The 56,839-nt window shown below is 64.7% G+C and carries 52 protein-coding genes and 1 pseudogene (2 of these 53 only partly in view); 26 read left to right on the top strand and 27 right to left on the bottom strand.

The features are described from left to right. Positions 1–342: the 3' end of a tetratricopeptide repeat protein gene (locus tag IVA96_RS14530; RefSeq protein WP_247278090.1), read on the top strand. Its footprint begins 741 nt before the window's first position; the window shows 342 of its 1,083 coding nt (coding positions 742–1,083); its start codon lies off the left edge, out of view; its stop codon occupies positions 340–342. A gap of 84 nt (positions 343–426) precedes the next feature. Next, on the top strand, positions 427–1,218 hold the full coding sequence (locus tag IVA96_RS14525) for an inositol monophosphatase family protein (protein ID WP_247278089.1): 792 nt from the start codon (positions 427–429) through the stop codon (positions 1,216–1,218). 71 nt (positions 1,219–1,289) lie between these two features. On the opposite strand, the gene IVA96_RS14520 is transcribed toward IVA96_RS14525, so the two are convergent. From IVA96_RS14520 to IVA96_RS14510, 3 genes and pseudogenes are all read right to left on the bottom strand, one after another. Further along, positions 1,290–4,445, bottom strand: a complete 3,156-nt coding sequence (locus IVA96_RS14520; protein WP_247278088.1) for a multidrug efflux RND transporter permease subunit — start codon at positions 4,443–4,445, stop codon at positions 1,290–1,292. 6 nt (positions 4,446–4,451) lie between these two features. After that, positions 4,452–5,645: an efflux RND transporter periplasmic adaptor subunit gene (locus IVA96_RS14515; RefSeq protein ID WP_247278087.1), complete on the bottom strand. Its 1,194-nt coding sequence runs from the start codon at positions 5,643–5,645 to the stop codon at positions 4,452–4,454. A 231-nt stretch (positions 5,646–5,876) separates the two neighbouring features. Continuing rightward, positions 5,877–6,906, bottom strand: a pseudogene (locus tag IVA96_RS14510) (cyclopropane-fatty-acyl-phospholipid synthase family protein). A 167-nt stretch (positions 6,907–7,073) separates the two neighbouring features. On the opposite strand from IVA96_RS14510, the gene IVA96_RS14505 reads away from it, so the two are divergent. The 4 genes from IVA96_RS14505 to IVA96_RS14490 all read left to right on the top strand — a co-directional run bounded on the left by IVA96_RS14505 (position 7,074) and on the right by IVA96_RS14490 (position 9,889). Then, complete coding sequence (locus IVA96_RS14505) at positions 7,074–8,090, top strand: flagellar motor protein MotA (protein WP_247278086.1); 1,017 nt, start codon at positions 7,074–7,076, stop codon at positions 8,088–8,090. Positions 8,091–8,113: 23 nt separating this feature from the next. Beyond that, a complete protein-coding gene (locus IVA96_RS14500) occupies positions 8,114–9,142 on the top strand; it encodes a peptidoglycan -binding protein (RefSeq protein ID WP_247278085.1) in 1,029 nt (342 codons plus the stop codon). Next, positions 9,142–9,588, top strand: a complete 447-nt coding sequence (locus IVA96_RS14495; RefSeq protein WP_247278084.1) for a GNAT family N-acetyltransferase — start codon at positions 9,142–9,144, stop codon at positions 9,586–9,588. The genes IVA96_RS14500 and IVA96_RS14495 overlap by 1 nt, the downstream gene beginning before the upstream one ends. A gap of 79 nt (positions 9,589–9,667) precedes the next feature. Then, the gene (locus IVA96_RS14490) at positions 9,668–9,889 is read left to right on the top strand and encodes a hypothetical protein (protein WP_247278083.1); all 222 of its coding nucleotides are present in this window, start codon (positions 9,668–9,670) and stop codon (positions 9,887–9,889) included. A gap of 168 nt (positions 9,890–10,057) precedes the next feature. On the opposite strand, the gene IVA96_RS14485 is transcribed toward IVA96_RS14490, so the two are convergent. Beyond that, positions 10,058–11,896 (bottom strand): ABC transporter ATP-binding protein/permease, encoded by a 1,839-nt coding sequence (locus IVA96_RS14485; RefSeq protein WP_247278113.1) that lies wholly within the window; start codon positions 11,894–11,896, stop codon positions 10,058–10,060. A 243-nt stretch (positions 11,897–12,139) separates the two neighbouring features. On the opposite strand from IVA96_RS14485, the gene rpmE reads away from it, so the two are divergent. Then, positions 12,140–12,367 carry a 50S ribosomal protein L31 gene (rpmE, locus tag IVA96_RS14480; protein ID WP_007599895.1) on the top strand — a complete coding sequence of 76 codons (228 nt, stop codon included), beginning with the start codon at positions 12,140–12,142 and terminating at the stop codon, positions 12,365–12,367. A gap of 159 nt (positions 12,368–12,526) precedes the next feature. Here the strand turns inward: rpmE and IVA96_RS14475 are convergent, their stop codons facing one another. Then, positions 12,527–13,036, bottom strand: a complete 510-nt coding sequence (locus IVA96_RS14475; protein WP_247278082.1) for a DUF1465 family protein — start codon at positions 13,034–13,036, stop codon at positions 12,527–12,529. 581 nt (positions 13,037–13,617) lie between these two features. Continuing rightward, positions 13,618–13,809 (bottom strand): DUF1192 domain-containing protein, encoded by a 192-nt coding sequence (locus IVA96_RS14470; protein ID WP_247278081.1) that lies wholly within the window; start codon positions 13,807–13,809, stop codon positions 13,618–13,620. A gap of 104 nt (positions 13,810–13,913) precedes the next feature. On the opposite strand from IVA96_RS14470, the gene IVA96_RS14465 reads away from it, so the two are divergent. Further along, positions 13,914–14,912: an NAD(P)H-quinone oxidoreductase gene (locus tag IVA96_RS14465; RefSeq protein ID WP_247278080.1), complete on the top strand. Its 999-nt coding sequence runs from the start codon at positions 13,914–13,916 to the stop codon at positions 14,910–14,912. Positions 14,913–15,051: 139 nt separating this feature from the next. After that, positions 15,052–17,928: an EAL domain-containing protein gene (locus IVA96_RS14460; RefSeq protein ID WP_247278079.1), complete on the top strand. Its 2,877-nt coding sequence runs from the start codon at positions 15,052–15,054 to the stop codon at positions 17,926–17,928. A 225-nt stretch (positions 17,929–18,153) separates the two neighbouring features. Here the strand turns inward: IVA96_RS14460 and IVA96_RS14455 are convergent, their stop codons facing one another. Continuing rightward, positions 18,154–18,414, bottom strand: coding sequence for a hypothetical protein (locus tag IVA96_RS14455; RefSeq protein ID WP_247277783.1), 261 nt, complete (start codon positions 18,412–18,414; stop codon positions 18,154–18,156). 142 nt (positions 18,415–18,556) lie between these two features. Here IVA96_RS14455 and IVA96_RS14450 point away from each other — a divergent pair, with 142 nt between their 5' ends. Next, the gene (locus IVA96_RS14450) at positions 18,557–20,053 is read left to right on the top strand and encodes a sensor domain-containing diguanylate cyclase (protein WP_247277784.1); all 1,497 of its coding nucleotides are present in this window, start codon (positions 18,557–18,559) and stop codon (positions 20,051–20,053) included. A gap of 172 nt (positions 20,054–20,225) precedes the next feature. Here the strand turns inward: IVA96_RS14450 and galU are convergent, their stop codons facing one another. Further along, a complete protein-coding gene (gene galU, locus IVA96_RS14445; RefSeq protein ID WP_247277785.1) occupies positions 20,226–21,101 on the bottom strand; it encodes a UTP--glucose-1-phosphate uridylyltransferase GalU in 876 nt (291 codons plus the stop codon). A gap of 200 nt (positions 21,102–21,301) precedes the next feature. On the opposite strand from galU, the gene IVA96_RS14440 reads away from it, so the two are divergent. Beyond that, entirely contained in the window at positions 21,302–22,699 is a 1,398-nt protein-coding gene (locus tag IVA96_RS14440; protein WP_247277933.1) for a lytic murein transglycosylase, read from the top strand. Positions 22,700–22,869: 170 nt separating this feature from the next. After that, complete coding sequence (locus tag IVA96_RS14435; RefSeq protein ID WP_247277786.1) at positions 22,870–24,564, top strand: SGNH family hydrolase; 1,695 nt, start codon at positions 22,870–22,872, stop codon at positions 24,562–24,564. A gap of 75 nt (positions 24,565–24,639) precedes the next feature. Here IVA96_RS14435 and IVA96_RS14430 read toward each other — a convergent pair whose 3' ends face one another. Together IVA96_RS14430 and IVA96_RS14425 are read right to left on the bottom strand one after the other, a co-directional pair. After that, the gene (locus IVA96_RS14430; protein ID WP_247277787.1) at positions 24,640–25,008 is read right to left on the bottom strand and encodes a CsbD family protein; all 369 of its coding nucleotides are present in this window, start codon (positions 25,006–25,008) and stop codon (positions 24,640–24,642) included. 64 nt (positions 25,009–25,072) lie between these two features. Continuing rightward, on the bottom strand, positions 25,073–25,810 hold the full coding sequence (locus tag IVA96_RS14425; protein ID WP_247417957.1) for an SDR family oxidoreductase: 738 nt from the start codon (positions 25,808–25,810) through the stop codon (positions 25,073–25,075). Positions 25,811–25,907: 97 nt separating this feature from the next. Here IVA96_RS14425 and IVA96_RS14420 point away from each other — a divergent pair, with 97 nt between their 5' ends. After that, positions 25,908–26,687, top strand: coding sequence for an SDR family NAD(P)-dependent oxidoreductase (locus tag IVA96_RS14420; protein ID WP_247277789.1), 780 nt, complete (start codon positions 25,908–25,910; stop codon positions 26,685–26,687). A gap of 97 nt (positions 26,688–26,784) precedes the next feature. Beyond that, positions 26,785–27,672, top strand: coding sequence for a TauD/TfdA family dioxygenase (locus IVA96_RS14415; protein ID WP_247277790.1), 888 nt, complete (start codon positions 26,785–26,787; stop codon positions 27,670–27,672). Between the two features lie 161 nt (positions 27,673–27,833). Here IVA96_RS14415 and IVA96_RS14410 read toward each other — a convergent pair whose 3' ends face one another. Next, a complete protein-coding gene (locus IVA96_RS14410; protein ID WP_247277791.1) occupies positions 27,834–28,478 on the bottom strand; it encodes a YqgE/AlgH family protein in 645 nt (214 codons plus the stop codon). A 141-nt stretch (positions 28,479–28,619) separates the two neighbouring features. On the opposite strand from IVA96_RS14410, the gene IVA96_RS14405 reads away from it, so the two are divergent. The 3 genes from IVA96_RS14405 to IVA96_RS14395 all read left to right on the top strand — a co-directional run bounded on the left by IVA96_RS14405 (position 28,620) and on the right by IVA96_RS14395 (position 32,084). After that, on the top strand, positions 28,620–29,459 hold the full coding sequence (locus tag IVA96_RS14405) for a protein-disulfide reductase DsbD domain-containing protein (protein ID WP_247417954.1): 840 nt from the start codon (positions 28,620–28,622) through the stop codon (positions 29,457–29,459). A 247-nt stretch (positions 29,460–29,706) separates the two neighbouring features. Continuing rightward, entirely contained in the window at positions 29,707–31,074 is a 1,368-nt protein-coding gene (locus tag IVA96_RS14400; protein WP_247277793.1) for a flippase, read from the top strand. 185 nt (positions 31,075–31,259) lie between these two features. Next, entirely contained in the window at positions 31,260–32,084 is an 825-nt protein-coding gene (locus tag IVA96_RS14395; protein WP_247277794.1) for a sulfite exporter TauE/SafE family protein, read from the top strand. Between the two features lie 219 nt (positions 32,085–32,303). Here IVA96_RS14395 and IVA96_RS14390 read toward each other — a convergent pair whose 3' ends face one another. The 12 genes from IVA96_RS14390 to cysG form a co-directional block, all read right to left on the bottom strand. Further along, the gene (locus tag IVA96_RS14390; protein ID WP_247277795.1) at positions 32,304–33,092 is read right to left on the bottom strand and encodes a 3-hydroxybutyrate dehydrogenase; all 789 of its coding nucleotides are present in this window, start codon (positions 33,090–33,092) and stop codon (positions 32,304–32,306) included. Position 33,093: 1 nt separating this feature from the next. Then, complete coding sequence (locus IVA96_RS14385) at positions 33,094–34,269, bottom strand: DUF3734 domain-containing protein (RefSeq protein ID WP_247277796.1); 1,176 nt, start codon at positions 34,267–34,269, stop codon at positions 33,094–33,096. A gap of 77 nt (positions 34,270–34,346) precedes the next feature. Beyond that, complete coding sequence (locus IVA96_RS14380; RefSeq protein WP_247277797.1) at positions 34,347–34,850, bottom strand: CAP domain-containing protein; 504 nt, start codon at positions 34,848–34,850, stop codon at positions 34,347–34,349. 89 nt (positions 34,851–34,939) lie between these two features. Next, the gene (locus IVA96_RS14375) at positions 34,940–35,977 is read right to left on the bottom strand and encodes a sulfate ABC transporter ATP-binding protein (protein ID WP_247417949.1); all 1,038 of its coding nucleotides are present in this window, start codon (positions 35,975–35,977) and stop codon (positions 34,940–34,942) included. Beyond that, a complete protein-coding gene (gene cysW, locus IVA96_RS14370; RefSeq protein WP_247277799.1) occupies positions 35,967–36,878 on the bottom strand; it encodes a sulfate ABC transporter permease subunit CysW in 912 nt (303 codons plus the stop codon). The genes IVA96_RS14375 and cysW overlap by 11 nt, the downstream gene beginning before the upstream one ends. Before the next feature lie 9 nt (positions 36,879–36,887). Beyond that, positions 36,888–37,724: a sulfate ABC transporter permease subunit CysT gene (cysT, locus tag IVA96_RS14365; RefSeq protein ID WP_346015508.1), complete on the bottom strand. Its 837-nt coding sequence runs from the start codon at positions 37,722–37,724 to the stop codon at positions 36,888–36,890. A gap of 38 nt (positions 37,725–37,762) precedes the next feature. Beyond that, positions 37,763–38,752: a sulfate ABC transporter substrate-binding protein gene (locus tag IVA96_RS14360; protein ID WP_247417946.1), complete on the bottom strand. Its 990-nt coding sequence runs from the start codon at positions 38,750–38,752 to the stop codon at positions 37,763–37,765. Between the two features lie 124 nt (positions 38,753–38,876). Further along, positions 38,877–39,602, bottom strand: coding sequence for a phosphoadenylyl-sulfate reductase (locus tag IVA96_RS14355; protein WP_247277801.1), 726 nt, complete (start codon positions 39,600–39,602; stop codon positions 38,877–38,879). Continuing rightward, positions 39,599–40,114 (bottom strand): DUF934 domain-containing protein, encoded by a 516-nt coding sequence (locus IVA96_RS14350; protein WP_247277802.1) that lies wholly within the window; start codon positions 40,112–40,114, stop codon positions 39,599–39,601. The genes IVA96_RS14355 and IVA96_RS14350 overlap by 4 nt, the downstream gene beginning before the upstream one ends. Continuing rightward, positions 40,101–41,756, bottom strand: coding sequence for a nitrite/sulfite reductase (locus tag IVA96_RS14345; RefSeq protein WP_247417943.1), 1,656 nt, complete (start codon positions 41,754–41,756; stop codon positions 40,101–40,103). The genes IVA96_RS14350 and IVA96_RS14345 overlap by 14 nt, the downstream gene beginning before the upstream one ends. Before the next feature lie 11 nt (positions 41,757–41,767). After that, a complete protein-coding gene (locus tag IVA96_RS14340; RefSeq protein WP_247277804.1) occupies positions 41,768–42,085 on the bottom strand; it encodes a DUF2849 domain-containing protein in 318 nt (105 codons plus the stop codon). Continuing rightward, entirely contained in the window at positions 42,082–43,518 is a 1,437-nt protein-coding gene (cysG, locus tag IVA96_RS14335) for a siroheme synthase CysG (RefSeq protein ID WP_247277805.1), read from the bottom strand. Before cysG ends, IVA96_RS14340 begins: the two co-directional genes overlap by 4 nt. A 244-nt stretch (positions 43,519–43,762) precedes the next feature. On the opposite strand from cysG, the gene cysD reads away from it, so the two are divergent. From cysD to IVA96_RS14315, 4 genes are all read left to right on the top strand, one after another. Continuing rightward, a complete protein-coding gene (gene cysD / locus IVA96_RS14330; RefSeq protein ID WP_247417980.1) occupies positions 43,763–44,557 on the top strand; it encodes a sulfate adenylyltransferase subunit CysD in 795 nt (264 codons plus the stop codon). A gap of 22 nt (positions 44,558–44,579) precedes the next feature. Then, positions 44,580–46,496, top strand: coding sequence for an adenylyl-sulfate kinase (gene cysC, locus IVA96_RS14325; RefSeq protein ID WP_247277806.1), 1,917 nt, complete (start codon positions 44,580–44,582; stop codon positions 46,494–46,496). A 267-nt stretch (positions 46,497–46,763) separates the two neighbouring features. Further along, positions 46,764–48,929 carry a malate synthase G gene (locus IVA96_RS14320; protein WP_247277807.1) on the top strand — a complete coding sequence of 722 codons (2,166 nt, stop codon included), beginning with the start codon at positions 46,764–46,766 and terminating at the stop codon, positions 48,927–48,929. A gap of 94 nt (positions 48,930–49,023) precedes the next feature. Further along, positions 49,024–49,224: a CsbD family protein gene (locus IVA96_RS14315; RefSeq protein ID WP_247277808.1), complete on the top strand. Its 201-nt coding sequence runs from the start codon at positions 49,024–49,026 to the stop codon at positions 49,222–49,224. A gap of 62 nt (positions 49,225–49,286) precedes the next feature. Here IVA96_RS14315 and IVA96_RS14310 read toward each other — a convergent pair whose 3' ends face one another. The 3 genes from IVA96_RS14310 to IVA96_RS14300 all read right to left on the bottom strand — a co-directional run bounded on the left by IVA96_RS14310 (position 49,287) and on the right by IVA96_RS14300 (position 51,129). Then, on the bottom strand, positions 49,287–49,442 hold the full coding sequence (locus tag IVA96_RS14310) for a Thivi_2564 family membrane protein (protein ID WP_008546817.1): 156 nt from the start codon (positions 49,440–49,442) through the stop codon (positions 49,287–49,289). 246 nt (positions 49,443–49,688) lie between these two features. Then, entirely contained in the window at positions 49,689–50,339 is a 651-nt protein-coding gene (locus IVA96_RS14305) for a DUF2865 domain-containing protein (RefSeq protein WP_247417930.1), read from the bottom strand. A gap of 16 nt (positions 50,340–50,355) precedes the next feature. Further along, complete coding sequence (locus IVA96_RS14300; RefSeq protein ID WP_247277810.1) at positions 50,356–51,129, bottom strand: L,D-transpeptidase; 774 nt, start codon at positions 51,127–51,129, stop codon at positions 50,356–50,358. Positions 51,130–51,338: 209 nt separating this feature from the next. On the opposite strand from IVA96_RS14300, the gene IVA96_RS14295 reads away from it, so the two are divergent. From IVA96_RS14295 to IVA96_RS14275, 5 genes are all read left to right on the top strand, one after another. Beyond that, positions 51,339–52,451 carry an AI-2E family transporter gene (locus IVA96_RS14295; RefSeq protein ID WP_247277811.1) on the top strand — a complete coding sequence of 371 codons (1,113 nt, stop codon included), beginning with the start codon at positions 51,339–51,341 and terminating at the stop codon, positions 52,449–52,451. Between the two features lie 79 nt (positions 52,452–52,530). Then, positions 52,531–52,902 (top strand): DUF883 family protein, encoded by a 372-nt coding sequence (locus IVA96_RS14290; RefSeq protein ID WP_247277812.1) that lies wholly within the window; start codon positions 52,531–52,533, stop codon positions 52,900–52,902. A gap of 92 nt (positions 52,903–52,994) precedes the next feature. Beyond that, positions 52,995–53,450, top strand: coding sequence for a hypothetical protein (locus tag IVA96_RS14285; RefSeq protein ID WP_247277813.1), 456 nt, complete (start codon positions 52,995–52,997; stop codon positions 53,448–53,450). 187 nt (positions 53,451–53,637) lie between these two features. Then, positions 53,638–54,780 carry an OpgC domain-containing protein gene (locus tag IVA96_RS14280; RefSeq protein WP_247277814.1) on the top strand — a complete coding sequence of 381 codons (1,143 nt, stop codon included), beginning with the start codon at positions 53,638–53,640 and terminating at the stop codon, positions 54,778–54,780. A 90-nt stretch (positions 54,781–54,870) separates the two neighbouring features. Further along, positions 54,871–55,482: a TetR/AcrR family transcriptional regulator gene (locus IVA96_RS14275; RefSeq protein WP_247277815.1), complete on the top strand. Its 612-nt coding sequence runs from the start codon at positions 54,871–54,873 to the stop codon at positions 55,480–55,482. Between the two features lie 9 nt (positions 55,483–55,491). Here the strand turns inward: IVA96_RS14275 and IVA96_RS14270 are convergent, their stop codons facing one another. Then, positions 55,492–56,839: the 3' portion of an HWE histidine kinase domain-containing protein gene (locus IVA96_RS14270; protein WP_247277816.1), read on the bottom strand. The gene runs 302 nt beyond the window's last position; the window shows 1,348 of its 1,650 coding nt (coding positions 303–1,650); the start codon falls outside the window, past its right edge; it ends in the stop codon at positions 55,492–55,494.

Below are 56,839 nucleotides of genomic sequence, written 5' to 3'. Positions count from 1 at the left end.
CTGCTCCAAGCCGCTTCGCTCGCCGACAATGTCGATGCCGAAGTCGAATATGCCATCGCCATGTTCAACGGCACCGGCACGCCGCAGAACCAGCCGGGGGCTGTCGCGTTGCTCCGCAAGGCATCCCGCCAGGGCAGCGCGATCGCGCAGAACCGGCTGGCCTGGGTGCTGATCAACGGCATGGGCACGTCCGTGGACAAGATCGAAGGCTTCAAATGGCACCTGGTGGCCAAGACCGCCGGCAAGGGTGACCCGGAGCTCGACAAGCAATTGTCCGATCTGCCGGCCGAAGACCGGGCCAAGGCCGAGGCCGCGGCCAAGAAATGGCTTGGGACCAAATGACTTGACCTTGGCGCCCTCGCAGGGCACCCCATCCCTTAACAGGCGCGATTTCGCGCCATTTCCCCCCGATCAAGACCAGAGCTCATGCTGTACTCCGCAACGATCAATGTCATGGTGAAGGCTGCGCGTCGCGCCGGCCGCAGCCTCAAGCGCGATCTCGGCGAGATCGAGCATCTTCAGGTCTCGCTGAAGGGCCCGGCGAATTTCGTCTCGCTCGCCGACAAGCGGGCCGAGGAGATCCTCTACCAGGACCTCGCCAAGGCGCGGCCCGGCTACGGTTTCATCGGCGAAGAGGGCGGCACTCGCGAAGGCAGTGACAAGAGCCATACCTGGATCGTCGATCCCTTGGACGGCACCACCAACTTCCTGCACGGCATCCCGCAATTCGCGATCTCGATCGGCCTTGCACGCGAGGGCACGGTCATCGCGGGCGTGATCTACAACCCCGCTAACGACGAGCTCTACATCGCCGAGCGCGGCAAGGGCGCCTTCCTCAATGACCAGCGGCTGCGCGTGGCCGGCCGCCGCCAGCTCAACGAATGCGTGGTGGCCTGCGGCCTGCCCCATCTCGGCCGCGGCGACCACGAGGAATTCCGCCGCGAGATGACCGCGATCCAGGACCGCGTCGCTGGCCTGCGCCGCTTCGGCGCCGCCTCGCTCGACCTCGCCTTCGTCGCCGCCGGCCGTCTCGACGGCTATTGGGAACGGAATCTGTCACCCTGGGACATCGCGGCCGGCCAGATCATGGTGCGGGAAGCCGGCGGCACGGTGAGCGATATCGACACGCCCGGCGATGCGCTGGTGACCGGACATCTCGTGTGCGGGAACGAGTTCGTGCACGGGGAGCTTGTGAAGATCTTGCGGAAGTCGGCGTAAGGTGCCGCCACAGCGACGCTGCGCTCCCTCGCCCCGCAACCGGGCGAGGTAAGGGATGTGACGCGACCTGCTTAGTGTCGAACCGGCGCCGGCGGCCCGTAGGCCTCGCCTTCCTTCGCCGCCACCGGCTCCCGATCCCCGCCCAACACGCGCTGCACCGAGACGAAGAACACCGGCACCATCAAGAGCGCCAGGATCACCACCGCGATCATGCCGCCCATCACGACGGAGCCGAGCGCTTGCTGGCTGGCGCCGCCGGCGCCGTGGGCGATCGCCATCGGCAGCACGCCGCAGATGAAGGCGAGGCCGGTCATCAGGATCGGGCGGAAGCGCAGGCGGCAAGCCTCGATGGTGGCCTCCACCAGCGGCTTGCCCTCCTTGCGCAGATCTTTCGCGAACTCGATGATCAGGATCGCGTCCTTTGCGGCAAGGCCAATGATGGTGATCAGGCCGACGGTGAAGTAGACGTCGTTGGGCAAGCTCCGCAGCGTCGCTGCGACGACCGCGCCGACGATGCCCAGCGGCACGGTGAGCAGCACCGCGAGCGGAATGGTCCAGCTTTCATAGAGTGCGGCAAGGCACAGGAACACCACGAACACCGACAGCGCCAGCAGGAACGGCGCCTGCGAGCCCGAGAGCTTCTCCTGGAGTGACTGCCCCGTCCATTCATAACCAAAGCCGCGCGGCAACCTGCCGGCGAGCCGCTCCATCTCGGCGATCGCATCGCCCGAGGTGAAGCCGGGTTTCGCCTCGCCGGAGATGCGCACAGCCGGGTAGTAGTTGAAGCCGGCGATCTGCGTCGGCCCCCGCGCCCATTCCACCGTGGCGAACGAGGAGAACGGCACCAGCTGGCCGCGGCTGTTCTTGACGTTGTAGTTGAGGATGTCCTCGGTCCGCATGCGGTCGCGGGCGTCGGCCTGCACCACGACGCGCTGCATGCGGCCGCGGTTCGGGAAGTCGTTGATGTAGTTCGAGCCGAGATTGGTCGAGATCGTGTTGTTGATGTCCTCGAAGGTGACGCCGAAGGCGCCGGCCTTCTCGCGGTCGATCACGAGATTGACCACGCCGGCCTCGGGCAGGCCTTCGATATAGACCTTCTGCAGCACGGGGCTCGCATTGGCTTCGGCGATCAGTTGATCCGCGGCGCGCATCAATTGCTGATAGCCCTTCTGGCCGCGGTCCTGGAGACGGAACGAGAAGCCCGAGGAATTGCCGAGATTGTCGATCGGCGGCGGCTGGAGCGCTGAGATCTTTGCATCGCGAACGGAAGACGACAGGTCGCGGTTGATGTCGTTGACGATCGCGGCGGCGGAGTCCTTTGGCCCGCGTTCCGACCAGTCCTTCAAGGTGATGAACGCCTGCGCGGTGTTCATGCCCTGGCCGGAGAAGCTGAAGCCGGTGAGGAAGGTGACGTTGTCGACGCCCGGCCGCTGTGCCAGATATTTTTCCACCTTTTCGATCACGGCTTCGGTGCGCGCGTAGGACGAATCCGACGGCGTCTGCACGTCGGTGGTGACGAAGCCCTGATCGTCGACGGGCAGGAAGCCGCCGGGCAGGTTGATGAAGGCCCAGGACAAGCCGACCAGCAGCGCGGCGTAGACCAGCATCAGACGGCCGGTCCGCTTCAGCGAGAATCCGACGGTTCGGGAATAGCGCTCCTTGCCGCCTTCGAGCATGCGGTTGAACCAGCCGAACACGCCCCTCTTCGCGTGACCGTGGCCGGCCTCGACGGGCTTGAGCAGGGTCGCGCACAGCGCCGGCGTCAGCGACAGCGCCAGGAAGGCGGAGAAGCCGATCGCTGCGACCATGGTCACCGAGAACTGGCGATAGATGATGCCGACCGAGCCCGGGAAGAATGCCATCGGCACGAACACCGCCATCAACACCAACGTGATGCCGATGATGGCGCCGGTGATCTGCGACATGGCTTTCCGCGTCGCTTCCTTCGGCGGCAGGCCTTCCTCGGCCATGATGCGTTCGACGTTCTCGACCACGACGATGGCGTCGTCGACGAGGATGCCGACCGCGAGCACCATGCCGAACATCGAAAGCATGTTGATGGAGTAGCCGGCAAGCAGCAGCGTGGAGCAGGCCCCGAGCAACGCCACCGGCACCACGATGGTCGGAATGATGGTGTAGCGGATGTTCTGGAGAAACAAGAACATCACCACGAAGACCAGCACCACGGCCTCGACCAGCGTCGACAGCACCTTCTTGATCGAGGCTTCGACCACCGGCGTGATGTTGTAGGGAATCTCGTAGGTGATGTTCGCCGGAAAGAAGCGCGACAGCTCCTTCATCTTCGCTTCGACCGCGCTCGCGGTTGCCAGCGCGTTGCCGGTCGGCGACATCAGCACCGACAGGCCGGCGGTCGGCTTGCCGTCGAGGCGCGTGTTGAACTGGTAGCTGAGGCCGCCGACCTCGATACGTGCGACGTCGCGCAGGCGCACGGTCGACCCGTCGGCATTGGCGCGCAGGATGATGGCGCCGAACTCGTCCGGGGACGAGAGCTGGCCTTTGACCAGCACCAGCGCGGAGGTGCGCTGGCTCGACGTCGACGGCTCCGCGCCGATGCTGCCCGAGGCGACCTGCGCGTTCTGCGCGGCGATGGCCTTGTTGACGTCGTCGGCGGTCAGCCCATAACCGACGAGCTTGGCCGGATCGACCCAGACGCGCAAGCTGCGCTCGGTCGAGTAGAGCGTGGCGCGGCCGACGCCGGGAATGCGGCGGATCTCACCGAGCACGTTGCGGATCATGAAGTCGCCGAGGCCGACCTCATCGAGGCTGCCGTCGGTCGAGTTCAGTGTGATGATCTGAAGCACCGCGCTGGAGGCTTCCTCGATCAAGATGCCCTGCTGCATCACGGCGCGCGGCAGGCGCGCCTCGACGCGCTTGATGCGGTTCTGCACCTCGACCGAGGCCGCGCTGGTATCGGTGCCCGGCTGGAAATTCGCGATGATCTCGACCTGGCCGAGCGAGTCGCTGGTCGATTCGAAGTTGAGGATGTTGGCCGCGCCGTTGAGCTCCTCCTCGATCAGCCGCGTGACGCTGTTGTAGAGGTTCTCCGGGGAGGCGCCGGGATAGCTGGTCGAAACCGAGATCGAGGGCGGCGCGATGATCGGATATTGCGCGATCGGCAGCAGCGGAACCGCAATCGCACCGATCAAGCAGATGAATAGCGCAACCACCCAGGCGAAAATCGGCCTGTCGATGAAGAAACTCGGCATGGCGCGTTACCGCGTGAGCTTCTGGGCGTGCCGGTTGTCCGCAGTCGCGTCCGCCTCCGACCAGGATTGCGGTTTGACCTTGTCGCCGGCCGCGAATTTCTGGAAGCCTTCGACCACGACCTTGTCTCCGGCCTTCAGGCCTTCGGTGACGAACCAGAGTCCGTCCTGCACCGAGCCGGTGCGCACCGCCTGCACCGCGATGTGGTTGTCGTCCTTGACGACGAAGACCTCGCTGCCGCCGCCGCCATTGCGCTGGATCGCCTGCTGCGGCACCGCGATCGCGTCGCTATCGAGACCCTGATCGATGCGAACGCGGACATACATGCCCGGCAGGAGCTCGCGCTTGGGATTGGGGAACTCGCCGCGCAGCGTCACCTGGCCGGTATGGGCATCGACCTTGGCGTCGGAAAACAGCAGCTTGCCGTCGAGCGAATAGATGGTGTTGTCATCGAGCACGAGGCGCACCTTGGCGGCGTCGGCCGCAATACGCTCGAGATCGCCGCTTTCGAAGGCGCGCCGGAGCTGGTTGAGCTCGGTCACCGACTGGGTGAAATCGGCATAAATCGGATCGAGCTGCTGGATGCTGGCGAGATTGGTCTCGTTCTGCACGACGAGCGCGCCCTCGCTGACCAGCGCCGCACCGACGACGCCGTCGATCGGCGCGCGCACGGTGGCGTAATCGAGGTTGAGTTTTGCGCGCGCGAGTTCGGCCTTGCGGCCTTCGACCTCGGCCTGGGCCTGCCGCTCGGCGGCGATTGCCTTTTCGTTCTCGGCCTCCGGCGCGGCGCGATCCTTGGTGAGCGCAGCGACGCGGCGTGCCTGCTGGTGCGCTTGCATCGCAGCAGCCTCGGCCTTGGCGACCGCGGCCTCGTTGGCCATCACCTCGACCTCGAATGGGCGCGGATCGATGCGGTAGAGCGGATCGCCCGCCTTCACTTCGCTGCCTTGCCGGAACAGGCGCTCGACCACGATGCCGGAGACGCGCGGCCGCACGTCGGAGACGCGGGTCGGCGCGATGCGGCCCGGCAGCTCACGCACCACCGCACGGGGCTGCGGCTTGACGACGACGATGCTGACGTCAGGATCGGCCGGCGGGGCGGCGGACACGGCGGAGCTGGACTCCTCGCAGCCCGCCAGCAGCGGCGCTAAGGCCGCGAGCATCATTGCAACGCATGCCGATCGCGCACGAAGTCCTGACATGAAGTGGGGTGCCCCGATGTTGTTGAAACTGATCATGCTCGCGCGAGGCCCGTTCTGGGCCTTTTACACGCGGCTGATGCCGCCAAAATAGAATGCATCTGCTGCGATGCAACGCATGGCGCGGGCGGCTCATTGTCACACAGCGTATGGTGTTGAGTTCAGGCGCTTTTTGCCCTGTCACTTGATTGTGAGTCGGGGTCCACCGCCGCGTGCTGCGACGGAACATCGCAATTACTCGGCGGCCTTCATCCGGTAGTGGCTGACGCCCCATTCGGTTCCATCAGCGTAGCCGAACAGGCCCGACGTCGCGAGGAGAAACCAGCGCCAGCGCCGCATCCAGAGTGCGGTCTCCTCGCCATAGACCTTGCGCAACGCGGCCTCGATGGTGTCGCGATGCGCATCGAAATTGGCGAGCCAGTCATTCGCGGTGTGTTGGTAATGCGCGCCGCTCCAGCACCATTCCTTCTCGATTGCGAAGATGTCGTCGAATTGCCTGACGAGGTGATGGCTCGGCATCAATCCGCCCCGTGAAGGCGTGCTGCGCGATCCAATCCTCGCGATTCGCTGGGTTGAACAGATGGGAGCCGGAGCGATGAGTGACCACATGCATGAAGAAGCGTCCGTCGGGCGCGAGCCATGCGCGCAGGCGTGTCATCAGCTTGCGCCAGTTCATCATGTGCTCGAACGTCTCGACCGAGATGATGCGGTCGAACTGCCCCTCGGGCGCGAACACGTTCATGTCGGCGATCACGACCCGCAGGTTCGACAGCCCGCGCCGCCGCGCCTCATCCTCGACATAAGCGCGCTCCGCCTGCGAGGCCGACACGGCCGTCACCTTCGCGTGCGGAAACTGCCGCGCGATCCGCAGCGATAGCGAGCCCCAGCCGCAGCCGAGCTCGAGGATGGTCTGCCCGTCGGCAAGACCGGCATGCTCGACGGTCTGGCGTAGAGCCTCCTCCTCCGCCTCCTGCAAGGAGGTCGCGTCGGTTTTGTAGAAACAGCAGGAAAATTTGCGGTTGGGGCCGAGCACTTGCGCGAAGAACGAAGCAGGCACCTGGTCGTGCCGGCCGCCGGCAGCATCGGCGTCCTCGGCGATCGGCCGCAGCATCATCCGCCCGGCGAAGGCGGCATCGTCGACCGCCCCCAGCGTGGACAGGCGCGTCGCCGTGCGCGAGCACAGGCGCTGGATCGCGGCACGAATCACGACGTCCGGTAACGGCACACGTTCGGCAGTCCCGATGATCGCGGAAACGACGCTCATGCGGCCCCCGAATGGCGAGCTCTTGCAGACACCTGCCTATCAAAGCGCGGCTTCCGGCCCAGGTTCCCCAAGCTCTCCCCGAAATCGGCGCATCCGGCGCTTTTTTTGGGCTGGCGCTGTGCCATAGTGTGCGCCGCAAGCAAGCTTCGTAACGGATGATATCGGCCATGCCGTCTGGCACTTCCCGCTCCACCATGGATATCGAGTACACAAAACTGTCCTCGCCCAGCGTCTTCCTGGTGCGGATGCTGGTCTTCCTGGTTCTGTGTACGCTGGTCGGCGTGGTGCTCTACAAGCAGATCATCCAAGCCTTCTTCGCCAATCCCGGCCTTAATGCCCTGATCGGGGCGGTGCTGTTCATCGGCATCGTGCTGGCCTTTCGTCAGGTCATTCGGCTCTATCCCGAAGTCTCCTGGGTCAACAATTTCCGCATCGCCGATCCCGGCCTGGCGCCGGCCCGGCACCCGAAGCTGCTGGCGCCGATGGCGGCGATCCTCGGCGGCGAGCGCTCGGGGCGGATGACGATCACCCAGACCACGATGCGGCATCTGCTCGATTCGATCGCGACCCGCCTGGACGAAGCCCGGGACATCTCCCGCTACATGACCGGCCTGCTCGTCTTTCTCGGCCTGCTCGGCACCTTCTGGGGCCTGATCGAGACGGTCGGCTCGGTCGGCAAGGTGATCGACGGCCTCAAGGTCGGTGGCGATGCCGGCGCGCTGTTCGACACCTTGAAGGAAGGCCTCGCCGCCCCGCTCGGCGGCATGGGCATCTCGTTCTCCAGTTCGCTGTTTGGCCTCGCCGGCTCGCTGATCCTCGGCTTCCTCGACCTGCAATCGAGCCAGGCGCAGAACCGCTTCTACACCGACCTGGAAGACTGGCTCGCCAGCACCGTGCGCGAATATGGCAATGGCGAAGTGGCGGTCGCTTCCGGCGGCGGTGGCGTCGCCAGCGGCGAGCTCCAGGCCGCGGTCGAGCGGCTGCGCTCCGTGTTCGAGGAAGGCAGCGCCAGCCGCGGCACTACCGCGGCGATGGCGAGCCTTGCCGAAGCGATCCAGGCGCTGGTCTCGCACATGCGCACCGAGCAGCAGATGATCCGCGAATGGGCCGACGGCCAGGGCGAGCAGAACCGCGAGATCCGGCGCCTGCTCGAGCGCCTCGCCCGCCAGCCCGAGAAGAGTTGAGCAGCTAATACGGAAAGGCGATCATGGCTCTTGCCCGCGCCCGCCGCAGCGAAGGCACCTTCAACTACTGGCCCGGATTCGTCGACGCCTTGTCGACCCTGGTGCTGTCGATCGTGTTCCTGCTGTCGGTCTTCCTGGTTGTGCAGTTCTTCCTGTCGCAGGAGGTCACCGGCAAGGACAAGGCGCTGGAGCAGCTCAACGCCAAGATCGCGCAGCTCAACGAGCTCCTGTCGCTGGAGAAGCTCGGCAAGCTCACGCTCGACGACCAGGTCTCGCAACTGAAGGCGGGACTTGCCTCGGCCGAATCCGAGCGCGACCGCATCAAAGGCCTCTATGAGGGGCTCGCCAATGCCGGCAACGACGCGCAAGGCAAGACCGCCGAGCTCGGCAAGGCACTGGACTCCGAGAAAGCGGTCTCGGCGCGGGCGCTGGCGCAGATCGAGGTGCTGAACCAGCAGATCAGCGCGCTCAGGCGGCAATTGGCGGCACTTGAAGAGGCGCTGGATGCCTCCGAGAAGCGCGACAAGGAATCGCAGAACCGGATCGCTGACCTCGGTTCTCGCTTGAATGTTGCTTTGGCGCAGCGCGTGCAGGAATTGTCGCGCTACCGCTCGGAATTCTTCGGGCGCCTGCGCGCCATCCTCGGCAACCGCCCCGACATCCGGATCGTCGGCGACCGCTTCGTGTTCCAGTCCGAAGTGTTCTTCGATACCGGACAGGCGACCTTGCTGCCCGAAGGCCGCGCCGAGCTCGACACCTTGGCGGCAGCGCTGATCGAGCTCGACAAGAAGATCCCGAGCGAGATCCCGTGGGTGCTGCGCGTCGACGGCCACACCGATGTGCGTCCGGTCAATGGCCCGAACTTCAAGTCGAACTGGGAACTGTCGGCCGCCCGCTCCATTTCGGTGGTGCAGTACCTGGTCTCGCTCGGCGTGCCGGCCCAGCGCCTCGTCGCCGCCGGCTTCGGCGAATTCCAGCCGCTCGATCCCGGCAACACCGAGGAGGCCTATAAGCGCAACCGCCGCATCGAGTTGAAGCTGACGGAGCGGTAGTGAGCGCCCTCCGCCTCCGCCCCTACCGACCCGAGGACGAGGCGGCCACGATCGACCTCTGGCATCGCACCTGGCAGCAGGCCTATCCGCAGATCGATTTCGCGGCGCGGCTGGACTGGTGGCGGGAGCGCTGGCGCAAGGACCTGGTGCCGAAAGCCTCTATCGTCGTCGCCGAGCAGGATGGCGCGCTCAGCGGCTTCGTCACCATCGACGATGACGGCTATCTCGACCAGCTCGTGGTCGATCCCGCGCACTGGGGCTCGGATGCAGCCAGGCTGCTGGTGGAAGAAGCCAAGCGGCTGTCGCCCTCAGGCGTTACGCTGCTCGTCAACAAGGACAACGCCCGCGCCATCCGCTTCTACGAGCGCAACGGCTTTGCCCATGCCGGCGACGATGTGAACCCGACCTCGGGGCGGCCGGTGCTGAAGATGGCGTGGCGGGCGTGAGGCCCGTCACGCCGGGATCCCGCGACGTTCGTTAGTCGTTGTAGTCAGAGCAGCGATGACAAGCGGATGAAGACGATCGATGAAGCTGCGCGATCTGGCCAAGGGTTGCTCGGTTTTTCTGGCCGTCATCGTCGCCGGATATGTGTCGACGGCCTATGTCGACCAGCGCTTTGCGACGCAGGTCAACACAACGAGTTCTCCGGCGAGCAGCCCTGCGCCATCGGCCTGCGTCGATAATGACGGCAGCTGGAAGAACTGGCCGTGGCCGAACGTGCCGGCGCTCTCGCCGAAGTGCCGGTAAAGACGGCTCCTTCACCGCTGTCATTACCCGCGCAGGCGTGTGATCCAGTATTCCAGAGACAGCACTTGAACCGAGACGCCGCGGCGTACTGGATCGCCCGCTTTCGCGGGCGATGACACTGTGGGTGGGGGCAGCGATCGCTGCGCCTCACGTCGATCGCTCAGGCTCTCACGCCCCCTCGAACTGCAACCGCGCCAGCCTCGCGTAAAGCCCGTTCGCTGCCACGAGTTCGGCATGCGTGCCCTGCTCGACGATCCTGCCCTGGTCCATCACCAGGATGCGGTCGCAGGACAAGACGGTGGCGAGGCGATGGGCGATCACCAGCGTGGTGCGGTGGCGCATCAGCTCTTCCAGCGCGGTCTGCACCAGCGTTTCGCTTTCAGCATCGAGCGCGGAGGTGGCTTCATCCAGCAGCAGCAGCGGCGCATCGCGCAGGATGGCGCGCGCGATGGCGATGCGCTGGCGCTGGCCGCCGGAGAGCGTCACGCCGCGCTCGCCGAGCGCCGTCTCGAAGCCTTCGGGCAGCCGGCGGATGAACTCGGCGGCATGCGCGAGCTCGGCGGCGCGCTCGACCTCGGCATCGGTCGCATCCGGCCGGCCGAAGCGGATGTTCTCGCGAGCGCTTGCCGCAAACACCACCGAGTCTTGCGGCACCAGCGCGATGCGGGCGCGAACATCGCGCGGGTCGGCGGATCTGACCGGCACGCCGTCGAGCGAGATCGCGCCGCTGCGCGGATCGTAGAAGCGCAGCAGCAGATGAAAGATCGTGCTCTTGCCGGCGCCGGACGGACCGACGATCGCGACCTTCTCGCCCGGATGCACGGTGAACGACACCGCATCGAGCACGTTAACGTCGCGCCGCGCAGGATAGGCGAAGCTGACCCGATCGAAGCCGACCTCGCCGCGCGCCGGCATTGGCAAGGCGCGAGGCGCGGCGGGCGCGGTGATCTCGGGTCTTACATGCAAGATCTCGAACAGGCGCTCGGCAGCACCGGATGCCGCCGACACTTCGCCCCAAACCTCGCTGAGCTGGCCGAGTCCCGCCGCGGCGAACACGGCATAGAGCACGAACTGGCCGAGCCGACCGGGCGTGATCGCACCGGTGAGCACGTCATGCGAGCCGATCCAGAGGATCGCGACAACGCTTGCGAACACGATGAAAATGATGATGGCGGTGAGCACGGCGCGGGCCTGGGTCGAGGTGCGCGCCGCCTCATAAGCCTGCTCGACATTGCCGCCGAAGCGCTTCTCGGCGAACTGCTCGCTGGTATAGGCCTGCACGGTGCGGATCGCCCCGATCAGCTCGCCGGCATAGGCGGAGGCATCGGCGAGCGTGTCCTGCGCATTGCGCGACAGCCGCCGTACCCAGCGCCCGAAAGCCACCAGCGGCAGCACGATCAAAGGTATGGCCAACAGCACGAAGCCTGACAATTTCGGGCTGGTGATCACCATCATCGCGGCGGCGCCGAGAAACATCATCAGATTGCGCAGCGCGATCGACACCGAGGCGCCGACGGCGGATTTGATCTGGGTGGTGTCGGCGGTGAGCCGCGAGATCAGCTCGCCGCTGCGCGCGGAGTCGAAGAAGGTCGGCGAAAGCGACAGCAGATGCCCGAACACGTCGCGCCTGAGGTCGGCGACGATGCGCTCGCCGATCGTCATCACGAGGTAGTAGCGCGCCGCGCTCGCCAGCGCGAGCACGGCAACCACCGCAAGCATCACCGAGAAGTAGCTGTTGATCAGCTCGATGCCCTCGGGCGTCAGGCCGAAATCGATCATCCGGCGCACCGCGACCGGCACCAGCAGCATGGTCAGTGCGGCGACAGTCAGCGCGAGGAAGGCCAGTGCCGCGCGGCCGCGATAGCGGCTGATATAGGGCGCGAGCGCGAGCAGCGGCCGCAGCTTGGCGCGGCCCTTGGCGGGCTGCTCGATCAGATCGGCCTCGATCGATGAGGTGTCGGCGGAATTCAGTTGGGAATTCACTTGGGAATTCACCTGGGAATTCATTTCAGGCTGATCGACATATTGGTCATCAAGCCGTTCCACTGCGCTCATGAGATCCGACCCATTGCATTCGTTTGCTCCCAATAGGCCGGAGCAAGGGTACTGGCAAATCCGGGATGTCCCTTAGGGGAAGCCCGGTTCACCGCCCGCGATGGCTTGTTTTGCAGGGCGTGGTGAGGTATAGAGCCGGCCAAATCCGTCATTCGCTAGCCACCCAAGAAGGCGCCGGGGCGCCGAGGAATTGCCATGAAAGCCGAAATTCACCCGAACTATCATACGATTAAGGTCGTTATGACCGACGGAACCGAGTACCTGACCCGCTCGACCTGGGGCAAGGAAGGCGACACGCTGAACCTCGACATCGACCCGAAATCGCACCCGGCCTGGACCGGCGGCAACGCCCAGCTCATGGACCGCGGCGGCCGCGTCTCGCGCTTCCAGAAGAAGTTTTCGGGCTTTCTCAAAAAGGATTGATCCGGCTGCAGGCTGGAGACGAAAAACGCCCCTGGGAGACCGGGGGCGTTTTTGTTTTCTATCACGCTGTCGTTCCGGGGCGGCTCGGAGAGCCGAACCTGGAATTTCGAGATTCCGGGCACGATGCTCACGCATCGCCCCGGAATGACGCTGAGACCCCTACCGCTCGAACGCAGCCTTCAGCGCGTTGAGGTGCGGCACCAGCGGGTTGCCGATCGCGACGTGGTCGGCGGGCGGGGTGTGGATGGTGGTGTCGAGGCGGCGCACGCGGGTCTGAAGGCTCATCGAGCGGTGGATCAGGTCCTGGAGCTGCGCGGGCAGCTTCTCGATGGTGTCGGCGGGGCCCGGATCGGCGGCGGTCAGCTTCACCTTGGTCTTCTCGCGATTGGCCTGGCTCAGCGTCATCTCGCCTTCTTTCACCGCGCGGTGCAGCAGCAGCCACGAGGCGAGCTGCATCAGGCGGGTCGTGAGACGCATGCTCTCGGTTGCATAAGTCAGGCTAACGGCACGGTCGAGCGCCTTGGCCTCCGTGCGCCCGGCGCCGTCGAGATAGGCGGCGGTTTCCTCGACGAGGTCCATGCCCTCGCGGAACAGGACGCCGAACGCCGCAGAATTGGTGAACCGCTCGCTGAGTTGAACGAGAGCGCCGTCGGCTTGCAAACGTTCCATGGTTAACGCCCCTTACGCAACTGTCTGACTGTCCGGCTTGGCGCCGGCTTATGATGAACAAATCATTGCCCGGGCAGGACGCCGAGTCCAGCCACAAGCGCGGATATGGTTTCCGCGGGTCTTTCCCAGGGATTCAACCGTAACGAGACGCAAAAAGGCGGAGTGGAGGCAAAAAAAGAGCCGCCGGAGACCGGCGGCTTTGAAAGTTGATAACAGGGAGGCGTCAAACAGAGTGGACAGGAGCCACTCGGTGTCCAAACGAGGACAGTTCCAGTCATAAACCCGAAAGCTTAATCTGAAGTAAACGAGCTAATTTTTTGAGAGTTCGTTAGCCATGTCGGCCAATGGCTGAGTGGGGTCTCGTGCCCCGGACGCTGTGCCGCACGAACGCCCTCACCCGTCATTCCGGACGCGACGAAGTCGCGAGCTATGATGCGCAATTGCGCATCTGAGAATCCATAAGCGCGGACGGATGGAGCGGCCCGCCTCTATCAGAGTGCCCGCTTCGATTTCCTGGGGTTATGGATTCCGGGCTCGGCGCTGACGCGCCGCCCCGGAATGACGGCGAAGAGATGAAGAGATTACGACTTGAAAACACTGTTCGCCGCATCGCGCGAGGCGCGCTTCTTGGTGGCGGCTTCTTCCAGCCTTGCGATCTCGGTCTTGAGCAGGATGACGCGCTCGGTTAGTTCCTCGACCGACAAGAGTGAGAGATCCTGTCCGATTTCATGGCTGATCTTCTTGCGCGGCCGGTCGTCGTCTTCCATCGGCATCGTCGTTCCTCCTGCGTTCGCGGCTGAGGCGGTTGCCAGCTTGGAGCGCGCTGGCTAAGCAATGGCCTCGTTCCCATTTCCGCACCTTTGCTCAAGGACACATCATGGACAAGCTGCCCGCGCAAATGACCGTGGTCGCTATCTCCCAGCCCGGCGGACCGGAGGTGCTGGTGCCGGAACAACGGGCCGTGCCGCAGCCCGGTCCTGACGAGATCCTGGTCAAGGTCGAGGCCGCCGGCGTCAACCGGCCCGACGTCGCGCAGCGCTCCGGCGCCTATCCGCCGCCGCCCGGCGCCAGCGACTTGCCGGGCCTGGAGATCGCGGGCGAAGTGGTGGCGGTCGGCAGCAATGCCAAGCGGCACAAGGTTGGTGACAAGGTGATGTCGCTCGTCGCCGGCGGTGGTTATGCGCAGTACTGCATCGCGCAGGACGCCCATGCCATGAGCGTGCCGCCGTCGCTGTCGATCAAGGAAGCCGGCGCACTGCCGGAAACTCTGATGACGGTCTGGCACAACGTGTTCGAACGCGGCGGCCTCAAGGCCGGCGAGACGCTGCTGATCCATGGCGGCTCCTCCGGCATCGGCACCATGGCGATCCAGCTCGCCAAAGCGTTCGGCGCAAAAGTGTTCGTCACCGTGGGGTCGCAGGACAAGATCGATGCCTGCCTCAAGCTGGGTGCCGACCGCGCCATCAATTACAAAACTGAAGACTTCGTCGCCGTGATCAAGGAAGAGACCAACAAGGCCGGCGTCAACCTGATCCTCGACATGGTCGCCGGCGATTATGTCGATCGCAACTATGACGCCGCCGCAGTTGACGGCCGCATCGTCCAGATCGCGACCCTCAACGGCCCCAAGGTCAACGTCAACGTTGCCAAGGTGATGGTGAAGCGCCTCACCCATACCGGCTCGACGCTGCGCCCCCGTAGTAATGCGGACAAGGCGGCGATGGTGGCCGCGATCGAGGCGAAAGTGATGCCGCTTTTGCGTGAAGGGCGCATCAAGCCGCTGATGGACAGCACTTTCCCGCTGGAAAAGGCAGCCGATGCGCACCGGCGCATGGAGACGAGCGCACATATTGGCAAAATTGTGTTGGAGGTGTAGGCCGCCGGCCCACAGGGCAAGGCGGAAACCCTTTGATTTTCCTCGCTTTCGTGGCATCTATCGCGACGCACCGAACCAATTCTGTCCGGTCTGAAATCGCCTTGCACTCGAAGTTTGCGTCGAACGCGGAGAACTGACCTTGCGTCTGATCAGGTGCCTCGCGCCCATCGCGCTGGGCCTCATGATGCTCGTTGCCGCGTCCCCTGCACGCGCGCTCGACGCTGTCAGCGTTCGCAGTGACGCGCCCGCGATCGATCTCACCGGTGTGCTCGAGCATCAGCGCAGCGATGCTGATCGCATCCAGGTTTCGACCGCGCCCGGCACCGACGGCATCGTCCGCCGCATCGAGGTGCGCGCCCGCGAAGGCGGCCAGAACTGGGTGGTGTTCGCCCTCGCCAACAACACCGACGACCAGCTCGACCGCCTGATCGTCGCTCCGCATTACCGCATCGTCTCGTCAGGGCTGCTCTGGCCCGACCTCGGTCTGTCGCGCATCGCCACCATCACGCCTTCGACCGGTGACCGGCCCGAGCGGCAGGAAAGTCCGACCGCCGATGTCTTCCGCATCACGCTCGACCCCGGCGCCGTCATCACCTTCGTTGCCGAGCTGCGCACCGACAAGCTGCCGCAGCTCTATCTGTGGGAGCCGGAAGCTTACAAGGACAAGGTCAACTCGTTCACGCTCTACCAGGGCATCGTGATCGGCATCTCCGGCTTGCTCGCCTTAGTGCTGACCATTCTGTTCGTGGTGAAGGGCAGCATCATGTTCCCGGCCGCCGCGGCGCTAGCATGGGCGGTGCTGGTCTATATCGGCGTCGATTTCGGCTTCTGGGGCAAGGTGCTCGACATGTCGAACAACGCCGAGCGCATCTGGCGCGCAGCGGGCGAAGCGATCCTGGCGGCGACGCTGCTGGTGTTCCTGTTTGCCTATCTCAACCTCAGTCGCTGGCATGTGCGCTATTCGCACATCACGGTGGGCTGGCTCGCCTTCCTGGGATCGCTGGTGGCGCTTGCGTTATTCGATCCGGCGGTCGCCTCCGGCATCGCGCGTATCTCGCTGGTGCTGATCGCCTTCGCCGGCTTCGCGCTGATCGTCTATCTCTCCACCCACGGCTTCGACCGCGCGGTGCTGCTGATCCCGACCTGGTTCCTCCTGGTGGTCTGGGTCGTGGCGGCCGGTATGACGGTCGCCGGCTCCGTTACCAACGACATCGTCGGCCCGGCCCTGCTCGGCGGCCTCGTGCTGATCGTGATGCTGATCGGCTTCACGGTGATGCAGCACGCCTTCGCCGGCGGCGGCGCCTCGACCGGTGTCGTCTCCGACATCGAACGGAGGGCGCTGGCGCTGGCCGGCTCCGGCGATCTGATCTGGGACTGGGACGTCTCCGCCGACAAGGTCTTCACCAGTCCCGAGACCGAGGCCCTGCTCGGCCTCAAGCGCGGCACGCTGGAAGGCCCCGCTGCCTCGTGGCTCGAAGTGCTGCACCCGCTCGATCAGGATCGCTTCCGCGCCGCGCTGGACAGCGTGCTCGACCAGCGCCGCGGCCGCCTGGTGCAGGATTTCCGCCTGCGTACGCCGGACGGCCACTTCATGTGGTTCGCGCTGAAGGCGCGCCCGGTGGTCGGCTCCGACGGCGAGGTCTCGCGCGTGGTCGGCACGCTCACCGACGTCACCGAGCTGCGCAACGCCGAAGAGCGCCTGCTGCACGATTCCGTGCATGACAACCTCACCGGCCTGCCCAACCGAAAACTGTTCATGGACCGGCTGGGTGCGGTGGCGCATTTCGCCAAGACCATGCCGACGCTGCGACCGACGCTGATGGTGATCGACCTCGACCGCTTCAAGCAGGTCAACGATTCCGTCGGCATCGCGGTCGGCGATTCCATCCTGCTGACGCTCGCCCGCCGCCTCACCCGCATCCTGAAGCCGCAAGACACGCTGGCACGGATGGCCGGCGACCAGTTCGGCCTGATCCTGCTCTCGGAGCAGGACCCCGCCCGCATCACCGCCTTCGCCGAGACCATCCGCAAGACCATCCGCGCCCCGATCGCCTTCAACGATCGCGAGATCTTCCTCACGGCCTCGATCGGCCTCGCTTTGTCTGATCCGCAGACCCAATTGACGGACGAGATCATCAAGGACGCCGAGCTCGCGATGTATCACTCCAAGCGCATCGGCGGCGACCGCATCGACGTCTACAAGCCGGCAATGCGTGCGCGGAAGACCGACCGGCTGACGCTGGAGAGCGAATTGCGCCGCGCCATCGAGCGGCAGGAGATCACGATCCTGTACCAGCCGATCGTGCGGCTGGAGGATCGTTCGATCGCCGGCTTCGAGGCGTTGGCGCGCTGGGACCACCCGAAGCTCGGGCGCATGGCGCCTTCGGAATTCATCACCATCGCGGAAGAGACCGGGCTGATCGTCGACCTCGGCATGTTCGTGCTCGACCAGACCGCAAAGCAGCTCGCGGTGTGGCAGCGCGCGATGCGCTCGCGCGAGCCGATCTTCGCCTCCGTCAACGTGTCGTCGCGGCAGCTGCTGCGCCACGATCTGATCCACGACATCCGTACCGTGCTGTCGCGCTCCTCGGTCGCGCGCGGCACGCTGAAGCTGGAATTGACGGAATCGCTGGTGATGGAGAATCCGGAGCATGCGGCGCAGATGCTGACGCGCATCCGCGAGCTCGGCACCGGGCTGTCGCTCGACGATTTCGGCACCGGCCATTCCTCGCTGGCCTATCTCCAGCGCTTCCCGTTCGACACCATCAAGATCGACCAGTCCTTCGTGCGCACCACCAACCGCGGCACGCGCCCGGTGATCCTGAAATCGATCATCGCGCTCGCGCATGACCTCGGCATGGACGTGGTGGCCGAAGGCGCCGAGACCGATTCCGACGCGGTCGAGCTCTACCAGATGGGCTGCGAATACGCGCAGGGCTTTGCCTTCGGGGAGCCGATGGATGCCGATGCCGCGATGCGGCTGCTGACGGAAATGCGGCTGGAAGCGGCGAGCTGAGCGTTCTCTTCTTCCTCCATCGTTTCGAAAAAAGGTGGCGCGACCTCTCTTACCCTCCCCTGGAGGGCAGGGCTATCGCGCGTAGCGCGAGCGGGGTGGGGTGATCTCTCCACTCGGGCAGTGTTCGCGGCGGAGAGACTGTCACCCCACCCCGCTACGCATTCCGCTTCGCTACATGCGTAGCGACCCTCCCCCTCCAGGGGAGGGTGGCAGCGCGCCGCTGCACTAACGCCGCCGCTCGCTCTTCTTCCTGAACCGGACGCTCACACCGTCAGGCATGCGCGTCGCCACGAAGCCGGCGGCGAGGCAGGCTTCGCGTTGCGGCATCTGGATGTCGGGGCTGCGCAGGCTGTCCCACCAGGAGGCACGATGCGCCGCGCGCGGCAGAGCCGCGCCGATGATCTCCTCGATCTGCTCGAAGCTCAGCACCAACTCATCCTGCTTCTGCCGCATCAGATAGTCGCGCAACGCGTCGTAGTCGTTCACAATCGTCCTCTCGTCCCGCTCGCATGAGGCTGCCCAAAACCGTGCGCCTCATAAACCGATTCTTAACTCATTGCGGCAAGGCCGTCCTGCCTTAAACACTACTCAAGCTTTCGGGCGCATCCACTAGGATCGGGAGCAAGCGATGCTGTCTCGATGGCGCGAAGTCACGGCCCGCCGGCCGTGGCGGATTTCGGCGAAGCTGCTGATCATCTCGTCCGTGGTGACGGTGATCGGCTTCTCCGCCATTTGCGTCAATGTGATGCTGGACATGCGCCGCGGCGAGGAGTCGCTCGCCCGCCAGACCCTGGAGAATTTGGCGACGACCATCGAGTCCGACGTCAGCCGCAACATCGAGATTTATGACCTGTCGCTGAAGGCGGTCGCCGCCAACATGCTGCTGCCCGAGCTTGCGACGGTCTCGAAGCCGATCCGTCATCTGATCCTGTTCGACCATGCGACCACCGCGAGGCATTTCGGCGCCATCCGGGTGTTCGATGCCGAGGGCCGGCTGACCATCGACGCCTCCACCCTCGACCCGCTGCCGGAGGTCAGGAGCGAGGAAGATTACTTCAGGGTTCATCGCGACAATCCGGACATCGGGCTCTTCATCAGCCGTCCCATGCTGTTTCGTGGCGCCTATTCCATCGTGCTAAGCCGGCGCGTCAGCGATACCGACGGCGGCTTCATGGGCGTCGTCGCCGGCTCGATCCGATTCAGCTATTTCCACGAATTGTTCGAGCGGCTGAACCTCGACCCCGACGACAGCATCACCGTGCTGAAGCGCGACCGCACCATCATGATGCGACGGCCGTTCGATCTCGACGTCATCGGCAAGAATCTCGGAACGCAGCAGAGCTGGAAGGCCGACAATCTCAAGGCCGGCGGGTCCTATGCCGGCCAGGGTCCGGTAGACGCGACGCCGCGGCTCTATTCCCGAAGCGGCGACAGCGGGCCGCTGTTCGTGGTGGCGGGCAAGCCGCTGACCGCCGTGTTCGAGCTCTGGCAGAGGGAAGCCTATCGCATCGGCGCCGTGGTCCTGGCGCTGATCCTGTTCATGCTGGCCTCGACGCTGGTGCTCGCGCGCGAGATTGGCCGACGTGCCGAGGCCGAGCACAAGCTCGAGGAGATGGCGACGACGGACGCGCTCACCGGCCTGAAAAACCGCCGCAAGTTCGATTCCGTCATCGACGTCGAATGGCGCCGCGCGATGCGCCAGAAGGCGCCGGTCGCACTGTTGATGATCGATGCCGATCACTTCAAGGCTTACAATGACACGTTCGGTCACCAGGCCGGCGACCAGGTGCTGGTCGGCATCGCCATCTGCATTTCCGACTCGGTGAGCCGCGCCGGCGACTGCGCCGCGCGCTACGGCGGCGAAGAATTCGCCGTACTGCTGCCGAACATTTCGGCCGCGGATGCCTACAAGATCGCCGAGACGATCCGGCTCAAGGTGCAGGGCTGGTCCGACGATCAGGCGAGCACAACGGTCTCCTGCGGCATCGCCAGCCTCGTTCCCAGTGCCGGCATGGACTGGCCGGTCCTGGTCGCCGCCGCCGACAAGGCGCTCTATGCCGCCAAGGCCGGTGGGCGCAACCAGTCGGTGGTCGCGAGCTTGCCGCAGTTGTCGCTGGTGGCGTGAGACGGCTGCCGTCGGCGACGAGCAGCGTGCCTAATTTCGGTGTCGTCCCCGGCTAAAGCCAGGCCCCCTTACCCAAAAAGAGTCGTGGCACGAGCTGATCACCACGCGCCTGCGCCAAACACCGTCTCGGGGTAATGGTCCTGGAGCGCTTGTCCAGGACGACGCGAAGGAGCTACTGCCCCAGATACTTCTTCATCTCCGCGATCAGCCCATCGCGCAGCTCCGGGCGCTTCATGCCGTAGGCGATGTTGGCGCGGAGGAAGCCGGGCTTGGAGCCGCAATCGTGACGCTCGCCCTCGAACTCGACGCCATAGAATTTCTGGGCCTTGGCAAGACCGATCATGGCGTCGGTGAGCTGGATCTCCCCGCCGGCACCGCGCTCCTGGGTTTCGAGGATCTTGAAGATCTCGGGCTGGAGGATGTAGCGGCCGGTGATCGAGAGGTTGGAGGGCGCGGTGCCCTTGGCCGGCTTCTCGACCATGCCGTCGACCTCGAACATCTTGCCGTTGCGCTTTCCGACCCCGCAGATGCCGTATTGATGCGTCAGGTGATCGGGCACCGCCTCGACCGCGACGAGATTGGATTTCTCGCCGAGCGACGATGCCATATCGATCATCTGCTTCAGGCAACCCGGCGTGTTGAGCACGAGCTCGTCCGGCAGCACGACTGCAAACGGCTCGTTGCCGACGATGTCGCGCGCGCACCAGACCGCGTGACCGAGGCCGAGCGGCGCCTGCTGGCGCGTGAAGCTGACGGCGCCAGCGTCCGGCTGGTTCTGCGCCAGGATCTCCTGCTCGGCCGTCTTGCCGCGCGCCTCCAGCGTCGCGTCGAGCTCGAACATCCGGTCGAAATGATCTTCGATGACGTTCTTGTTGCGGCCGGTGACGAAGATGAAGTGCTCGATGCCGGCCTCCTTCGCCTCGTCATAGACGTACTGGATCAGCGGCTTGTCGACGATGGTCAGCATTTCCTTCGGCATCGCTTTGGTGGCGGGCAGGACGCGGGTGCCGAGGCCGGCGACGGGGAATACGGCTTTGCGAATTTTCATGGGATCGATCGAATACCTGAGGACGTGAACACAGCAATGGCATCTTGCTAGCCTGTTTGCAGCCGCCAACAAAGGCGGATGTGGGGCCTCGCCCCGACAGAGTTAAGAAAAAGGCCGTCACCAAAATTTCACCTTTGTTAAGCTATTGGCAACGCCTACCAGGCCTCCTGATGGCGGAATTTCAGGCCGATGGGTGGGACATGATGCAATCAGTGGCACGACTGGCAGGACGGACTGGGTCCGTGACCGGCGCGACGATGATTGCGGCGGCTTTGCTGCTGCCTGCATGCGCGCACGCCCAGGCGCAGAACGGCCTATCGAACCTGTTCGGCGGCATCTTCTCCGCCCCGAACGCGGCGCCGTCGCAAGCCTTGCCCGGCCCCGGCAGCGCACAAACTGGAGCTCAACCTTGGAGCGGCGAGGACGGCGCCTCCGGCCATCCGCTGATGACGGCCGCTGCGATCCGCGAGGCCGCGGGCAATTTCAACAATTGTGTCGCCGCGATGTGGCCGGATGCCGCACGCCGCAGCATCACGCAGGAGAATTTCCAGCGCTTCACCGCAGGCCTCAGCCCCGATTTGCGCATCATGGATCTGATGGACTCGCAGCCGGAGTTCACCAAATCGATCTGGGACTATCTCGACATTCTCGTGAACGACAACCGCCTCGCCAAGGGCCGCGAGATCCTCGCCACATACAAGGCGCAGTTCGACGCCACCGAAAAGGCCACCGGCGTCGACCGCTACATCATCGCCTCGATCTGGGGCATCGAGTCCAATTACTCGACGCAGATGGGCGACCGCAGCGTGCTGCAATCGACCGCGACGCTCGCCTGCATCGGCCGCCGCCAAACCTATTTCAAGGACGAATTCCTCTCCGCGCTGGAGATCCTCAACCGCGGCGATCTCAGGCCTGAGCAGCTGCGCGGCTCCTGGGCCGGCGCCTTCGGCCCGACCCAGTTCATGCCGACCGCATTCAAGCGCTTTGCCGTCGACGGCGACGGCGACGGGCGGCGCGACGTCGTCGACAATCCGACCGACCTGATCGCGTCGACCGCCAACAATCTGAAGAAGGACGGCTGGCAGGCCGGCCAGACCTGGGGCTACGAGGTCGTGGTGCCGCAAGGCTTCAACTACATGCTGGCCGACCGCGCCAAGGCGATGACGATCGCCCAATGGGAGAAGCTCGGGCTGAAGCGCCCGAACAACCAGCCCTTCCCGCATCCGGCCGAGAAGGCCTATCTGCTCGCGCCGGCCGGCGCGCAAGGACCAGGCTTCCTGATGCTGCAGAATTATCGCGTCATCATGAAGTACAATCCGGCCGAGGCCTATGCGCTGGCGATCGGGCATTTCGCCGACCGCTTGCGCGGCGGGGGCCCCTTCGTGCAGCCCTGGCCGCGGCAGGAACGGGAGCTGTCGCGCACCGAGCGGCTGGAGCTGCAGCAGCTGCTGGCCCAGCGCGGCTTCTACAAGGGCACCCCGGATGGCCAGTTCGGCGGCCAGACCCGGGAAGCCCTGCGCAATTTCCAGGCCTCAATCGGCGTGCCGGCCGACGGTTTTGCCTCCTCCGACGTGCTGGACCGGCTGCGCGGGCGGTAAAATCGCGCCCAAAGTAACCCTGAACAGGGATTTTGGCAGGCAGCCTTGACCGGGGCGGCTGTTCCCCGGTGTATGGCAGGAGATTCTGCAACAGAATCTGCCCGTTTGGCGCCTGATTCCGTTATTATATTCGAGCCACTTCCAATCCCATTGCGCGTGCCCGAGATCGCATGTCGAAGAAGTCCCTGTTCAAGGCGCTGACCGAGACCGGCCCATTGATCGCGCTGGGGACGGCGCTTGCGATCCTGGTGTCCGTCGCGGCCCCGGCCTCGGCGCAATTCTTCAACTTCCCCGGCTTCGGCGGCCCGCCACAGCGCGCGGCGCCACCGCCACCACGTGGTGGAGGTGGCGGCGGCTGGTTCGGCGGCGACTTCTTCGCACCATTCCAGCAACAACAGCCGCAGGCGCCGCGCCAGGATTTTTCGCGCGCGCCGGCGCCGGCCAAGCGCGACACTATCCCCGACAAGAACGTGCTGGTGATCGGCGACGCCATGGCCGACTGGCTCGCCTATGGCCTCGAGGACGCCTACGCCGAGCAGCCCGACATGGGCGTGATCCGCAAGCACAAGACCACCTCGGGCCTCATCAAGTACCAGCCGAAGGGCGAGCCCGCGGATTGGGCGGCTGCGGCGAAGGGCATCCTCGAGACCGAGAAGCCCGAAATCATCGTGGTCATGCTCGGCCTCAACGACCGCATCGCGATCCGCGAGCCTGTGGCCGACAAGTCGGACAAGGCCTCTGACAAGGACAAGAAGAACGACAAGGGCGCGCGCGGCAAGCCACCGGGCAAGCCCGGCGATGCCAAGCCCGACACCGCTGCCAAGCCTGAGGACAAACCCGCCGCGGATACTGACCTGCCGCAGGATGACGCCGACAACGCCGATACGCCGGCAGCCGCTGCGCCGGAGAAGACGGCGCGCAACCCGAATGGTCTCTACGAATTCCGCGACGAGCGCTGGATCGAGCTCTACGGCAAGAAAATCGAGGAACTGGCCAACGTGCTCAAGGCCAAGGGCGTGCCGGTGCTCTGGGTCGGTCTTCCCGCCATCCGCGGGCAGAAGGGTACGGCGGACATGCTGTTCCTGGATTCGCTCTACCGTGAAGGCGCAGCCAAGGCCGGCATCACCTATGTCGACGTCTGGGACGGTTTTGTCGACGAGGCCGGTCGCTTCCTTCAGAAGGGTCCGGACTTCGAAGGCCAAATTCGTCAGCTCCGCAGCTCTGACGGCGTCTATTTCACAAAACCCGGCGCGCGCAAGCTCGCGCACTATGTCGAGCGCGAGATCACGCGCCTGCTTGCGGGCCGCTCCGGTCCGATCGCACTGCCGAGCGAGCCGGCGACGCCCGACACCAGCGCCGAGCCCGGCAAGCCCGCGCCGCGGCCGCTGGCCGGACCGATCGTGCCGCTGGTCGCGGCCTCGATCTCGACCGATCAATTGCTGGGCGGGCCAGGCTCGCGTCCGGCCGCGGTCGATGCGCTCGCTGCGAAGACGATGGTGAAAGGCGAGCCGCTGAGCGCCCCCGCCGGGCGCGCCGACGACTATGCCTGGCCGCGCCGCGAAGTCGGACGCGAGCAGGCCAAGGGCGATACGCCGATGGCGACGACGACGCCTGACGGCAGCGCTGCTCAGGGTTCACCGGGGGCGGCCGCCGCAATCGCGCCGCCAAAGCTCGCGCCGAAGAAGCCGCAGCAGCTTCCGCCGCAGCAGCCGGCACAGGCAGCGCCGTCATTCCGGGATTTCTTCGGCTTTGGCTCTCCGCAGCCACCGCGTCAACTGGCGCCAGCCCCAGGCTCCCGCAATCCGAATCCGGCGATCCCGCGGCCGCCGGGCAATGTCGGGCGCGCGGCGGAAGCGATCCGGTAAATCGTATCTCTGATTTGAGTCGTCATTCCGGGCGCGCGGAGCGCGCGCCCCGGATGACGGGTCTAGCTGTTAGCCCTAATAGCGCCAGCGCGGCGGCGGACGGCGGGCGGGGCGCGACATCAGAAGCGCGAGTGCGAAGCCGATGCCGGCCGCAGTCAGCAGCGCGCCGAGCGGGTTGTCCTGCACCTTGCGGGCGATGGCTTGCGTGCCGTCGCGGAACGTATCGCCGCTGGCCTCATAGGCATCCTTGGCGTAGCTGGAGGCCGTGTCCGCAGCTTCGCGCGCCGCGTCCTTCGCCTGGCCGTACAGGTTCTGCACCGTGCCTGCGGCTTCCCGTGCCTTGCCTGAGGCCTGCGTTTTGGCGTCGCCCGCCATCTCGCCCACGGTGCCTTCCACGCCGCCTGCCATTTCCTTGGCTGATCCAATGATCCGATCCGCGTCCATGATAATCCTCCTCGGTGATCAGCCGAAGTAACCGATCAGAAGCAGCGCGGTTCCTTGCCATGGCCTACAGAATGAGGCCGCCATCGACGACCAGCGTCTGCCCCACGATGTAGGACGACAGCGGCGAGGCCAGGAACAGCGCCGCGCCCGCCATGTCGGCCGGCGTGCCCAATCGCCGGAGCGGGATGCGCGCGAGCGCGCCTTCGAGCCGCTTGGGATTGTCGGTGGTCACCTTCGTCATCTTGGTGTCGACCAGACCGGGCGCGATGCCGTTGACGCGGATGCCGTCCTCGGCCCAGGCCTCGCCCAGCGTACGTGTCAATCCGACAGCGCCGGTCTTCGAGGCGTTGTAGGCGGGATTGCCCATGGTGGAATGATAGGCCGCGGTCGAGGACACCATGATCAGCACGCCCTTCGCATCCCGCAGCATGGAATGAAACCGCGTCGCGCAGGCCATCAGGCTCATCAGATTGACCTCCACGACCTTGCGGAAGCCGGCCATCTCGAATTCGCCGCGGCGATAGAGCACCGCGCCTTGCGCGAGCACCAGGATGTCGAGCCGCTCGAAGGGTGGCTTGAACGCCTCGATCGCCCCGGCATTGCTGACGTCGAGCTGAGCGAAGGCGAGGCCGGTGAGATCAGAGCCTTCCTCAATCGAATAATCCTCGGGCCGAGCGCGCGTGCCGCAGACGGCGACATGCGCACCCCTGGCGCGAAAAGCTTGCGCAATGCCGTTGCCGATACCGCTGGAACCGCCGACCACCAGCACCTGCCTGCCTGAGAAATCGAGCTCGTTTGCCATCGCGGCCTCCCGCTTGTTTTTGCTTGTTTGACCTGTCTGCGGATCGATGCCAGCCTTGTCAATCATAACAAGAACAAGCAGGGCGCGAGGAAGCAGCATGTCCGAATTCAAACAGCTCAGCCGGTCAGTAAAGGGCCTGACCGTCCTCGTCACCGGCGCGGCCAGCGGCATGGGACGCGCCACCGCGCGCGTGTTCGCCACCGAAGGTGCGAACGTTGCCCTGACCGATTATGACGAGCAAGGCGCGCATGCGGTTGCCAAGGAAATCGCGGCAAGCGGCGGAGCAGCGAGGGCGTGGAAGCTCGATGTTGCCGATGGCGACGAGATCAAGCGCGTGGTCGGCGATGTCGCGGCGCATTTCGGCGGGCTCGACATCGTCGTCAACAATGCGGGCATCTCAGTGCGGGTCGCGATCGATGACGAGGCCTATGAGGACGCATGGGCCAAAGGCCTCGCCGTGATGCTGACGGCGCATCCGCGCGTGATCCGCGCCGCGCTGCCGCATTTGCGCAAGTCGAAGTGCCCGCGCATCCTCAACATCGCCTCGACCGAGGCGCTCGGCGCCACTGCCCTGCACAGCCCCTATTCGGCGGCGAAGGGCGGCGTTGCGAGCCTCACCCGTTCGCTGGCGGTGGAGCTCGGCCGCGAGGGCATCACCGTCAACTGCATCTGTCCCGGCCCGATCCGCACGGCCATCACCGATCGCATCTCGGAGGAGCACAAGACCATCTACGCCAAGCGCCGCACTGCACTCGGCCGTTACGGCGAGCCCGAAGAGGTCGCGCATGTGACGCTCAGCCTGTGCCTGCCGGCCGCCTCCTTCATCACCGGTGCGGTGATCCCGGTCGACGGCGGCCTGATGGCCCGGAACGCGTAAGAGCCATGCGCGCGGCGCGTTGACATCGCCGGGCGCGGGAGGCATTTTTTTCGCAAACGGAGCGGGAAAACTGCTCACAGATGCGGGAGAAATCGCCATGACGATCGCCATCCGGCAGCTTCAGAAGCATTTTGTCGGCGAGGTTTCGGGCCTCGATTTGCGCAAGCCACTCACGGCGGATGAGGCGCGCGAAGTCGAGGCCGCGATGGACAAATATGCGGTGCTGGTCTTCCACGATCAGGACATCACCGACGAGCAGCAGATGGCGTTCGCGCTGAATTTCGGCCAGCGCGAGGATGCGCGCGGCGGCACCGTCACCAAGGAGAAGGACTATCGGCTGCAATCCGGCCTGAACGATGTCAGCAATCTCGGCAAGGACGGCAAGCCGCTGGCGAAAGACAGCCGCGCGCATCTGTTCAATCTCGGCAACTGCCTCTGGCATTCCGACAGCTCGTTCCGTCCCATCCCGGCAAAATTCTCGCTGCTGTCCGCGCGCGTGGTGAACCCGAAGGGTGGCAACACCGAATTCGCCGATATGCGCGCGGCCTATGACGCGCTCGACGACGAGACCAAGGTTGAGATCGAGGACCTCGTCTGCGAGCACTCGCTGATGTATTCGCGCGGCTCGCTCGGCTTCACCGAATACACCGACGAGGAAAAGGAGATGTTCAAGCCGGTGCTGCAACGTCTGGTGCGCACGCACCCGGTGCATCGCCGCAAATCGCTGTACCTCTCATCGCATGCCGGCAAGGTCGTCGGCATGAGCGTGCCGGAGGGCCGTCTATTGCTGCGCGATCTCACCGAGCACGCGACGCAAGCAGAGTTCGTCTACGTCCACAAATGGAAGCTGCATGACCTCGTGATGTGGGACAACCGCCAGACCATGCACCGCGTCCGCCGCTACGACCAGTCGCAACCGCGCGACATGCGCCGCGCAACGGTGGCGGGCACCGAGCCAACGGTACAGCAGCAGGCGGCGGAGTAGCGCGTCATTCACGATGCGTGGTCATCGCCCGGCTTGATCCGGGCGATCCAGTACTCCGAGACGGTTGTGATCGCGCCGATAGGCTGCGGCGTACTGCATGCCCCGATCAAGCCGGGGCATGACAGCGAGGGTGACGTACGACACCGGACGACGGCTAACAACTACGCGTGCCCGGCCTCGTTGGAGAGCATGCCGGGATCAATGCCGATTTTCTGCAAAGCGCGGTTGTATTTGTCGTCGACGTCGTCGCCGAAGATCAGATCCGCGTCCGCGTCGCAATGCAGCCAGCCGTTGCTCTGGATCTCGGTTTCGAGCTGGCCCGGCGCCCAGCCGGCATAGCCGAGCGCGAGGATGGCGTGCTTGGGGCCGGAGCCGTTGGCGATCGCGCGCAGGATGTCGACGGTCGCGGTGAGGCAGACGCCATCGTCGATCCGCAGCGTCGCATTCTCGATGTAGAAGTCGCTGGAATGCAGCACGAAACCACGGCCGGTGTCGACAGGACCGCCGCGCAGCACCTTCATGCTTTCGGCATTTTCCGGCAGCTTGATGTGCTCGCCCTTCTTGATGATGCCGAGCTGCATCAGGAGCTCGGGGAAATCGATGGAGCCCGCGGGATGATTGACAATGATTCCCATCGCGCCTTCGGCGGAATGGGCGCAGAGATAGATCACGGAGCGCTCGAAACGGGGATCGCCCATCACGGGCATTGCAATCAGGAGCCGGCCGTCGAGATAACCGGCCGAATTGGGGAGCGCGGGGCCTGCGCTGCGGGTGCTGTCGCCCGTCCTCTTGCCTGTAGGAGCCATGGTGAAGCACTCCGGTTTCAATTCCTATCCTGATGTCGGGCCCGGCCGCTGTCAAATCAAGGCTTGCAGAGACCTGGTTCAGATGCATCCATCACAAGCAATTCAATGGTTTGCCCTAGGGCGCCCCTGTAAAGACGTGCCATGACCAGCATAGTTCCCCTGCGTGCGGCGATTGGCGTCGCGACAACCCTGATCGCAGCGTCGCTGGCATCCGCAGCCCGTGCCGACGACGCTTCGCCGTGGCAGCGCGACGGACATTCCGCAGTGCGGCTGGTTGCGGGCTCGCGCAGCGGCGCTGTCCTGCTTGGCGGTATCGCGTTCCAGCTCCAACCGGGATGGAAGACCTACTGGCGCGTGCCCGGCGACTCCGGCGTTCCGCCGCGGTTCGACTTCTCCAAGTCGGACAATGTCGAAGCGGTGACCGTGATGTGGCCGGCGCCGCTGAAGTTCGACGACGGCGCGGGCGGCCATTCGATCGGCTACCGCGACCAGATCGTGCTGCCCCTGCGCATCGTCGCCAAGGCCGCCGACAAGCCGGTGACCTTGCGCGCCGAGATCAACTATGCGGTGTGCGAGAAGCTCTGCATTCCCGTCGAAGCCCGCGCCGAACTCGGCTTCAACAGCGTCGCCTCGACCGAGGACGCCAATCTGCGCGCGGCGCTGGACACCGTGCCCAAGCCGGCCAATATCGGCGATCCCAATCCGCTTACCATCCGCGACGTCAAGCGCGAGGGCAACAAGGTGGTCGTCGACGTGGTCGCGCCGGCGGACGCGCGCAACATCAATCTGTTCGTGGAAGGGCCGACACCCGATTGGGCGCTGCCGATTCCGGCCCCGGTCCATCACAGCCCGCCGGACGTGAAGCGATTTTCCTTCGAGCTCGAGGGGCTGCCGCCGGGCGCCAAGCCCGACGGTGCGGCGCTGAAGTTCACGCTGGTGGGACCGGACAAGTCGTACGAGTTCAATACGAACTTGGAGTAGCGTCGTCCCAACCCGAGCCGTGGTCCGGGACAAGCGCAGCGAATCGGAGCGCGGACCCACTACCCCAGGGAGTAGTGGTGGCGCGAACTCGTCGCCCCGAGCCTTCGTCCAACTTCTCCCTGGGGCAACGGGTCCTGGCCTTCGCCGGGACGACGTTGCGGTTTCTACAGCACGCCCACCCAACCGAATCTTAACGAGTGGTTGCTAATTCCCGGGCCTGCCGCAGTATGCGGACGGGGAACTCGAATTGGCCGTGATGGATGCACAACCCGCAACGACCGGACCAGCCGGGTTGATCGCGCGGCTGCGCGGCACGCTGACGGGCGGCTCGAGCGAGGCCTCGCTGACGCGGCGGCTGGCCGCCATCATCTTCGTCATCCGCCTCATCAGTGCAGGCCTCGCCTATGTCTCGCAGATTCTGCTCGCGCGCTGGATGGGCACGTCCGACTACGGCATCTATGTCTATGTCTGGACCTGGGTGCTGCTGCTCGGCAGCATGATGGATTTCGGCATCTCCGCTTCCGCGCAAAAGATCATTCCGGAGTACCGCGCCAGCGGCGCGCACGCGTTGCTGCGCGGCTTTCTCTCCGGCAGCCGCTGGCTCACCTTTATCGTCTCGGCGCTGGTGTCGCTCGGTCTTGCCGGCATCGTCAGGCTGCTGTCACCCTGGATCGATCCGGCCGAGGTGCTGCCGCTCTATATCGGCTGCATGACGCTGCCCGCCTTCGTCGTCGCCAACACCCAGGACGGCATCGCGCGCTCGCACGACTGGATGCAGCTCGGCCTGATGCCGCAATTCATCATCCGACAGGCGCTGATCATCGGCATCACGGCGTGCGCCTTCCTGCTCGGCTATCATCTCGGCGCAGTCGCTGCGATGGTCGCGAGCCTAGGTGCGGTGTGGATCGCGATGGCCGGGCAGATGCTGGTGCTGAACCGCAAGCTCGCCGATCACATCGAGCCGGGCCCCAAGGCCTACGACATCGGCGGCTGGCTGGCCGTCTCGCTGCCGATCCTGCTGGTCGAGAGCTTCTACCTGCTGCTGTCCTACACCGACGTGCTGGTGCTCCAGCAGTTCCGCTCCTCTGACGAGGTCGGCGTCTATTTCGCCGTGGTGAAGACCCTGGCGCTGGTTTCCTTCATCCACTACGCGATGTCGGCGACGACGGCGCATCGCTTCGCCGAATACAACGCAAGCGGCGACAAGGCGCGGCTGTCTGCCTATGTGACGCACGCCATCAGCTGGACGTTCTGGCCGTCGCTGGCGGCGACCATCGTGCTGCTTGCGTTCGGCAAGCCGCTGCTCTGGCTGTTCGGGCCGCAATTCACCGTTGGCTACGATATCATGTTCGTCGCCGCGATCGGGCTGGTGGTGCGCTCCGCAATCGGGCCGGTGGAGCGGCTGCTCAACATGCTGGGCCAGCAGAAGATCTGCGCGCTCGCTTATGCGCTGGCTTTCGTGATGAACGTCGTGCTCTGCATCGCGCTGGTACCGCGCTACGGCGGCCACGGCGCCGCGGCCGCGACCTCGATCTCGCTCACCTTCGAGACGGTGCTCCTGTTCTGGATCGTGCGGCAGCGCCTCGGCCTGCACGTGCTGGCGTTTGGCAAATAGCGACCCGCGACCCTGCTCCTGGGGAACGGCGCGTTCGCAGCATGCATGGGAACGAAGCGAAATTCCTACCGATTTGCCGTCCGCAGCATGATTTTTCTTATTGGACCCAGGCAGTTGCATGCGGGAGAAATTTCATTCTACGTCGTGTTGCTCAACCGACGAGATCCACCTAAGATTCCCCTGACATGTTTGATCCACTCTACGTCGCCTCTGGATTCGGCGTCGGCTTGCTCGTCGGCATGACCGGCGTTGGCGGCGGTTCGTTGATGACGCCGCTGCTGATCCTGTTGTTCGGCATTCATCCCTCCACGGCGGTCGGGACCGACCTGCTCTATGCCGCCGCCACCAAGACCGGCGGCAGCGTGGTGCATGGCTGGTCGCGTAGCGTGCACTGGCCGGCGGTGCTGCGACTCGCCTGCGGCAGCATTCCAGCGAGCGCGGTGACGCTGCTGGTGCTGTGGAAGCTCGACCTCAGAAGCGATTCCGAGCGTAGCCTCGTCAATCTCGTGCTGTGCTTCGCGCTGATCCTGACTGCGACGTCGCTGATCTTCCGCAAGGCGATCATGGATCGCTACCGCAAACGCCTCGAGCAGGTCGACGAGCGCACCACCGCGATCGCGACCGTGATCACCGGAATCGTGCTCGGCGTGCTGGTCTCGATCTCGTCGGTCGGCGCCGGCGCAGTCGGCGTCACTGTGCTCCTGCTGCTCTATCCGCGCCTGCCGATGGCGAGCATCGTCGGCTCCGACATCGCCCATGCGGTGCCGCTGACGCTGGTTGCCGGCATCGGACACTGGGCGCTCGGTGACGTCGACTGGGCGCTGATGGGCGTGCTGCTGCTGGGCTCGCTGCCCGGCATCATCGTCGGCAGTTTTAGCGCAACGCGCGTGCCCGAGACGGTGCTGCGCCTGACGCTGGCGAGCGTGCTGTTCGTGGTCGCCGGCAAGATCATGTTCGCGGAATTGAATTTGTCGTCGGCGATCGTGACGGCGCTAGCGTGGACGCATTAGCCAGAGACCGCGCCCCACTCTCAGTGTTATCGCCCGGCTTGACCGGGCGATCCAGTATTCCGAGAAAGCTGTGATTGAATCGATAAGCCGCGGCGTACTTGATGCCCCGGTCCCGTCTCCGCCAAGGCTACGCCGGGGCCACAAGGGTACTCGGCCCGCCGGAGCTTTAGCGAAGGCGGCAAGCCGGGGCATGACAGCGAGCTAGCTGAACCGCGCGAACTACTCCGCCGTCCAGCCGCCGTCGATCGACAGATTGCTGCCGGTGATCTGCGCGGCATCGTCGCTGCACAGGAACAGGGCGAGCGCGGCAACCTGCTCGGAGGTGACGAACTCCTTGGTCGGCTGCGCGTCGAGCAGCACGTCGTTGATAACCTGCTCGCGCGTCAGATTGCGCGCCTTCATCGTGTCGGGGATCTGCTTCTCCACCAGCGGCGTCCAGACATAGCCCGGGCTGATGCAGTTGCAGGTGATCTTGTGGGTCGCGACCTCCAGCGCCACGGTTTTGGTGAGACCGGCGATGCCGTGCTTGGCCGACACGTAAGCCGATTTGAAGGGCGAGGCGACGAGTGAGTGTGCAGACGCCGTGTTGATGATGCGGCCCCAGCCCTTCTTCTTCATGCCGGGCACGGCGGCACGGATGGCATGGAAGGCCGACGACAGGTTGATGGCGATGATCTGGTCCCACTTCTCGAGCGGAAACTCCTCGATCGGCGAGACGAACTGGATGCCGGCATTGTTGACGAGAATGTCGACCGAGCCAAACGTCTTCTCGCCCAGCGCGATCATCCCGGCGATCTCGGCGGGCTTGGTCATGTCGGCGGGCGAGTAGATCACCTTGACCTTGAACTCGGATTCGATCTTGGTGCGCTCCTTCTCGATGTCCTCGGGCGAGCCGAAGCCGTTGATGACCACGTTGGCGCCGGCGGCGGCGAAGGCGCGTGCGTAAGCGAGCCCGATGCCGCTGGTCGACCCGGTCACGACCGCGTTCTTGCCTGACAGACTACCCATTCTATTCGCTCCTTTTTGCCGGGGGTGCGGTGACGTCCCCCGTGAGATCGTAGGTCACCATGGTCTCGCCGGACTGCGGCTTATCGAGCCAATCCTTGTGGCGCATCGACAGATGCACGTCGCGCACCCCGGCTTCCCAATGCTCGACCATGGCGACATGCGAGAAGTCGTAATCCTTGGACGAGGATTCGTAGTTCTTGCTGCGATAGATCAGATGCACCACCGTGACGGTGCTTTCGCGCGAGGCTTTCGCGAGGAATTCGACGGACGGATCGTTCTTCAGGTAATCCGGCAACTTGCTGATGAGATCTCGCACGGCCCTGCGGGCGTTGTGCAGCTGCTTGTTCTTGTCGGTGTTCATCCGCGTGCGGCTGGAATAGCGGATGTCTTTCTCGCGCTCGGCGGCTTCGAGCAGCGAGGTCGGCAGATCGCCGCGCGCGGAAAACAGGTCGACCTGGAAGATCAGCATGTCGCGGTCGACCTCGGCATCGAGCACGTAGTCGAGCGGCGTGTTGGAGGCGATGCCGCCGTCCCAGTAATGCTCGCCCTCGATCACGACGGACGGAAAGCCCGGCGGCAGCGCGCCGGAGGCCATGATGTGCTCGGGCCCGATGGTCTTGCCGAGCTTCTTGAACGCGTAATTGTCGAAATATTTGAAGTTGCCGGAGGTGACGCCGACCGCGCCGACGGACAAGCGCGTCTTCAGATCGTTGATGCGGTCGAAATCGACCAGACGCTCCAGCGTTTTCTTGAGCGGCGCGGTGTCGTAATAGCTTTCCGCCTCGGGGTGCCCCGGTGGCCAGAGCGGCGCCGGCGGAACGCGGGGTACGAAGAAGCCGGGCACGCCGAAGGTCGCGATCAGCGCTGCGCTCGTCGAATTGAACAGCTCGCGGCTGCGATCGCTCTTGCCGATCGGCTTCCACGGCACCGGCGCCGACACCATCTCCCAGAATTCCTTCAACCGCTTGACGCGGGTATGGCCCTCATTGCCGGCGATGATGGCTGCGTTGATAGCACCGATCGAGATGCCGGCGACCCATTCCGGCTCGAAGCCGTAGCCGCATAGCGCCTGGCAGGCGCCGGCCTGATACGAGCCGAGCGCGCCACCGCCCTGGAGGACCAGGACGCGTTGCGCATTCGCGGGGATGCTGGCGGTATCAGGACGATGATCTGTCATGAGGGAACAATAGCAAAAGGCAAGCCACCGTGGCGACACTGCGCCGCGGCGTCAATGCATCCGGGATCAAGTCTGGCTTATCGAGGGTCCGCCGAAGCCAAGATCATGGTCCAGAACACCTTGTATTTGGTGCCGGGAGCATAGCCCGCTGCGATGCCAAGTTTTGTGACACCGCTTTTGAGCATGTTGGCGCGGTGGGGTGGCGAGTCGCGCCAGCCGGAAAACGCTTCGGCGAGCGTATGATAGCCGGCCGAGACGTTCTCGACCGCCACGGTCGCGGGATAGCCGCCGGCGGCGAGCCGCTTGGCGAGTGGCGCGCGAACGTCATGGTCCATCTTGTTGGCGGCCGCCATAGCCTGGGACTGGGATTCGGCGAGCCGCATCAGATCGGGATCGATCACGACGGTGCTGAGCCCGTTGTTCTGGCGATATTGCGAGATCATCACGGCGGCAGCCTGCGCATCGAGCTTGGCGCCCGGGACCGCCATGTCGGTATACATGGACGGCTGCTGGACCGGCGCTTCGTTGCCGGCGCAGCCGGCTAGAAGCAAAGTGATGGATATTGCGGCCGCAGCGCGCATCAATCAGGCCCCCAAATGAGGGGCCGTTGTTGCATATCAACCGTGGCTGAAAGGTGAATTTTGAGGAAAATTTGACCCGACGAGGCGGCTCAAGCGCCCGCAAATATGCGGTAGCGGCGCGGCTCCAGCCCAATCGTGTCGCCGGCGCGCAGTTCCTTGTCGCGGGGGGCGTCGATCTCGATGGTCTCGCCACCTGATAGCGCGACCTCGGCGCGCTGCACGGGACCGAAATTGCGGACATGCCGAATCGCGCCCTCGAAGGCGCCGCTGCCGGGCGGGCCCACCAGCATGTCGTGTCGCCGCACGAACAGTTTTGACGCGCCAGGCGCAAGCCCGTCCGCGGCAAGCCGCAGCGGCCGGTCGCCGAGCCTGATCACGCCGCCCTCGACCTGGATCGGCAGCTCGATGGATTCGCCGATGAAGCCGTGGACGAAGGCGGTCGCCGGACTTTCGTAGACGTCGTCGGGCGAGCCGATCTGCTCGATTCTGCCCTTGTCCATCACAACGACGCGGTTGGCGACTTCCAGCGCCTCTTCCTGGTCATGGGTGACGAAGATCGAGGTGACGTTGATCTCATGATGCAGTGAGCGCAGCCATCGGCGCAGCTCTTTGCGCACCTTGGCATCGAGCGCGCCGAAGGGTTCGTCGAGCAACAGGATGCGCGGCTCGATTGCGAGCGCGCGGGCGAGCGCGACGCGCTGGCGCTGACCGCCGGAGAGTTGGCTCGGATAGCGGTCGGCAAGCCAGTCGAGCTGCACGAGATCGAGCAGCTCCTTCACCCGCGTACGGATCGTGGCCTCGTCCTTGCGAACCGCGCGCGGCTGCACGCGCAGGCCGAAGGCGACGTTCTCGAACACCGTCATGTGGCGGAACAGCGCATAGTGCTGGAACACGAAGCCGACATGCCGTTCGCGCGCGCCCTGCGCCAGCGCGTCCTCGCCGTTGAAGGAGACGTCGCCAGCGTCGGGCCAGTCGAGGCCGGCGATGATCCGCAGCAGCGTGGTTTTGCCGGAGCCGGAGGGGCCGAGCAGCGCCAGCAGCTCGCCGTTGTCGACCTTAAGATCCACGCCGTCGAGGGCTTTAAAGCTGCCGAACTTCTTGACGAGATTCTTGACTTCAATGGTCACGGGGCTCGTGTCCTTCGTTCAGGTGACGTTCGAGAACAGTTTTTGCGATCAGCGTGATCAGCGCCAGCATCGCCAGCAGCGAGGCGATCGCAAACGCGGCGACGAACTGGTACTCGTTGTAGAGGATCTCGACCAAGAGCGGCATGGTGTTGGTCTCGCCGCGGATATGTCCGGAGACGACCGAGACAGCGCCGAACTCGCCCATCGCGCGGGCGTTGCAGAGCAGGACGCCGTAGAGCACGCCCCATTTGATGTTGGGCAGCGTGACCCGGAAGAAGGTTTGCAGACCCGAGGCGCCGAGCGAGATCGCGGCCTCCTCCTCCTGCGTGCCCTGCTCCTGCATCAGGGGGATCAGTGCGCGCGCCACGAATGGGAAGGTCACGAAGGTGGTGGCGAGCGCAATGCCGGGCACCGCGAACAGGATCTGGATGTCGTGCTCACGCAGCCAGCTGCCGAAATAGCCCTGCGCGCCGAACAGCAGCACGAAGACGAGGCCCGAGATCACCGGGCTGACGGAGAACGGCAGGTCGATCAGCGTAATCAGAAAGGTCTTGCCCTTGAAATCGAACTTGGCGATGGCCCAGGCGGCGACGAGGCCGAACACGAGATTGAGGCCCACTGAAATCGCGGCGACCAGCAGCGTCAGCCTGATCGCGGCCAGCGCTTCCGGTTCGGCGAGCGCAGTGAGATAGGCGATGACCCCCTTCGAGAGCGCCTGTGCGAACACCACGACCAACGGCAGCACGACGAAGACGGTGAGGAAGGTCATCGCCAGCGCGATGATGGTGATGCGCACCGCCTTTGGCTCGGTGCGAAGGCTGTCGCGCGCGGCAGCCGCATGGGCACGTGCCTTGGCGTCGGGGGCCGGGAGAGAGACCGAATCTGCAATCTGCATCGTCATGGTCGGCCCTTAGCGCTCCGGAATCCGGCTCTGTGCCCAGCGCTGGAGCCGGTTCACAGCGAAGATGATGACGAAGGAGACGACGAGCATGACCACCGCGATCGCAGTCGCATCCGCGTAGCGGAATTCGGAGAGCCGGATCACGATCAAGAGCGGCGCGATCTCGGAGATGTTAGGCAGATTGCCGGCGATGAAGATCACCGAGCCGTATTCGCCCACCGCACGCGCGAAGGCGAGCGCAAGGCCCGTGAGCAGCGCCGGTGCGAGTGACGGCAGGATCACGCGGATGATGGTTTGCCAGCGGCTGGCGCCCAGACTGCCCGCGGCCTCCTCGATCTCGGGGTCGAGATCCTGGAGCACCGGCTGCACCGTGCGCACCACGAAGGGAATGCCGATGAAGATCATGGCGACGAAGATGCCGACCGGCGTGAATGCGACCTTGATGCCGAGCGCCGCGAGCGGGCCACCGAGCCAGCCCTTCTCGGCGAACAGCGCGGTCAACGCGACGCCGGCGACCGCAGTCGGCAGCGCGAAGGGCACGTCGACAATGGCATCGAACAGCCGCCGGCCGGGAAAGCGGTAGCGCACCAGCGCCCAGACGATGATGCTGCCCATCACGAGATTGACGCAGGCGGCCGCAAAGGCGAGGCCGAAGGAGACGCGGAGCGCGTTCAGCGTGCGGCGACTGGAAAGGATATTCCAGAACTGTTCCGGGCTCAGCTCGAGCGACCTCAGGAACAGACCGGCGAGCGGAATCAGGATGATGACGGACAGCCAGGAAAGCGTCAGCCCCATGGTGAGACCGAAGCCCGGCAATGTCCGGCGTCTTGCTGCGAGTGCGCTCACCAGGCCCCCTGCTAAAAGCCTCCTAAGACGGCGCTCGATCAGTTCTTGTAGATCTGATCAAAGATGCCGCCGTCGGCAAAATGTTCCCGCTGCGCCTTGGTCCAGCCGCCAAAGACGTCGTCGATCGTGAACAGCTCGACCTTGGCGAAGGCACTTTCGTACTTCTTGGCGACCTCGGCATCGCGCGGACGGTAGAAATTGCGCGCGGCGATCTCCTGCCCCTCTTTGGTATACCAATACTGGAGATAGGCGTCGGCGGCGTTGCGCGTGCCTTTTTTATCGGCAACTTTGTCGACGATGGTGACCGGCGGCTCGGCGAGGATCGATTGCGGCGGCGCCACGATCTCGAACTTGTTCGCGCCGAACTCCTTCAGCGCGAGAAACGCCTCGTTCTCCCAGGCGAGCAGCACGTCGCCGACGCCACGCTCGACGAACGTGACGGTGGCGCCGCGTGCGCCGGTATCGAGCACCGGCACCTGCTGATAGAGCTTTCCGATGAAGTCCTTGGCCTTGTCGGCCGAGCCGAACTTTTTCTGCGCAAAGCCCCACGCTGCGAGGTAATTCCAGCGCGCGCCCCCTGATGTTTTCGGGTTCGGCGTGATCACGGCGACGCCCGGTTTGATCAAATCGTCCCAGTCCTTGATGCCCTTGGGATTGCCCTTGCGCACCAGGAAGACGATGGTCGAGGTGTAGGGTGATGAATTTTGCGGCAGCCGTTTCTGCCAATCGGCTGTGGTGAGGCCTTTGGCAGCGATCGCGTCGATGTCATAGGCGAGCGCGAGCGTCACCACATCGGCCTGCAATCCGTCGATCACCGCGCGCGCCTGCGAACCGCTGCCGCCATGCGACTGCTTGATCTCGACGCTCCTGCCGGTTTCCTTCTGATAGGTGGCCGCAAACGCCTTGTTGAACTCGACATAGAGCTCACGCGTCGGATCGTATGACACGTTCAGCAGATTGATGTCAGCGGCGAGAGCCGAGCTTGCCCAGAGGAGTCCTGCAGCGAGCGGAACGATACGGCGCATCATGTCCATCTCCATTCACTTCGGCGACGTCGATGTCAGCGAAGGCGTGCAGGCATAACTCGGGTCGAAACGCTCTTAAGTCAACGGAACCGGATTTTCTTGTTCGTGGCGTGGCAGCGTAACCGTGCTACGAAGTCTTCATCGTGTGAATGCCGCATTCTGTCTTGGCCCGGCCGCGCCAGCGGCCGGCGCGTACATCCTCGCCCTCGGCCGTTCTGCTGGTGCAAGGCATACACCCGACCGACAGGAAACCGGAGGCGACGAGAGGGTGACGCGGCAATTTGGCGCGGACGAACATGGCCTCGAGTTCCTCGCGCGAGACATTGGCAAAGGGATTGAACTTCAATCGGGCGCCATCGTTCTCGACGACCGGAATGTCGGCCCTGGCATTGCCCTGGAAACGCTTGCGGCCGTTGAGCCAGGCATCGAACGGCTTCAGCGCACGCGCCAGCGGCTCGACTTTACGGATGCGGCAGCACGCGTCGGGATCGGAGAACCAGAGGTCGCGGTCGGGATCCTCGCGCAACAGCGTCTCCTCGGCGGGCTGGACCGAACGGACGTCCTTCAGGCCCAGCGTCGCGATCAAGGTGTCGCGATAGGCGAGCGTCTCCTCGAACAACCAGCCGGTGTCGAGAAAGATCACCGGGATCGCCGGATCGACGTCCGCCATCACTTTCAGCAGCGTCGCCGATTCCGTACCGAAGGACGATACCAGGGCGAGCTTGTTGCGTCCGACCGCCTTCAGCGCCGCAGCGATGACCTCTGCGGGCGAGGCATCGCGCAAGCTCCGATCGAGCTCGTCCGCCGGGGGCAGCGCAGAGATGGATGAAACCTGAGGCGCGATCGCGTTCACGTGCCGACACCTTCGGAATGGCGCAACTGCATGCGCCGGTGCAGGGCCGTGATGCGGCCGTCGCCGGTCGGCTGGTAGAACACCGAATAGCGCTTGGCGGTCTGCATGAACGCTTCCGCGTCGGCCTGCTTCTTGACCTCGAAGGCATCGAAGCCGGCGCGCAGCATGAACACGAACTGATCGCGCAGCACCTGGCCGGTGGCGCGCAATTCGCCGCGGTAATTGTAGCGCTCGCGCAGCAACCGGGCCTGGCTGTAGGCGCGTCCGTCACGGAAAGTCGGAAACACCAGCGCGACCGTGGCGACCTTGCTGAGATAGGGCACGAGTTCGGCGACGTCGCGATTGTTCGGCCAGATCACGCCGACCTTGCCGGCGCGCTTGAGCAAGCCTTCCGCTTCACCGAGAAAACGTTCGGCCGGCACCAGAATGTCGCCGCTCTCGGGCAGCGGGGTATCGACGGCGAGCTTGGCGAAGCCGTCGTCGACGATCTTTCCGCCGTTAACGAGTGGCATAGACGCGCTCCTTGAAGGGTTCGACGCCGAGGCGTCTCACCGTGTCCATGAACAGCTCTTCGGGCCGTTCGCGCAGCGCCAGATAAGCTTCCACGATGTCCTCGACGACGTCGGCGACCTCGTCGAACTTCACGCCGGGGCCGATCAGGGTGCCGAGCGCTGCGTTCTCGTCGGCGCGGCCGCCGATGGTGATCTGGTAGACCTCCTCTCCATTCTTCTCGACGCCGAGAATGCCGATGTGGCCGACATGGTGATGGCCGCAGGCATTGATGCAGCCGGAGATGTTGATGTGGAGACGGCCGATCAGGTTGGCGAGCTCGTGATTGGCAAACCGGCGCGTCAGCTCCTGCGCGATCGGGATCGAGCGCGCATTCGCCAGCGAGCAATAGTCGAGGCCCGGGCAGGCGATGATGTCGGTGATCAGATTGACGTTGGGCGTCGCAAGCCCGAGCTTGTCGAGCGCCTTCCAGAGCGCCGGCAGGTCGCGCTTGGCAACGTGCGGCAGCGCAAGGTTCTGCTCGTGGCCGACACGGATCTCGCCGAAGGAATATTTGTCGACGAGGTCGGCCAGCGCGTCCATCTGCTCGGCGGTGGCATCACCCGGAGGCCCACCGGTCGGCTTCAGCGAGATCGTGACGATGGAGTAACCCTGCACCTTGTGCGGGGCCACCGAATTCTTGCGCCACGCCTCGAAATCCGGATCGGCCGCGGCCTGGCGCAGCTCGTCAGGCATGTGCGGCAGCTTCTCGTAAGCCGGGTAGGTGAAGCGCGAGCGGATGTCCTCGATCACCTCGTCGTCGATCTGGAGCGAGGAGTTGCGGATGTGCTGCCACTCGTCCTCGACCTCGCGAGAGAACTTTTCGATGCCGAGCTCGTGCACCAGGATCTTGATGCGCGCCTTGTAGATGTTGTCGCGGCGGCCGTACTGGTTGTAGACGCGTAGGATCGCCTCGATGTAGCTGAGGATGTCGCGGCCATGCACGAAGTGCTTGATGGTCTTGGCGATGAACGGCGTGCGGCCGAGGCCACCGCCGACCAGAACCTCGAAGCCGGTCTCGCCCTTCTCGTTCTTGATCAGCCTCAGGCCGATGTCGTGAATCTTGATCGCGGCGCGGTCGTGGTCGGACGCGGTGATCGCGATCTTGAACTTGCGCGGCAGGAACGAGAATTCCGGATGCAGCGTGGTGTGCTGGCGGATCAGCTCCGACCAGATACGGGGATCCTCGATCTCACCGGGCGCGACGCCGGCCCACTGGTCCGAGGTGACGTTGCGCATGTTGTTGCCGGAAGTCTGCATCGCATGGATGCCGACCTTGGCGAGGTCAGCCAGCGCATCCGGCAGCTCGGCGAGCTTGATCCAGTTGAACTGGATGTTCTGCCGCGTGGTGAAATGGCCGTAGCCGCGATCGTATTTGCGCGCGACATGGGCGAGTGCCCGCAGCTGGTTCGTCGCCAGCGTGCCGTAGGGAATCGCGACCCGGAACATGTAGGCGTGCAGTTGCAGGTAGACGCCGTTCTGGAGCCGCAGGATCTTGAACTCGTCCTCAGTGAGCTCGCCGGACAGGCGGCGCTTCACCTGGTCGCGGAACTCCGAGACGCGCTCATTGACGAGCGTGCGATCGATTTCGTCGTAAGCATACATAAGAGAGCGCCTTAAACCTGGGCGGGCTGTCCGATGGTGACGCCGGAGCGGCGGATCTGTTCGCGCAGATTGCCGGGCTGGACCTTGCCGTCCGCACCGACCTGCACGGGCGCGATATAGGGACCGATCGCGCCGACGTCATCGGCAACGGACTCCGCAAGCAACGCCTTCGCCTCGTCGGAGTTGCGTACGATCGCGGCTTCCGAGAGGTCCGCGGACCAGCTCTTGGCGGCGGTGCGGTAAACCACGATGCCATCCCAGGTGCGGTTGGCGGTCACGACCGAGGGGCCAGCGATTTTGATCTTCTTCTGTTCAAGCGGGGAGGTCATTCGGCTGCATCCAGGAGGTCAGAGATGATTTGCTTTGGGGTTTTCTTGGGAGTTTGGCGGCCAAGCGAGCCGGCATGCCGGACCACCTCGCCGATGATGAGAATGGCAGGACCGCCATTGGTCCGCCGCACGAGCTCGGGCAGATCGCGCAGCGTGCCGATCACGCCTTGCGCATCGGGGCGCGTGACGCGGGCGAACACGCCGACCGGAGTTTCCGGCGAACGGCCGGCGGCGAAGAGGCCGGCGCGTATGGCGGGCGCGGCGGTCGCGCCCATGTAGACCACAACAGTCATCTTGGCGTCGGTCAGCGTCGACCAGTCCACGACTTCCGCGTCGCGCGCCTTGTGCGCGGTGAGAAAGGTGATGCGGGTTGCTTCATGACGGTAGGTGAGCGGCACCTCGAAATCGGCGGCACCGCCGAGACCTGCGGTGATACCGGGAATGATCGAATAGGCGACGCCGGCGGCGCGCAGGGCTTCGATCTCTTCGCCGCCACGGCCGAACACGAAGGGATCGCCGCCCTTCAGTCGCACCACGCGCTGACCGGATTGCGCGGCCTCGATCATGCGCTTGTTGATGGCGTCCTGGCCGATGCCGGGCTTGCCGACACGGCGGCCGACGGCAACACGCGTGGTATCGCGGCGGATGCGGTCGAGAACTTCAGGCGAGACCAGCTCGTCGTGGAAGACGATGTCGGCGTCCTGCAGCGCGCGCAGCGCCTTGATGGTGAGAAGATCGGGATCGCCGGGGCCTGCCCCGACCAGCGCGACCGAGCCTTCCGGCTTGTCGGCACGCGCGAAGGCGGCGGGATCGGCGATAGCCTTTAGCGCAGCGTCCGCCTCGGCCTTGCGGCCGGCGAGCACGGCGGCGCCGATCGGCCCGTCAATGACACGCTCCCAGAAGCGGCGGCGCAGCGGAAATTCAGCGATGCGCTCGTTGATGGATTTGCGGAAGCCGCCGATGAATTCGGCGAGCTCGCCGATGCGGGCGGGCAGCAGCGCCTCGATCTTCTCGCGCAGGCGCCGCGCCACCACCGGCGAGGTACCGCCGGTGCCAACCGCGACCACGACATCCCCGCGATCGACGATCGCGGGGAAAATGAAGCTGGAATGTTCGAGATCGTCCATCACGTTGACAGGCAAACCCAGCGCCTTGGCGCGAACCGACATCGCCACACCAACATCACCCGCGCCTGCGCAGACGATCGCGATGATGCCTGAGAGATCGGCAGTAAGCGGATCGCCGGACATGATTTCGACACGCGCTGCCTCCTCGGAGCTGAGGCTCAGATCACGATCGCCGTCGATCGCATGCACGCGGATGCGCGCGCCGGCAGCGGCGAGCACGCGCAGCTTGGCGCGCAAAAGCTCGCCCGCGCCGATGAGGACCACCGGACCGGCCTTGAGATCGAGAAACACCGGCAAGAACCGCATGCGATACTCGCTTCCCCACAAACGGGGTTGACTGGAATTATTTTCTATATATGTCTCGTTTCGAGCGCGCAAAGAGAAATTTTTTTCTTCTCTTCGGCAGTGCGACTATAGAATTTTCGCCTCCAAACGCAAAGTGGCAGAGATGCATCTTCTCAAGGACGATTCCGCTGCTGATCGACTGAGCAATCCGGCGCTGGCCGAGCGCGTGCGCGCGCAAGAATTTTCTGCCGAGCTTGCCCCAAGCATGGATCATCTCGACCAACTCGAGGCGCAGAGCATCTACATCTTCCGCGAGGCCTTCGCCCGTCTGAAGAGGATCGCCCTGCTGTGGTCGCTCGGCAAGGATTCCAATGTCATGATCTGGCTGGCGCGGAAAGCGTTCTTCGGCAAAATGCCGTTCCCCGCCCTTCATGTCGACACCGGCAAGAAGTTTCCCGAGATGTATCGCTTCCGCGATCACTACGGGAAGGAGTGGGATCTCGATTTGCGCGTCGAGCCCTGCCCGCCGATCGACGCCGTCGACCCGACGCTGCCGCCGGCCGCACGCTCCGCCGCGCGCAAGACCGAAGGCCTCAAGATGGCGCTCGCAAAGTACGGCTTTGACGGCCTGATCGCCGGCATTCGCCGCGACGAGGAGGCGACGCGCGCCAAGGAGCGCGTGTTCTCGCCGCGCGGATTGGAAGGCAATTGGGACGTGCGCGACCAGCCACCGGAGTTCTGGGATCATTTCAATGCCTCGCCGCCGCAAGGCGCGCATTTGCGCATCCACCCGATCCTGCATTGGACCGAGGCCGACATCTGGGCCTACACCAAGCGCGAGAACATCCCGATCATCCCGCTGTATCTCGCCAAGGACGGCAAGCGCTATCGCTCGCTGGGCGATCAGGACATCACCAATCCGGTCGCTTCGACCGCCTCGAGTATCGACGAGATCCTGATCGAGCTCGAACAGACCAAGGTGCCGGAGCGCGCGGGACGCGCGCTCGACCACGAGACCGAGGACGCTTTCGAGCGCCTGCGCGTCGCCGGCTATCTCTGATTCCCAAGGACGCGAGCGTCGCATGAACATGATCGTCACCACGGCTTCGCCGGCCACTCCGAACGGCACCACGCGTCCGCAAGTGCGCATCGTCATCGTCGGCCATGTCGACCACGGCAAGTCGACGCTGGTCGGCCGCCTCCTGCACGAGACCGGCAGCCTGCCCGAGGGCAAGCTCGAAATGCTGAAAGCCGTCAGCGCGCGGCGCGGCATGCCGTTTGAATGGTCGTTTCTGCTCGATGCGCTCCAGACCGAGCGCGATCAGGGCATCACCATCGACACCACGCAGATCCGCTTCCGCACCAATTCGCGCGATATCGTGCTGATCGACGCACCCGGCCACGCCGAATTCCTGCGCAACATGATTACCGGCGCCTCGCAGGCCGACGGCGCGGTGCTGATCATCGACGCGCTCGAAGGCGTGCGCGACCAGACCCGGCGCCACGGCTATCTGCTGCATCTCTTGGGCGTGAAGCAGGTCGCGATCGTCGTCAACAAGATGGACCGCGTCGACTTCTCCGCCGAGCGCTTCAAGGACATCAGCGACGAGATCTCGGCACATCTGAGCGGCCTCGGCGTGACGCCGACGGCGGTGATCCCGATTTCCGCCCGCGACGGCGACGGCGTTGCGATGCGCACCGACCGGATCGGCTGGTACAAGGGCCCGACGGTGGTCGAGGCGCTCGACGGGCTTGAACCGGCGCGGCCGCTGGAAGCGCTGGCGCTGCGCCTGCCGGTGCAGGCGATCTACAAGTTCGATGACCGCCGCATCGTCGCGGGCCGGATCGAATCCGGCACCCTCATTGCGGGCGACGAGATCGTGATCATGCCGGCCGGCAAGATCGCAAAGATCAAGACTGTCGAGAGTTGGCCGGTGACGCCGGTCGCGGGCCGGCAGGGCGCCGGCCGCTCGGTCGGCATCACGCTCGACCGCGAATTGTTCCTCGAGCGCGGCGACATCATCGCGCATGCAGGCAGCGCACCGCGCGAGACGCGGCGGCTGCGCGCGCGCATCTTCTGGCTGCACGACAAGCCGCTCGCCAAGGGCGACCAGCTCCTGGTCCGCTGCGGGCCGAAGGAAAGCCGCGCCACCGTGGTCGCGATCGAAAAGGCGGTCGATCCCGGCGAATTGTCGAGTGTCGAGAACAAGGCGATCGGCCGCAACCACGTCGGCGAGATCGACATTTCGCTTTCGAATCCGATCGCAACGGATCCCTCTACCGAGAATCCGCGCACCGGCCGGCTCGTGATCGAGGTTTCCGGGCGCATCGCCGGCGGCGGCCTAGTGCTGTCGGTCGACGCCGGCCAGCGCGCCATGCCGGTCGACATCGTGCCGGTGGAATCGGCGCTGCGCTCGGACGAGCGCTCCGCGCGCTACCGCCACAACGGCGCCGTGGTCTGGCTCACCGGCCTGCCCGCCTCCGGCAAATCGACCCTGGCGAAAGCGCTGGAGCGGCGCCTGTTCAGCAATGGCGGCTCGCCGGTCCTGCTCGACGGCGACACGCTGCGCGCCGGGCTCAACAGCGATCTCGGCTTCTCCGCCGCTGATCGCAGCGAGAACATCCGCCGCCTTGCGGAAGTCGCCACCCACCTCGCCCGCAACGGCCATATCGCAATCGTCGCGGCGATCTCACCGGCGCGCGAGGATCGCGCCACCGCGCGCCGGATCGCCGACACCGCGTTCCGCGAGATCCATGTCGCAACGCCGGCTGAAGTGTGCGAGGAGCGCGACCCCAAGGGTCACTACAAGAAGGCCCGCGCCGGCACGCTGGCCTCGTTCACCGGCATTGGCAACGACTACGAGGCGCCGCAGGGGGCCGAGCTTGTGATCGATACATCGACGCGGACGGTCGCCGAAGCGGCAGATGCGATCGAAGAGATGCTGAAGACCACCGGCGTGCTGTTCGACGAAGTCGTGGACCTCGCCGCGAATATTTGAATGCTGTCGTCGCCCGGCTCGACCGGGCGACCCAGCCTTCCAGAGACAGCGCTGGATACGGAGAAGCCGCGGCGTTCCCCGCTTTCGCGGGGAATGACAGCGGTGCGCTGAGCCCAACTCACCTTGACATTTGACAAAGGCCCGGGGGTCTTCTCACGGCCTTGATTTTGGGGCTAATAGGCCCCCGAAAGCTGCCCCTATGGGCGCATTTTGCTGCTGACGGGTGAAAAGCAGCCAAAAACAGCCATTTCCAACAGAAAGCCCATCATGAAACGCGTCGATGCCCACGGATTGAAGATCGCTCCCGTCCTGTTCGATTTCATCGCCAAGGAAGCGGCCCCGAAAACAGGGATCGCGCCGGATGCGTTCTGGGCCGGGCTTGCCGGCATCATCAAGGAGCTGGGGCCGAAAAACCGGTCGTTGCTCGCGTTCCGCGACACGTTGCAGGCCAAGATCGACGACTGGCACCGGGCCAACAAGGGCAAGGCGTTCGACCTCAATGCCTATACCGCCTTCCTGAAGGAGATCGGCTATCTCGTTCCAGAGCCGGCGACGCAGAAGGTCGAGACCGCCAATGTCGACGAGGAGATCGGCAAGATCTGCGGTCCGCAGCTCGTCGTGCCGCTCACCAATGCGCGCTATGCGCTGAACGCTGCGAATGCGCGCTGGGGCTCGCTCTATGATGCCTTCTATGGCACCGACGCGATTCCGCATGATCCGTCCGAGAGCGGCAAAGGCTACAACAAGGCGCGCGGCGACAAGGTGATCGCCAAGGCCAAGGCGTTCCTCGATACCGCCGTGCCGCTCGCGACCGGCAGCCACACCGACGTCACGGCCTATAGCGTCGTCGCGGGCCAGCTCGCGGTGAAACTGAAGAGCGGCAACGCCACCGCGCTGAAGAACGCGGCGCAGTTCGCAGGCTTCCAGGGCGATGCGGCCGCACCGTCCGCCGTGCTGCTCGTCAACAACGGCCTGCACGTCGAGGTCAAGATCGACCGCAGCAGCGCGATCGGGAAAGACGATCCGGCCGGCGTCGCCGACATGATCATGGAGGCCGCGGTCTCCACCATCCTCGACATGGAGGACTCCGTCGCCGCGGTCGACGCCGAGGACAAGGTGCTGGTCTACCGCAACACGCTCGGCCTGATGAACGGCACGCTGTCGGCCGATTTCGAGAAGGGCGGCAAGACGCTGACGCGCTCGCTCAACGCGGACCGCAGCTACAGGACGCCCGATGGCAAGGGCGAGCTCAAGCTGCACGGCCGCAGCCTGCTCCTGATGCGCAATTGCGGTCACCACATGTTCACCGACGCGGTGCTGGACGAGAAGGGCGAGGAGATTCCGGAGGGCCTGCTCGATGCCGCCGTATCGGGCCTGCTCGCCATTCACGACCTCAAGGGCAATTCCAAGGTCAGGAACAGCCGCACCGGCTCGGCCTATATCGTCAAGCCGAAGATGCACGGCCCCGACGAGGTGTCGCTGACCTGCGAGATTTTCGACCGTGTCGAGAAGATGCTGGGCCTGCCCGAGAACACGCTCAAGGTCGGCATCATGGACGAGGAGCGGCGCACCACCGTCAACCTCAAGGCCTGCATCCAGCGCGCGTCCAAGCGCATCATGTTCATCAACACCGGCTTCCTCGATCGTACCGGCGACGAGATCCACACCTCCATGGAAGCGGGCCCGATGATCCGCAAGAACGAGATGAAGGCGCAGGCCTGGATCAAGGCTTATGAGGACTGGAACGTCGACATGGGCCTGATCGACGGCCTGCCCGGACATGCCCAGATCGGCAAGGGCATGTGGGCCGCGCCCGACAAGATGGCGGACATGCTGGCGCAGAAGCTTAGCCACCCGCAGGCCGGGGCCACCACCGCCTGGGTGCCCTCGCCGACGGCGGCGACGCTGCACGCGCTGCACTATCACCAAGTCAACGTCATCGCGCGCCAAGAGGAACTGGCCAAGGGCGGCCCGCGCGCAAAACTGTCGGACATCCTCACCATCCCGGTGTCGAAGTCGAACTGGGCGCCTGACGACGTCAAGCAGGAGATCGACAACAATTGCCAAGGTATTTTGGGCTATGTGGTGCGCTGGATCGACCAGGGCGTCGGCTGCTCGAAGGTGCCCGACATCCACGATGTCGGCCTGATGGAAGACCGCGCCACTTTACGCATTTCCAGCCAGCATCTCGCCAATTGGCTGCACCAGGGCGTCATCACCGAAGCGCAGGTGATGGAATCCTTGAAGCGCATGGCCGTCGTCGTCGACAAGCAGAACGCAGGCGATCCGATCTACAAGCCGATGGCGCCCGCCTTCGACGGCGTCGCCTTCAAGGCAGCCTGCGACCTCATCTTCAAGGGCCGCGAGCAGCCGAACGGTTACACCGAGTACATCCTCACCGCGCGCCGCCGCGAGGCGAAGGCAGCGGGTTAAATAGCTCGGTTCGAAGGGCGAAACCGTCCCGGCGCGCAGCGGAACGGCTGCGCGCTGCTTGCGTTGTAGGGCCATCAACGCGATGGAGATGGTCATGGACTGGAATCGCATCGAAGGAAACTGGAAGCAGTTCAAGGGATCGGCCAAGGAGAAATGGGGCAAGCTCACTGACGACGACCTCAGCTCGATCGAGGGACGCCGCGAGCAGCTCGAGGGCCGGCTCCAGGAACGCTATGGCAAGGCCAAGGACCAAGTTCGTCAGGACGTCGACGACTGGCTCAAGTCGCTGCATTGAGGCAGCACGAAAGAAGCCCCGGCCCAAGCCGGGGCTTTTTTGTTGGAATATTCGGAGGCCCGCTAAAACACCGCAAGATATTTCAAGAGCGACACGATACCGATGATGATGACGATCACGCGCGCGATCTGTTTGGCGCGACCGTCCATCGGAAGCATGTTGATGAGATAAAGGACGAGAATAACGACGAGAAAGGTGACGAGTACGCCGACCAGCATCGTGAGGACCCCCCTTCAGGCAAATTTCCAATGAGGACTTAACGCCAGTCTCTCGCTCTGGTTCCATTGCCGCAACCCACTGCAAATTCTAGGGATTACGTAGCTCTACAATCGGGTCGCGGCCCGAGGTTTCACCTTTCGCTCTCAGATATCTGTGCGCTCGCGCCGAGCGACGTGCGATTGCCGATGCCACCGCTCGACGGCGGAGATTGAGGCGCCAGCGGCGCCGCTCACTCAACGGCTCCCCTACTCCTTCGCCACCACCGGCACCTGACGGAATCTGGCGCGCACCGATTCCGGCAGTGGCGAGAAATTCATCGCGACGCCGCGGCGGTCGTTGGCATTGCGGTTGGCAACCACGAGACCGTTGGCCCCGGCGACGATGTCGCCCTTGCGCAAGGTGGGATCATCCTCGATCTTGACCTGGGCGAGGCCAGCCGGATCCTTGCCGTTGCAAGTGCAGCCCACGACGATCTCGTTGCGGTAACGGAAGGCGTTCGGCAGATCGGAATAGGACTTTCCGTTCTCCGTCGTGGCCTCGTCGATATTGCTGCCGTAGACCAGCGAGGTTTCGGACGCCGGGCAGAAGCTCTTGCAGGACTTCGCCTTGCTTTCGGCATCCGTTCCTTGCGCCGGAAAATAGCGGCCGTCGCATCCGCGCACGCAATAGGCGGTGCCGCCGCCATAGGCGGCTCGCTGGCGCGGCACGTCGTATCGCGGCATGTCATCGTTCGGGAACGGCGTCCGGATCTGCGGAGGCCGCGCGCCGAACGCACCGAACAACGCCGAGAAAAAGTCCTTCGCATGCGCCGGCGGCGTCAGTGCGAGGCCGAGAGAGATGATTGTGAACACGGCCGCCGCACCGCCAGTCAGCTTGCCAATCGAGCATTTACACATCTGACCTCGCTCAATCCTAATTCAGGGCCGACGTCGTGATGTTCAGCGCCTGTCGCCCCGAAGGCAACGCGGTCACCGCAGGACGCTTGCGCACGGAATCGCCGCCGCCTTTCGCCATCAGAGGCGCGTTCTTCGGCAGCACCACGACCTTGGCGCCGACACTGACGCGGTTAAAGAGATCGATGACGTCCTCGTTGGTCATGCGGATGCAGCCGGACGAGACGAACTTGCCGATGGTGCTGGGATCGTTGGTGCCGTGGATGCGGTATTCGCTCGAGCCGAGATACATCGCGCGGGCTCCGAGCGGGTTACCCGGACCGCCCGCGACGAAACGCGGGAGATAGGGCTGGCGCGCGATCATTTCGGCCGGCGGATGCCAGTCCGGCCACTCCGCCTTACGGCTGACGCTCTGCACGCCCGACCAGGTAAAGCCTTCGCGGCCGACGCCAACGCCATAACGAATGGCGCGGCCATTGCCGAGCACGTAGTAGAGATAGGTGTTGTTGGTATCGATGACGATGGTGCCGGCCGGCTCGCTCCTGTCGAAGCTGACGATCTGCCTGCGCAGCCGGTCGGGCAGCTGGGCATCTTCGTCGGCGGCTTGCGGCGCCTCGCTTCCATAGCCCTGTGAATAGCTCTGATCCTGCGGATACGACTGCGGCCGGATCGGCGCAAAGCCGAGGGTTTGCGCACTCGCGCTGCCAAAGGGCACGGTGAACAGAACGGTCGCGAAGGCAAACGCAGTGACGGCACGCGGCGAGAAGCGGCGGACGAGAGAGAAGCTTGTCATGTGCTGCCCCATTGGATGTGTGCATCCGGGTGATGCGCCAGCCAAGCAACGCCATCGGACCGATCTAAGTTCCGGCGCGGAGCGCGGCCGCGACGTCACAGTCAAGCGAGCGTTTCTTCACGAAGGCGCGATGGAACTGCTACCGCGATCGCGCGTTCTCATCCCGTAAATGGGCGCGCGGATCGCGGTTTCCGTGCGGGAGAGATATTGTGCGCGTCCTTCCCAGCGAACGTCTGCTTCCCGGCAAAAGCGAAGGTGAACCGCTTCCCGACAGCCATAGCGAGCTGCCGCCGGTCATCCGCCGCACCGAGTTCGTCGCTTTCGCGCTCGCAGGCCTGCTGCTGATTGCGGTCGTCACCGTACTCTATGTCGGAAGAGCGTTCTTCCTGCCCGTGGTAATGGCCTTCGTGATCGGCACCATGCTGTCGCCGGCGGCGAGCTTCCTGGAGCGATGCAAGGTGCCACGCGCGCTCGCCGCCGTCCTGATCGTGGTCGCTGGGACCGCGGTGGTTGCCTTCGCCCTGGCGCTGATCGCCTCACCGATTATGGAGTGGAGCACGCGCCTGCCGGAGCTCGGCGCGCAATTGAGGGACAAGCTGCACGTGTTCGACCGGCCGCTGGCGCTGTGGCGCGAGCTGCAAGGCATGGTCGGCGGCTCGGAGGCGTTCCCGAGCTTCCAGATGCCGAAGGTCGAGTGGGTGCAACCGACGCTGGAATTCCTGTCACCGACCTTTACTGAATTTCTGCTGTTCTTCGTCACCCTCATTCTGTTCATCGCAAGCTGGCGCGACCTGCGCCGGGCCATGATCATGACCTTCAGCGATCACGACGCGCGGCTGCGCACGCTGCGTATTCTCAACGAGATCGAGGTCCATCTCGGCAACTACCTGCTGACCGTCACTCTTATCAATGTCGGCGTCGGCGTCGCCACCGGCCTGATCTGCGCGCTCACCGGCATGCCCAATCCAGCCGGGCTCGGCGCGCTGGCGGCAACGCTCAATTTCATCCCGATCATCGGGCCAGTCGCGATGTTCGCCGTGCTGGTCGTCGTTGGGCTGGTCGCCTTCCCGACGATCAGCGGTGCCCTCATGGCGGCGCTCGCCTTCGGCGGCCTCACCTTCCTGGAAGGGCACTTCATCACGCCGACCATCATCGGCCGGCGGCTGGCCCTGAACGCGCTTGCGGTCCTGCTCGCGCTCGCGTTCTGGACCTGGATGTGGGGCCCGATGGGCGCGTTCCTGTCGTCGCCGCTCCTGATTGTCGGCCTGATCCTCAAGGAGCATCTGTTGCCGGCGGATTCGCCGCAGCTGCCGCAGGCCTGAGGCGGTTTCCGCAAACGGAACTTCCCCGACGACGAAACGTTCTCCGGCTATCTCAGCCGTCAACAGTTTGGAGCTCCCGATGTCCACGACCAATGCCGAAGCCGGGATGAAAGACTGGACCGACAACGCCACCAGAGAACGCCTCGAGAAGGATGTAGCAGCCGTGAAAAGCGATATCGCCGCCCTCACTGAACAAATCACCGACGCGCTCAATACCTTCGCCAATTCCAGCAGCAAGCAGGCTCGCCGCGGCTATCGCCAGGCGCGCGAGAACGTGGATTCCGCGATGGACGACATGTCCGAGCGCGGCAGCGCGATGATGGAGGCTGCGCAAGACGCCTACGGCTCGATCGAGGAGACGCTGGAAGAGGCCATCACGCAGCGGCCGCTCGCGACCGTCGGGCTCGCCCTCGGCATCGGCTTCCTGATCGGCGTCGCCTGGCGCCGGTAGGTTTGCGGAATGGATCTTGAGACGGCGACGCTGCCGCGCCGCCGATGCCGGCGTGTGGCGGCTCGGCTTGTGGGGATTTGAGGAGCAAGGCCATGTTTCAGCGCATCATCGACGGGATCAGTGCATCCACCGGGACCACTGTGCGACTGACCTCCCTTGCCGCAGGCGCGGCATTCGCGCTCTTCATCACCACGTGCTTCCTCTGCGCCGCGGCCTTCATCTTGGTGCTGGAGAAATATGGTCCGGTGCAAGCCTGCCTCGCGGGTGCCGGCGTTTTCTTTCTGCTTACCTTGGCCGCAGCAGTGAGCTATTGGGCCTATAAGCGGCAGTTGCGCAAGCAAGCCCAGATCGCGGCCGAGCGTGCCGCGAAGTCGGCGGCGCAGAGCATGCTCGCGGACCCCATGCTGCTCGCCACGGGACTCCAGATCGTCCGCGCCATCGGAATCAAGCGGCTGTTGCCGATCTTGGCGATCGGTGGCGTCGCACTCGGAATCATGGCGAGCCGCGCTGGCGTTCCCGACGAGGCATCGGCCGAACCCGCCGAGTGACGACGAGCGTGGGTTAGAAAATTTCGCCGCAACTGCTGCCAGCTGATCTGGCGGAGTTCGGCAGGAAGGCGCAGCGCAATTTTGCGCCATCCGGCACGGATGTCCCCCGCCATCACGCAAACGCTACTCGGATGGGCAGGCGGTTGCCGCTAAAAGCGGCGCCCCTGATTCCAAAAGTCTTTTCGCAATGAAACCGTCCGTCAAGGCGAACCTCGCCGCATTCCAACCCGACGCCAGGCTGTATTTGACACTCGGCATCGCCAATTGGTCGGTTTTCGTCGACCACATCCCGAACAACGTCGTCAACCTGCTGACGCTGCGAAATTTCGGCTTCAGCGGCGCCGCGGATTTGTTCGTGTTCGTGGTGGGCTATGGCGTCGCCATCATCCACGGCCGGATGGCGCTGGAGCGCGGCTACGTCGTCGCGGCGACGCGCATCTTTCGACGTGTCTGGCGGCTCTACGCCGCCTACGTCGTCCTGTTCGTCATCTATATCGACACCATCGCCTATGTCGCCTCGCAATCGATGGCACCGGAATTCATCCACGAATACAACATCTCGGGGATTCTCGAGCACCCGCTGCGCATCCTGATCCGCGGCCTCGTGCTCCAGGAGGAGCCGCTGAACCTCGACCTCCTGCAATTGATGATCCCGCTGATGGCCTTCTTTCCGCTTGTGCTGTGGGGCCTGTTGCGGCGGCCGAATGTGACGCTCGCGGCATCGGTTGCGCTGTACCTTGCCGCACGCTGGTTCGATTGGAATTTCCGGGTGTACCCGGATCAGGAGTGGACCTTCAATCCGCTCTGCTGGCAGATGCTGATGGTGCTGGGCGGCTGGTTCGCCGTGACAGGCGCACCCGGACGGACGTTGCGCAGCATGCCCTGGTTGCGGATCCTCGCCGGGACCTATCTCGTTTTGGCGATGGCCGTCACCTTGATGCGCCACTCACCGGCGCTCTCCGCTTATCTGCCGAACTTGCTCCTCGACGGCATCGCACCGACGGAAAAGGAAAACCTTGCGCCTTATCGCGTGCTTCACTTCCTCGCGTTCGCCTTCGTCGCGACCCATCTCATTCCGGCCGGTCATCCCGGCCTGCAATTGAAGCCGCTTCAGGCGGTCATCAGATGCGGCGAGGAATGGCTCGCCGTGTTCTGCGTCGGCGTCTTCCTGTCCTTTGCCGGTCATCTGATCCTGATCACGGGGCCCAATCTGGTGGGGATGCAGGTCGTGGTGAGCCTCGCCGGCTTCGCCGCGATGACCGCGGTCGCCTATTACATCGCCTGGTCGAAGTGGCAGGACCTGCCCGCCGCCCTGCGGCAGCAGGCCTAGTGGGGAGCCCATTTCGATTCTCCTAGGTTCGCCGCCGAGGCTGCGCTATGCGAATCGAGCGCAGGTTGCGCGAGGAGACCGGGCCAGATCATGGCGAGAAACGAGGGTGAAGGATCTGACGGCGCGCCGCCCCGGCGCGGCCGGCCGCGGTCGATCGAGACCGCCAACGCCATTCTCGAAAGCGCGTATGCGCTGATGGCTGCGACCGGCCTTGCCGCCACCACCATCGACGCAGTCGCGCGCAACTCCGACGTGTCCAAGATGACGATCTACAAATGGTGGCCATCCCGGGAGGCGCTTTTGATCGACGCCTTTCTCCACCACGCCGCACAGATGCTGCCGCTGCCCCCGGAAAGCTCCGGCACGCCTGCGGCGCGTGCACGCCGCCACGCCGCGGCCTATGCCGAGGCACTCCAGGGCGAGTTCGGCAAGGTGCAGCTTGCCGTGATCTCCGAATGCATTTCGAAGACCGGCTCCGCCGAGCTGTTCTACGCCCGCTATCTGCAATTCCGCCGCGACGCGCTGCTGGAGATGATCGCAGCAGGCCAGAAGGACGGCAGCATCCTGGCCCAGGGGCTGCCTGAGGATCTCTACGACGCGATCTACGGCGGCCTGTTCTACCGCTACGTCTTTGGCATCGCGCCGGTCACGCCGGCCTACGCGCGCAATCTGGTCGACCTGGTGTTGCGGCCGAAGGACTGAAGTGCCGCTCTACCGCACCGGCTGCGAAAACTTCTCGGTACGATCGCGCTCGGACATGTCGACCACCGTCTCCATCGGCGCCGTCAGCTCGTAGACGTAGGAGACGTCGGTGAAGTAGCGCTTGGCGGTGCCGCCGAGCGCCTCGGGCGCCACGCGGTCGAGCAGGATCAGGCCGAAATCGGAATCGGGACGGCGCGTCGCCTCGCTGGTGTTGAACTCCTCCCAGCGGAAATTGAAAATCTCGTCGGGCTCCTCGCCGGTCACCGTCCAATTGGCGGTGATGTGCGGATGCTTTCCGACCAGCGACAGGCCTTCGTCGGAATGCGAGGCGAGCTCGAAGAACAGCAGAGACAGGCTCTGCGCCGCGCGCGCGCTGACAGCGATATCGGGACCGGTGACGGCGATGCGTTCGGCATGCGGGATGGCGCGCGCTTCGAACAGGCCCTTCAGCTTGACACCCTGCCATTGGCTCTCGCTGAGCAGCGAGACCACGTTCGACATGGCGTGGATGCGGCCGATCAGGAGCTCGCGCGCGACGTCGATGTCCGAGCCGTGGCGCAGCGTGCGCGTCACGATCGACTGGATCACCGCCAGGATGTTCTTGACCCGGTGATTGAGCTCGTCGATGACAGCGGTCAGCCGGCGCTCGAAGCCAATCCGCACCTGGATTTCCCGGCTGAGCCGCAGGTTGTTGTAGGCGACATAGCCGAACAGGCCACATACCATCGCGGTGATCGCAAAGCCGATCGCCGCCACGATGATGGCAGTCTGCTCGGCGCGACGCGCCGAATTGGTCTTCGCGTAGTAGGCGAGCTGCCAGTCACGGCCACCGAAGCTCACCGTGCGCATGGCCGACGGGGCCAGCCCGTCCGCCGCCGTCGCGCGCGTGGAGACCACGCCCTGGTCGTTGGCGACGAGCTCGCCGCCGTCCTTGCGCGGATCCCTGAGCGCGACCGAGAACAACGACATGTCGTCATTGGTCAGCATCAGCGAGGCAAGCTCGTAGGAAAATGTGACGAACCCGGCCGGCTCCGTTGCCCCCTCGGGAATGACGGGCGCGGCCACGATGACGCCGATCGGCCCGTCGCCGCTGAGCAGCGGAATCGGATCCGAGGCAACCGACCGCTTCTCGGCGCGCGCACGCGTCAGCATGGCGCTGGAAACCGGATCCTGATCGTAGCTGCGGCCGGGCAGCGTCTTGGTCTCGTTGCTGCGCGGCTCGAGATCCATCAGCACGTCGATCGGCTGAGTAACGTCGGCGGGATTGATCGGCTTGTCGTCAAACGTGCGGATCCGCGGATTGGGGAAGCCGGCGCCGGCAATGGCAGCCTGCGCTGCCGCAAGCTCGTTCGGCTTC

The organism is Bradyrhizobium sp. 159 (assembly GCF_023073795.1).
In the GTDB taxonomy this organism is placed as follows: Bacteria; Pseudomonadota; Alphaproteobacteria; order Rhizobiales; family Xanthobacteraceae; genus Bradyrhizobium.
This window is presented reverse-complemented; position numbering and strand designations above follow the sequence as displayed.

Excerpts from the sequence above, each read along its gene's own strand:
- IVA96_RS14525 (WP_247278089.1), top strand. The coding sequence starts at position 427 with ATGCTGTACTCCGCAACGATCAATGTCATGGTGAAGGCTGCGCGTCGC.
- IVA96_RS14520 (WP_247278088.1), bottom strand. The coding sequence starts at position 4,445 with ATGCCGAGTTTCTTCATCGACAGGCCGATTTTCGCCTGGGTGGTTGCG.
- IVA96_RS14515 (WP_247278087.1), bottom strand. The coding sequence starts at position 5,645 with ATGTCAGGACTTCGTGCGCGATCGGCATGCGTTGCAATGATGCTCGCG.
- IVA96_RS14505 (WP_247278086.1), top strand. The coding sequence starts at position 7,074 with ATGCCGTCTGGCACTTCCCGCTCCACCATGGATATCGAGTACACAAAA.
- IVA96_RS14500 (WP_247278085.1), top strand. The coding sequence starts at position 8,114 with ATGGCTCTTGCCCGCGCCCGCCGCAGCGAAGGCACCTTCAACTACTGG.
- IVA96_RS14490 (WP_247278083.1), top strand. The coding sequence starts at position 9,668 with ATGAAGCTGCGCGATCTGGCCAAGGGTTGCTCGGTTTTTCTGGCCGTC.
- IVA96_RS14485 (WP_247278113.1), bottom strand. The coding sequence starts at position 11,896 with ATGAATTCCCAGGTGAATTCCCAAGTGAATTCCCAACTGAATTCCGCC.
- rpmE (WP_007599895.1), top strand. The coding sequence starts at position 12,140 with ATGAAAGCCGAAATTCACCCGAACTATCATACGATTAAGGTCGTTATG.
- IVA96_RS14475 (WP_247278082.1), bottom strand. The coding sequence starts at position 13,036 with ATGGAACGTTTGCAAGCCGACGGCGCTCTCGTTCAACTCAGCGAGCGG.
- IVA96_RS14470 (WP_247278081.1), bottom strand. The coding sequence starts at position 13,809 with ATGCCGATGGAAGACGACGACCGGCCGCGCAAGAAGATCAGCCATGAA.
- IVA96_RS14465 (WP_247278080.1), top strand. The coding sequence starts at position 13,914 with ATGGACAAGCTGCCCGCGCAAATGACCGTGGTCGCTATCTCCCAGCCC.
- IVA96_RS14450 (WP_247277784.1), top strand. The coding sequence starts at position 18,557 with ATGCTGTCTCGATGGCGCGAAGTCACGGCCCGCCGGCCGTGGCGGATT.
- galU (WP_247277785.1), bottom strand. The coding sequence starts at position 21,101 with ATGAAAATTCGCAAAGCCGTATTCCCCGTCGCCGGCCTCGGCACCCGC.
- IVA96_RS14440 (WP_247277933.1), top strand. The coding sequence starts at position 21,302 with ATGATGCAATCAGTGGCACGACTGGCAGGACGGACTGGGTCCGTGACC.
- IVA96_RS14435 (WP_247277786.1), top strand. The coding sequence starts at position 22,870 with ATGTCGAAGAAGTCCCTGTTCAAGGCGCTGACCGAGACCGGCCCATTG.
- IVA96_RS14430 (WP_247277787.1), bottom strand. The coding sequence starts at position 25,008 with ATGGACGCGGATCGGATCATTGGATCAGCCAAGGAAATGGCAGGCGGC.
- IVA96_RS14425 (WP_247417957.1), bottom strand. The coding sequence starts at position 25,810 with ATGGCAAACGAGCTCGATTTCTCAGGCAGGCAGGTGCTGGTGGTCGGC.
- IVA96_RS14420 (WP_247277789.1), top strand. The coding sequence starts at position 25,908 with ATGTCCGAATTCAAACAGCTCAGCCGGTCAGTAAAGGGCCTGACCGTC.
- IVA96_RS14415 (WP_247277790.1), top strand. The coding sequence starts at position 26,785 with ATGACGATCGCCATCCGGCAGCTTCAGAAGCATTTTGTCGGCGAGGTT.
- IVA96_RS14410 (WP_247277791.1), bottom strand. The coding sequence starts at position 28,478 with ATGGCTCCTACAGGCAAGAGGACGGGCGACAGCACCCGCAGCGCAGGC.
- IVA96_RS14405 (WP_247417954.1), top strand. The coding sequence starts at position 28,620 with ATGACCAGCATAGTTCCCCTGCGTGCGGCGATTGGCGTCGCGACAACC.
- IVA96_RS14395 (WP_247277794.1), top strand. The coding sequence starts at position 31,260 with ATGTTTGATCCACTCTACGTCGCCTCTGGATTCGGCGTCGGCTTGCTC.
- IVA96_RS14390 (WP_247277795.1), bottom strand. The coding sequence starts at position 33,092 with ATGGGTAGTCTGTCAGGCAAGAACGCGGTCGTGACCGGGTCGACCAGC.
- IVA96_RS14385 (WP_247277796.1), bottom strand. The coding sequence starts at position 34,269 with ATGACAGATCATCGTCCTGATACCGCCAGCATCCCCGCGAATGCGCAA.
- IVA96_RS14380 (WP_247277797.1), bottom strand. The coding sequence starts at position 34,850 with ATGCGCGCTGCGGCCGCAATATCCATCACTTTGCTTCTAGCCGGCTGC.
- cysW (WP_247277799.1), bottom strand. The coding sequence starts at position 36,878 with ATGACGATGCAGATTGCAGATTCGGTCTCTCTCCCGGCCCCCGACGCC.
- IVA96_RS14360 (WP_247417946.1), bottom strand. The coding sequence starts at position 38,752 with ATGATGCGCCGTATCGTTCCGCTCGCTGCAGGACTCCTCTGGGCAAGC.
- IVA96_RS14350 (WP_247277802.1), bottom strand. The coding sequence starts at position 40,114 with ATGCCACTCGTTAACGGCGGAAAGATCGTCGACGACGGCTTCGCCAAG.
- IVA96_RS14345 (WP_247417943.1), bottom strand. The coding sequence starts at position 41,756 with ATGTATGCTTACGACGAAATCGATCGCACGCTCGTCAATGAGCGCGTC.
- IVA96_RS14340 (WP_247277804.1), bottom strand. The coding sequence starts at position 42,085 with ATGACCTCCCCGCTTGAACAGAAGAAGATCAAAATCGCTGGCCCCTCG.
- cysG (WP_247277805.1), bottom strand. The coding sequence starts at position 43,518 with ATGCGGTTCTTGCCGGTGTTTCTCGATCTCAAGGCCGGTCCGGTGGTC.
- cysD (WP_247417980.1), top strand. The coding sequence starts at position 43,763 with ATGGATCATCTCGACCAACTCGAGGCGCAGAGCATCTACATCTTCCGC.
- cysC (WP_247277806.1), top strand. The coding sequence starts at position 44,580 with ATGAACATGATCGTCACCACGGCTTCGCCGGCCACTCCGAACGGCACC.
- IVA96_RS14320 (WP_247277807.1), top strand. The coding sequence starts at position 46,764 with ATGAAACGCGTCGATGCCCACGGATTGAAGATCGCTCCCGTCCTGTTC.
- IVA96_RS14315 (WP_247277808.1), top strand. The coding sequence starts at position 49,024 with ATGGACTGGAATCGCATCGAAGGAAACTGGAAGCAGTTCAAGGGATCG.
- IVA96_RS14310 (WP_008546817.1), bottom strand. The coding sequence starts at position 49,442 with ATGCTGGTCGGCGTACTCGTCACCTTTCTCGTCGTTATTCTCGTCCTT.
- IVA96_RS14305 (WP_247417930.1), bottom strand. The coding sequence starts at position 50,339 with ATGTGTAAATGCTCGATTGGCAAGCTGACTGGCGGTGCGGCGGCCGTG.
- IVA96_RS14300 (WP_247277810.1), bottom strand. The coding sequence starts at position 51,129 with ATGACAAGCTTCTCTCTCGTCCGCCGCTTCTCGCCGCGTGCCGTCACT.
- IVA96_RS14290 (WP_247277812.1), top strand. The coding sequence starts at position 52,531 with ATGTCCACGACCAATGCCGAAGCCGGGATGAAAGACTGGACCGACAAC.
- IVA96_RS14285 (WP_247277813.1), top strand. The coding sequence starts at position 52,995 with ATGTTTCAGCGCATCATCGACGGGATCAGTGCATCCACCGGGACCACT.
- IVA96_RS14280 (WP_247277814.1), top strand. The coding sequence starts at position 53,638 with ATGAAACCGTCCGTCAAGGCGAACCTCGCCGCATTCCAACCCGACGCC.
- IVA96_RS14275 (WP_247277815.1), top strand. The coding sequence starts at position 54,871 with ATGGCGAGAAACGAGGGTGAAGGATCTGACGGCGCGCCGCCCCGGCGC.